The 54,832-nt window shown below is 62.8% G+C and carries 57 protein-coding genes, 4 tRNA genes and 1 pseudogene (3 of these 62 cut by a window edge); 38 read left to right on the forward strand and 24 right to left on the reverse strand.

Annotation, left to right across the window (positions count from 1 at the left end; all coding sequences use genetic code 11):
- Positions 1 to 83, forward strand: the final stretch of a protein-coding gene (queE, locus tag IPF76_RS08855) for a 7-carboxy-7-deazaguanine synthase (RefSeq protein WP_293842619.1). Its footprint begins 550 nt before the window's first position; 83 of the gene's 633 nt are visible here — the last part of the coding sequence; its start codon lies off the left edge, out of view; the stop codon is at positions 81 to 83.
- Positions 84 to 86: 3 nt separating this feature from the next.
- Here queE and IPF76_RS08860 read toward each other — a convergent pair whose 3' ends face one another.
- Positions 87 to 428, reverse strand: coding sequence for a hypothetical protein (locus tag IPF76_RS08860; protein ID WP_293842622.1), 342 nt, complete (start codon positions 426 to 428; stop codon positions 87 to 89).
- 9 nt (positions 429 to 437) lie between these two features.
- Positions 438 to 1,091 (reverse strand): lipoyl(octanoyl) transferase LipB, encoded by a 654-nt coding sequence (gene lipB / locus IPF76_RS08865; protein ID WP_293842625.1) that lies wholly within the window; start codon positions 1,089 to 1,091, stop codon positions 438 to 440.
- Between the two features lie 133 nt (positions 1,092 to 1,224).
- On the opposite strand from lipB, the gene IPF76_RS08870 reads away from it, so the two are divergent.
- Both IPF76_RS08870 and IPF76_RS08875 read left to right on the forward strand, forming a co-directional pair.
- A complete protein-coding gene (locus tag IPF76_RS08870) occupies positions 1,225 to 1,971 on the forward strand; it encodes a glycerophosphoryl diester phosphodiesterase membrane domain-containing protein (RefSeq protein WP_293842628.1) in 747 nt (248 codons plus the stop codon).
- A gap of 69 nt (positions 1,972 to 2,040) precedes the next feature.
- Positions 2,041 to 2,913 (forward strand): hypothetical protein, encoded by an 873-nt coding sequence (locus IPF76_RS08875; protein WP_293842632.1) that lies wholly within the window; start codon positions 2,041 to 2,043, stop codon positions 2,911 to 2,913.
- 57 nt (positions 2,914 to 2,970) lie between these two features.
- On the opposite strand, the gene hemF is transcribed toward IPF76_RS08875, so the two are convergent.
- Together hemF and IPF76_RS08885 are read right to left on the reverse strand one after the other, a co-directional pair.
- Complete coding sequence (gene hemF / locus IPF76_RS08880; protein WP_293842635.1) at positions 2,971 to 3,831, reverse strand: oxygen-dependent coproporphyrinogen oxidase; 861 nt, start codon at positions 3,829 to 3,831, stop codon at positions 2,971 to 2,973.
- Positions 3,828 to 4,286 (reverse strand): tRNA (cytidine(34)-2'-O)-methyltransferase, encoded by a 459-nt coding sequence (locus IPF76_RS08885; protein WP_293842837.1) that lies wholly within the window; start codon positions 4,284 to 4,286, stop codon positions 3,828 to 3,830. The genes hemF and IPF76_RS08885 overlap by 4 nt, the downstream gene beginning before the upstream one ends.
- 222 nt (positions 4,287 to 4,508) lie before the next feature.
- On the opposite strand from IPF76_RS08885, the gene petA reads away from it, so the two are divergent.
- Genes petA through IPF76_RS08905 form a run of 4 tightly spaced genes read left to right on the forward strand, consistent with a single transcriptional unit; the run spans position 4,509 to position 7,790 of the window.
- On the forward strand, positions 4,509 to 5,066 hold the full coding sequence (gene petA, locus IPF76_RS08890; RefSeq protein ID WP_293842638.1) for a ubiquinol-cytochrome c reductase iron-sulfur subunit: 558 nt from the start codon (positions 4,509 to 4,511) through the stop codon (positions 5,064 to 5,066).
- Between the two features lie 13 nt (positions 5,067 to 5,079).
- On the forward strand, positions 5,080 to 6,366 hold the full coding sequence (locus tag IPF76_RS08895; protein ID WP_293842641.1) for a cytochrome b/b6: 1,287 nt from the start codon (positions 5,080 to 5,082) through the stop codon (positions 6,364 to 6,366).
- A gap of 31 nt (positions 6,367 to 6,397) precedes the next feature.
- On the forward strand, positions 6,398 to 7,207 hold the full coding sequence (locus tag IPF76_RS08900; protein ID WP_293842644.1) for a cytochrome c1: 810 nt from the start codon (positions 6,398 to 6,400) through the stop codon (positions 7,205 to 7,207).
- Between the two features lie 28 nt (positions 7,208 to 7,235).
- Positions 7,236 to 7,790 carry an adenine phosphoribosyltransferase gene (locus IPF76_RS08905; RefSeq protein WP_293842839.1) on the forward strand — a complete coding sequence of 185 codons (555 nt, stop codon included), beginning with the start codon at positions 7,236 to 7,238 and terminating at the stop codon, positions 7,788 to 7,790.
- Between the two features lie 572 nt (positions 7,791 to 8,362).
- Here IPF76_RS08905 and IPF76_RS08910 read toward each other — a convergent pair.
- Positions 8,363 to 9,136 carry a DUF1134 domain-containing protein gene (locus IPF76_RS08910; protein WP_293842647.1) on the reverse strand — a complete coding sequence of 258 codons (774 nt, stop codon included), beginning with the start codon at positions 9,134 to 9,136 and terminating at the stop codon, positions 8,363 to 8,365.
- A 242-nt stretch (positions 9,137 to 9,378) separates the two neighbouring features.
- Between IPF76_RS08910 and IPF76_RS08915 the strand changes: the two genes are divergently transcribed.
- Positions 9,379 to 9,470, forward strand: a tRNA-Ser gene (locus IPF76_RS08915).
- 185 nt (positions 9,471 to 9,655) lie between these two features.
- Here the strand turns inward: IPF76_RS08915 and IPF76_RS08920 are convergent.
- A complete protein-coding gene (locus IPF76_RS08920) occupies positions 9,656 to 9,844 on the reverse strand; it encodes a hypothetical protein (RefSeq protein WP_293842650.1) in 189 nt (62 codons plus the stop codon).
- Here IPF76_RS08920 and IPF76_RS20755 point away from each other — a divergent pair.
- A pseudogene (locus tag IPF76_RS20755) lies at positions 9,812 to 9,907 on the forward strand (FAD:protein FMN transferase); the annotation flags it as partial. The gene IPF76_RS08920 and the pseudogene IPF76_RS20755 sit on opposite strands and share 33 nt — an antisense overlap.
- A 109-nt stretch (positions 9,908 to 10,016) precedes the next feature.
- Entirely contained in the window at positions 10,017 to 10,256 is a 240-nt protein-coding gene (locus IPF76_RS20760) for an FAD:protein FMN transferase (RefSeq protein ID WP_366499388.1), read from the forward strand.
- Positions 10,257 to 10,315: 59 nt separating this feature from the next.
- Here IPF76_RS20760 and IPF76_RS08925 read toward each other — a convergent pair whose 3' ends face one another.
- The 4 genes from IPF76_RS08925 to IPF76_RS08940 form a co-directional block, all read right to left on the reverse strand.
- Positions 10,316 to 10,999, reverse strand: a complete 684-nt coding sequence (locus IPF76_RS08925; RefSeq protein WP_293842653.1) for a Fe2+-dependent dioxygenase — start codon at positions 10,997 to 10,999, stop codon at positions 10,316 to 10,318.
- Positions 11,000 to 11,055: 56 nt separating this feature from the next.
- Positions 11,056 to 13,473, reverse strand: coding sequence for a TonB-dependent receptor (locus IPF76_RS08930; RefSeq protein WP_293842656.1), 2,418 nt, complete (start codon positions 13,471 to 13,473; stop codon positions 11,056 to 11,058).
- A 133-nt stretch (positions 13,474 to 13,606) separates the two neighbouring features.
- Entirely contained in the window at positions 13,607 to 14,332 is a 726-nt protein-coding gene (locus tag IPF76_RS08935) for an energy transducer TonB (RefSeq protein WP_293842659.1), read from the reverse strand.
- A 45-nt stretch (positions 14,333 to 14,377) separates the two neighbouring features.
- A complete protein-coding gene (locus tag IPF76_RS08940; protein ID WP_293842661.1) occupies positions 14,378 to 15,247 on the reverse strand; it encodes an alpha/beta hydrolase in 870 nt (289 codons plus the stop codon).
- A 91-nt stretch (positions 15,248 to 15,338) separates the two neighbouring features.
- On the opposite strand from IPF76_RS08940, the gene IPF76_RS08945 reads away from it, so the two are divergent.
- Positions 15,339 to 16,133: an SDR family oxidoreductase gene (locus tag IPF76_RS08945; protein WP_293842664.1), complete on the forward strand. Its 795-nt coding sequence runs from the start codon at positions 15,339 to 15,341 to the stop codon at positions 16,131 to 16,133.
- Positions 16,134 to 16,176: 43 nt separating this feature from the next.
- On the opposite strand, the gene IPF76_RS08950 is transcribed toward IPF76_RS08945, so the two are convergent.
- Positions 16,177 to 16,251: transfer RNA gene (locus tag IPF76_RS08950), tRNA-Val, on the reverse strand.
- A gap of 70 nt (positions 16,252 to 16,321) precedes the next feature.
- Complete coding sequence (cpdR, locus tag IPF76_RS08955) at positions 16,322 to 16,699, reverse strand: cell cycle two-component system response regulator CpdR (protein ID WP_293842841.1); 378 nt, start codon at positions 16,697 to 16,699, stop codon at positions 16,322 to 16,324.
- A 143-nt stretch (positions 16,700 to 16,842) separates the two neighbouring features.
- Here cpdR and IPF76_RS08960 point away from each other — a divergent pair, with 143 nt between their 5' ends.
- Positions 16,843 to 17,718 (forward strand): N-formylglutamate amidohydrolase, encoded by an 876-nt coding sequence (locus IPF76_RS08960; protein ID WP_293842667.1) that lies wholly within the window; start codon positions 16,843 to 16,845, stop codon positions 17,716 to 17,718.
- Positions 17,719 to 17,899: 181 nt separating this feature from the next.
- Here the strand turns inward: IPF76_RS08960 and IPF76_RS08965 are convergent.
- Together IPF76_RS08965 and IPF76_RS08970 are read right to left on the reverse strand one after the other, a co-directional pair.
- Positions 17,900 to 17,976: transfer RNA gene (locus IPF76_RS08965), tRNA-Pro, on the reverse strand.
- Positions 17,977 to 18,122: 146 nt separating this feature from the next.
- The gene (locus IPF76_RS08970) at positions 18,123 to 18,524 is read right to left on the reverse strand and encodes a JAB domain-containing protein (RefSeq protein WP_293842670.1); all 402 of its coding nucleotides are present in this window, start codon (positions 18,522 to 18,524) and stop codon (positions 18,123 to 18,125) included.
- Between the two features lie 129 nt (positions 18,525 to 18,653).
- Between IPF76_RS08970 and thyA the strand changes: the two genes are divergently transcribed.
- From thyA to IPF76_RS08990, 4 genes are all read left to right on the forward strand, one after another.
- Entirely contained in the window at positions 18,654 to 19,589 is a 936-nt protein-coding gene (gene thyA, locus IPF76_RS08975; protein WP_293842673.1) for a thymidylate synthase, read from the forward strand.
- Positions 19,590 to 19,682: 93 nt separating this feature from the next.
- A complete protein-coding gene (locus IPF76_RS08980; RefSeq protein ID WP_293842675.1) occupies positions 19,683 to 20,978 on the forward strand; it encodes a 3-methyl-2-oxobutanoate dehydrogenase (2-methylpropanoyl-transferring) subunit alpha in 1,296 nt (431 codons plus the stop codon).
- Positions 20,979 to 21,010: 32 nt separating this feature from the next.
- On the forward strand, positions 21,011 to 22,015 hold the full coding sequence (locus tag IPF76_RS08985) for an alpha-ketoacid dehydrogenase subunit beta (protein WP_293842843.1): 1,005 nt from the start codon (positions 21,011 to 21,013) through the stop codon (positions 22,013 to 22,015).
- Between the two features lie 4 nt (positions 22,016 to 22,019).
- Positions 22,020 to 23,318, forward strand: coding sequence for a dihydrolipoamide acetyltransferase family protein (locus IPF76_RS08990; protein ID WP_293842677.1), 1,299 nt, complete (start codon positions 22,020 to 22,022; stop codon positions 23,316 to 23,318).
- Between the two features lie 110 nt (positions 23,319 to 23,428).
- Here IPF76_RS08990 and IPF76_RS08995 read toward each other — a convergent pair whose 3' ends face one another.
- The 4 genes from IPF76_RS08995 to IPF76_RS09010 all read right to left on the reverse strand — a co-directional run bounded on the left by IPF76_RS08995 (position 23,429) and on the right by IPF76_RS09010 (position 31,180).
- The gene (locus IPF76_RS08995) at positions 23,429 to 28,570 is read right to left on the reverse strand and encodes a hypothetical protein (RefSeq protein WP_293842680.1); all 5,142 of its coding nucleotides are present in this window, start codon (positions 28,568 to 28,570) and stop codon (positions 23,429 to 23,431) included.
- A 68-nt stretch (positions 28,571 to 28,638) separates the two neighbouring features.
- Positions 28,639 to 29,715 (reverse strand): hypothetical protein, encoded by a 1,077-nt coding sequence (locus tag IPF76_RS09000; protein WP_293842683.1) that lies wholly within the window; start codon positions 29,713 to 29,715, stop codon positions 28,639 to 28,641.
- 74 nt (positions 29,716 to 29,789) lie between these two features.
- The gene (locus IPF76_RS09005; RefSeq protein ID WP_293842686.1) at positions 29,790 to 30,254 is read right to left on the reverse strand and encodes a hypothetical protein; all 465 of its coding nucleotides are present in this window, start codon (positions 30,252 to 30,254) and stop codon (positions 29,790 to 29,792) included.
- A gap of 11 nt (positions 30,255 to 30,265) precedes the next feature.
- A complete protein-coding gene (locus IPF76_RS09010; protein ID WP_293842689.1) occupies positions 30,266 to 31,180 on the reverse strand; it encodes a hypothetical protein in 915 nt (304 codons plus the stop codon).
- 285 nt (positions 31,181 to 31,465) lie between these two features.
- Between IPF76_RS09010 and IPF76_RS09015 the strand changes: the two genes are divergently transcribed.
- Positions 31,466 to 32,662 carry an AI-2E family transporter gene (locus IPF76_RS09015; RefSeq protein WP_293842692.1) on the forward strand — a complete coding sequence of 399 codons (1,197 nt, stop codon included), beginning with the start codon at positions 31,466 to 31,468 and terminating at the stop codon, positions 32,660 to 32,662.
- Between the two features lie 43 nt (positions 32,663 to 32,705).
- Positions 32,706 to 32,782 (forward strand) — tRNA-Asp (locus tag IPF76_RS09020).
- A 79-nt stretch (positions 32,783 to 32,861) separates the two neighbouring features.
- Here the strand turns inward: IPF76_RS09020 and IPF76_RS09025 are convergent.
- From IPF76_RS09025 to IPF76_RS09040, 4 genes are read right to left on the reverse strand one after another with little or no spacing between them, the layout of a single operon-like run.
- The gene (locus IPF76_RS09025; RefSeq protein ID WP_293842694.1) at positions 32,862 to 33,107 is read right to left on the reverse strand and encodes a DUF2842 domain-containing protein; all 246 of its coding nucleotides are present in this window, start codon (positions 33,105 to 33,107) and stop codon (positions 32,862 to 32,864) included.
- Positions 33,104 to 33,856 (reverse strand): 5-formyltetrahydrofolate cyclo-ligase, encoded by a 753-nt coding sequence (locus tag IPF76_RS09030; protein WP_293842696.1) that lies wholly within the window; start codon positions 33,854 to 33,856, stop codon positions 33,104 to 33,106. The genes IPF76_RS09025 and IPF76_RS09030 overlap by 4 nt, the downstream gene beginning before the upstream one ends.
- On the reverse strand, positions 33,786 to 34,229 hold the full coding sequence (locus IPF76_RS09035; protein WP_293842698.1) for a cell division protein ZapA: 444 nt from the start codon (positions 34,227 to 34,229) through the stop codon (positions 33,786 to 33,788). The genes IPF76_RS09030 and IPF76_RS09035 overlap by 71 nt, the downstream gene beginning before the upstream one ends.
- Complete coding sequence (locus tag IPF76_RS09040) at positions 34,222 to 34,428, reverse strand: hypothetical protein (protein WP_293842700.1); 207 nt, start codon at positions 34,426 to 34,428, stop codon at positions 34,222 to 34,224. The genes IPF76_RS09035 and IPF76_RS09040 overlap by 8 nt, the downstream gene beginning before the upstream one ends.
- A gap of 168 nt (positions 34,429 to 34,596) precedes the next feature.
- Between IPF76_RS09040 and tkt the strand changes: the two genes are divergently transcribed.
- The 6 genes from tkt to IPF76_RS09070 all read left to right on the forward strand — a co-directional run bounded on the left by tkt (position 34,597) and on the right by IPF76_RS09070 (position 41,099).
- On the forward strand, positions 34,597 to 36,564 hold the full coding sequence (gene tkt, locus IPF76_RS09045; RefSeq protein ID WP_293842702.1) for a transketolase: 1,968 nt from the start codon (positions 34,597 to 34,599) through the stop codon (positions 36,562 to 36,564).
- 36 nt (positions 36,565 to 36,600) lie between these two features.
- Positions 36,601 to 37,608: a type I glyceraldehyde-3-phosphate dehydrogenase gene (gap, locus tag IPF76_RS09050; RefSeq protein ID WP_293842704.1), complete on the forward strand. Its 1,008-nt coding sequence runs from the start codon at positions 36,601 to 36,603 to the stop codon at positions 37,606 to 37,608.
- 18 nt (positions 37,609 to 37,626) lie between these two features.
- On the forward strand, positions 37,627 to 38,823 hold the full coding sequence (locus IPF76_RS09055; RefSeq protein WP_293842706.1) for a phosphoglycerate kinase: 1,197 nt from the start codon (positions 37,627 to 37,629) through the stop codon (positions 38,821 to 38,823).
- Complete coding sequence (locus IPF76_RS09060) at positions 38,820 to 39,461, forward strand: TIGR02466 family protein (protein WP_293842708.1); 642 nt, start codon at positions 38,820 to 38,822, stop codon at positions 39,459 to 39,461. Before IPF76_RS09055 ends, IPF76_RS09060 begins: the two co-directional genes overlap by 4 nt.
- 107 nt (positions 39,462 to 39,568) lie before the next feature.
- On the forward strand, positions 39,569 to 40,438 hold the full coding sequence (locus tag IPF76_RS09065) for a fructose bisphosphate aldolase (RefSeq protein WP_293842845.1): 870 nt from the start codon (positions 39,569 to 39,571) through the stop codon (positions 40,436 to 40,438).
- A 4-nt stretch (positions 40,439 to 40,442) separates the two neighbouring features.
- Complete coding sequence (locus tag IPF76_RS09070) at positions 40,443 to 41,099, forward strand: O-methyltransferase (RefSeq protein WP_293842710.1); 657 nt, start codon at positions 40,443 to 40,445, stop codon at positions 41,097 to 41,099.
- Here IPF76_RS09070 and IPF76_RS09075 read toward each other — a convergent pair.
- The gene (locus IPF76_RS09075; RefSeq protein WP_293842712.1) at positions 41,096 to 41,314 is read right to left on the reverse strand and encodes a hypothetical protein; all 219 of its coding nucleotides are present in this window, start codon (positions 41,312 to 41,314) and stop codon (positions 41,096 to 41,098) included. The two genes, IPF76_RS09070 and IPF76_RS09075, sit on opposite strands and share 4 nt — an antisense overlap.
- Before the next feature lie 217 nt (positions 41,315 to 41,531).
- Here IPF76_RS09075 and thiE point away from each other — a divergent pair, with 217 nt between their 5' ends.
- From thiE to IPF76_RS09095, 4 genes are all read left to right on the forward strand, one after another.
- On the forward strand, positions 41,532 to 42,170 hold the full coding sequence (thiE, locus tag IPF76_RS09080) for a thiamine phosphate synthase (RefSeq protein ID WP_293842714.1): 639 nt from the start codon (positions 41,532 to 41,534) through the stop codon (positions 42,168 to 42,170).
- Positions 42,171 to 42,468: 298 nt separating this feature from the next.
- Positions 42,469 to 44,298 carry an oligopeptide transporter, OPT family gene (locus tag IPF76_RS09085; protein ID WP_293842716.1) on the forward strand — a complete coding sequence of 610 codons (1,830 nt, stop codon included), beginning with the start codon at positions 42,469 to 42,471 and terminating at the stop codon, positions 44,296 to 44,298.
- 109 nt (positions 44,299 to 44,407) lie between these two features.
- Complete coding sequence (efp, locus tag IPF76_RS09090; RefSeq protein WP_293697112.1) at positions 44,408 to 44,971, forward strand: elongation factor P; 564 nt, start codon at positions 44,408 to 44,410, stop codon at positions 44,969 to 44,971.
- Positions 44,972 to 45,070: 99 nt separating this feature from the next.
- A complete protein-coding gene (locus IPF76_RS09095) occupies positions 45,071 to 45,862 on the forward strand; it encodes an inositol monophosphatase family protein (protein ID WP_293842718.1) in 792 nt (263 codons plus the stop codon).
- A gap of 49 nt (positions 45,863 to 45,911) precedes the next feature.
- Here IPF76_RS09095 and IPF76_RS09100 read toward each other — a convergent pair whose 3' ends face one another.
- Positions 45,912 to 46,394: a YbjN domain-containing protein gene (locus IPF76_RS09100; RefSeq protein ID WP_293842720.1), complete on the reverse strand. Its 483-nt coding sequence runs from the start codon at positions 46,392 to 46,394 to the stop codon at positions 45,912 to 45,914.
- 228 nt (positions 46,395 to 46,622) lie between these two features.
- Between IPF76_RS09100 and IPF76_RS09105 the strand changes: the two genes are divergently transcribed.
- Complete coding sequence (locus IPF76_RS09105) at positions 46,623 to 46,997, forward strand: NADH-quinone oxidoreductase subunit A (protein WP_088441761.1); 375 nt, start codon at positions 46,623 to 46,625, stop codon at positions 46,995 to 46,997.
- Between the two features lie 29 nt (positions 46,998 to 47,026).
- Positions 47,027 to 47,548 (forward strand): NADH-quinone oxidoreductase subunit B, encoded by a 522-nt coding sequence (locus IPF76_RS09110; RefSeq protein WP_293842847.1) that lies wholly within the window; start codon positions 47,027 to 47,029, stop codon positions 47,546 to 47,548.
- Positions 47,548 to 48,450: an NADH-quinone oxidoreductase subunit C gene (locus IPF76_RS09115; RefSeq protein ID WP_293842722.1), complete on the forward strand. Its 903-nt coding sequence runs from the start codon at positions 47,548 to 47,550 to the stop codon at positions 48,448 to 48,450. Before IPF76_RS09110 ends, IPF76_RS09115 begins: the two co-directional genes overlap by 1 nt.
- A gap of 35 nt (positions 48,451 to 48,485) precedes the next feature.
- Positions 48,486 to 49,703 (forward strand): NADH-quinone oxidoreductase subunit D, encoded by a 1,218-nt coding sequence (locus IPF76_RS09120; RefSeq protein WP_293842849.1) that lies wholly within the window; start codon positions 48,486 to 48,488, stop codon positions 49,701 to 49,703.
- Positions 49,704 to 50,000: 297 nt separating this feature from the next.
- Positions 50,001 to 50,669 (forward strand): NAD(P)H-dependent oxidoreductase subunit E, encoded by a 669-nt coding sequence (locus IPF76_RS09125; RefSeq protein WP_293842756.1) that lies wholly within the window; start codon positions 50,001 to 50,003, stop codon positions 50,667 to 50,669.
- 1 nt (position 50,670) lies between these two features.
- The gene (nuoF, locus tag IPF76_RS09130) at positions 50,671 to 51,963 is read left to right on the forward strand and encodes an NADH-quinone oxidoreductase subunit NuoF (protein ID WP_293842758.1); all 1,293 of its coding nucleotides are present in this window, start codon (positions 50,671 to 50,673) and stop codon (positions 51,961 to 51,963) included.
- Positions 51,960 to 52,691 (forward strand): hypothetical protein, encoded by a 732-nt coding sequence (locus IPF76_RS09135; RefSeq protein WP_293842760.1) that lies wholly within the window; start codon positions 51,960 to 51,962, stop codon positions 52,689 to 52,691. The genes nuoF and IPF76_RS09135 overlap by 4 nt, the downstream gene beginning before the upstream one ends.
- Positions 52,684 to 54,696, forward strand: a complete 2,013-nt coding sequence (nuoG, locus tag IPF76_RS09140; RefSeq protein ID WP_293842762.1) for an NADH-quinone oxidoreductase subunit NuoG — start codon at positions 52,684 to 52,686, stop codon at positions 54,694 to 54,696. The genes IPF76_RS09135 and nuoG overlap by 8 nt, the downstream gene beginning before the upstream one ends.
- Positions 54,693 to 54,832: the 5' portion of a hypothetical protein gene (locus tag IPF76_RS09145; protein WP_293842764.1), read on the forward strand. Its footprint extends 1 nt past the window's final position; the window shows 140 of its 141 coding nt (coding positions 1-140); its start codon is at positions 54,693 to 54,695; the stop codon is cut by the window's right edge — 2 of its three bases fall inside, at positions 54,831 to 54,832. Before nuoG ends, IPF76_RS09145 begins: the two co-directional genes overlap by 4 nt.
- On the forward strand, positions 54,830 to 54,832 hold the 5' portion of the coding sequence (nuoH, locus tag IPF76_RS09150; protein ID WP_293842766.1) for an NADH-quinone oxidoreductase subunit NuoH. 1,047 nt of this gene lie beyond the right edge of the window; only the first 3 of its 1,050 coding nucleotides appear in the window; its start codon is at positions 54,830 to 54,832; its stop codon lies beyond the right edge, outside the window. The genes IPF76_RS09145 and nuoH overlap by 4 nt, the downstream gene beginning before the upstream one ends.

A 54,832-nucleotide genomic window follows, 5' to 3' on the forward strand; every position in this document is an offset into this window, starting at 1 on the left:
TGCAGCAGTGCATCGATTTGGTGATGGCCGATCCGCGCTGGCGACTATCGCTCCAGACGCACAAAAGTCTGGGGCTGCGTTAGGCCTCAGTCGGCTTTCTTCGCCGCGCTGTCGGTGGTGATCGCCTTTTTCGCGGCGGGGGCGGGGACGGCGTCAGGGTTTTCTTCCTCTACGGCGTCGGCCGCTGCCTCGTCCGGACTATCGGACTGCGACTTTGCCGTATCTTTCTTCGTCCCATCGTCGGGAACGCTGTTATCGACAGCGGTGCCATCGACGCTGGCGTTGTCGAGGATGATCATCGAATCGCTGACCGATCCCGGCTGCACTTCGACCGCATCGAGCTTGGTCGTCGATTTTCCCGCCGGATCGCCGCTACCGCAGGCGGCAAGAACGAGGAGCGGGAGCGAAGCGAGAAGATTGCGGGTCATGCGCCGTTCCTAATCGCTCGGCGGCAGCTTGTCGAGAAAGGCGGTCAAGGTGCTGGCAAGCGCGGCATCGACATCGGCGAAGGATGCGGGTCTGCCGAGCGCGGCGAGGCTGGTGACGGGGAATTCGGCGATACCGCATGGCACGATCCCGCCGAAATGGGTGAGGTCCGGCGCGACGTTGAGCGAAAAGCCGTGGAGCGTGATCCAGCGCTTCACCCGTACCCCGATCGCGCCGATCTTGGCCTCGCGGCCGTTCTGATCGTCGGTCCAGATGCCGATGCGACCCTCGGCACGCCGCGCCTCGACCCCGAGCAGCGCCAGCGCGTCGATCACCCAGCCTTCGAGTGCCGACACATAAGCGCGCACATCGCGCCCACGCTGCGTCAGGTCGAGCTGGACATATCCGACGCGCTGACCGGGACCGTGGTAAGTATAACGCCCGCCGCGGCCCGCATCAAAAACAGGAAAACGCGGATCGAGCAGTTCAGCCGGATCGGTGCTGGTGCCTGCCGTGTAAAGTGGCGGATGTTCGAGCAGCCAGATGCGTTCACGGCCTTCCCCGGCATGGATCGCGGCTGCGCGAGTGTCCATATCGGCCAGCGCCGCGGCATAGTCGGTCAGGCCGGGGGAGACGATCCATTCGGGGGGTGGCAGGCGGTTCATTGCGCGGGCTTCCTGCCTTGCCGCGCCGCGCCGCGCAAGGCTCTGTGCGCGGGTCGTTGACAGGGGTGGACAGATGCGCCGAACAGCGGCACCTTCGCGGATAATCGGGACATCAGAAAATGACGGGGTATCAATGGTAAAATTCGACATGGGCGCGGCGTGGGACGACAGCGTCCAGTTGCTGAAATCGCACACCGCTTTGATCGGTACGATCGCCGGGGTGTTTTTTTTCCTGCCCGCGCTTGCGGTGGCCTGGTTCGGCCCGGTGCCGATCGAACCGCCCGCGGGTGCGAGCGTAGAACAGTCGATGGCGGCGCTTCAGCAGACATTCCGGCAGATGATTCCGGGCCAGATCATCGTGGCGCTGGCTACCATCGTCGGATCGGCGGCGATTCTGCGGCTCTGGCTGGCGCGGAGCGGGATCAGCGTTGGCGAGGCGCTGACCTTTGGGCTGATGTTCTTTCCGACCCTGTTCGCAGTGCAATTGCTGTCGGGTCTGGCGATCGGCGTGGGGCTGATCCTGCTGATCATTCCCGGCCTCTATCTTGTCGGGCGTTTGACGCTCGCGGCACCGAGCGTCGCGGATCGCAGCCTGTATAATCCCTTCGAAGCGCTGAAAACCAGCTGGGAATTGACGCGGAACAATGGCTGGGCGATCTTTTTCTTCCTGTTTCTTGTGACCATCGTGATCTTTATCGCGGCAATGATTGTCGGACTGGTGGTCGGATTGGTCGCCGGGACCGACGATGGGATTGGCCGGATGCTGGGCGGTGTTATCGAGGCCGGTTTCGGCGCGCTTGGTAGCCTGGTGTCGGTCGCCATCTCGGCGGCAGCGTATCGCCAGCTCGCTACACCAACGATGCCCGATGTGTTTCAGTGATCGGCATTGCCGCGTCAGATTTAGGATAACCGATTTGGGGAATGGGGTTTAACAACAGGGGGAAGTGACATGATAAAGATGAGCATAGGAGCGGCCTTTTCGGAAACCTTTGCGTTTCTGAAGGCCAATTGGATGCAGATGCTGTTGTGGGTTGGCGGCGCCTTGGTCGTCGTCGGGTTGCTTGGCTTTCTGTTCCTTGGTTCGACTTTTACCGCGATGGCGATGTCACCCGGCGATCCGTCGGCGGCGTTCGGCGCGCTCGGAAAGATTTTCCTGTTTGCCCTGATCGCCTCGGTCATTCTTTACGGTGTCTGCATGCTGATCTGGCGGGGCGGAATGCATCCCGGCGAGGCCCCCAATTTCGCCTGGGCGTTTCAGGCCGGTCCGGCCTTTGCTTTCGGTATGTTTGTCGTGATGATCGCGGCGTACATCGTGATCATTGTGATCATGCTGATCCTTGGCCTGATCTTTGGGGCTGCACTGGGCGGCATGGGGTCGATGTCACCCGATGCACTGGCTTCGGGCGCGATCGGCGGCGGCGCGATTTTTGTGATGGTCATCCTCTATATCGCCGTGCTGGTGCTGATGCTGTGGGTGCAGGCGCGCTTTTCGGTGGCGGGCCCGGTGATGGCCGATCGCCTGACGCGCAATCCGGTCACCGGCTTCGCCGAATCTTGGCGGATCACCGGGGCGTCGCAGTGGAAGATTGTCGGGTTCTACCTGCTCTTCACGCTGGCGTTGTTCGCCTATATTTTCGTCGCCAGCATGATCTTTGGTGGCATCCTCGGCGCGATCCTTGGTGGTTCGGCGGTCGGCGCGGTCGTGACGATGATCGTGATGGCGGCGGTCGTCTATCTGCCGATCATGATGTTTTCATTCTCGATGCCAGTGGGCATCTACCGTGCGATTGCGCCGCGCGCGTCGGGAGACGTTTTCGCCTGATCGCGTAAATTAAGACCGAATGAGGGCGCTCCGGAAACGGGGCGCCCTCAATCTGTCTCAGCTCCATTTGGCGAGCGGCGGCAGACTCATCAGGATCGCGTCGATGTTGCCGCCGGTCTTGAGCCCGAACAGGGTGCCGCGGTCATAAACCAGGTTGAATTCGGCATAGCGGCCGCGCCAGATCAACTGCTCCTCGCGGTCGGCTTCGGTGAAGGGCTGGTTCATCCGGCGCCGCACGATTTGCGGAAAGACGTCGAGGAACGCCTCGCCGACCGCCTGAGTCAGCTGAAAATTGCGATCGAACTCGGCATCGTCTCCGCACTCGAGGTGATCATAGAAAATGCCGCCAACGCCGCGGTGGACGCCGCGGTGGGGGATATAGAAATAATCCTCGGCCCATTTGGCATAGCGTTCATAAACGTCGGGACCAAAGGGCGTGCAGGCGGCGCGGAGCCGCGCGTGGAACGCGTCGGTGTCCTCCTGATAGGGAATCGGCGGATTGAGATCTGCGCCGCCGCCGAACCAGCGCTTGGTCGTGACCAGGAAGCGCGTGTTCATATGCACCGCCGGGACATGCGGGTTCGCCATATGCGCAACGAGGCTGATGCCGGTGGCGAAAAAGCTGGGGTCTTCGCCGGCGCCGTGGATCGATGCGGCAAAATCGGGTGCGAACTGGCCGCCGACGGTCGAGACATTCACGCCGACCTTTTCGAATATTTTGCCGGTCATCACCCCGCGGACGCCGCCGCCGCCCTCGCCGACGACCAGCCCCTCGGCCTCGCGGTCCCACGGCGTATAAGCAAAGCGCGCGTCGCTGCCGGCCTCGACCTCGATCGCTTCGAATTCGGCGCAAATGCGGTCGCGCAGCGATTCGAACCAGCTACGCGATTTCTGTTGTTGCGGATCGAGCGAGATCATGCCGGAAAGCCTTTCGTTTGCCTGAGCGCCTCGGCGAGCGCGATGCCAGCCGCGACCGCGACATTCAAGGAGCGAAAGCCGGCCTGCATCGGAATTGCGACCCGCGCCGCTACGGCATCATGGACAGAAGGTGGCACCCCCGAGGATTCGGCGCCGAGCAGCAGGACGTCTTCGGGCGCAAAGGCGAAGTCGGGCAGGGGCGTCGCGCCCGCTGTGGTCAGCAGGACGAGTCTCTGCTCAGCCGCTATGCTCCAGTCGCGAAAGCTGTTCCAGTCGGCGTGCCGACGGACATTGGCGCGCACCGCATAGTCCATCCCGGCACGTTTCAGCGCGCCGTCGGAGAAGGGAAAACCGCACGGCTCGATAATATGCGCGGCTACGCCGAAACAGGCGGCGGTACGCAGCGTCGTGCCGACGTTGCCGGCGATATCCGGCTGAAACAGGGCGATTTCCATCATATCGCCATAGCGAGGAGCGGGGCGGGAATCGAGGGGCTTTGCTCCTGTGTGAGGACCGGGTGCCAGAAGCGGAAATTGCCTGTTGGCAAGCTCCGGATGTGCGGCTATCAGGCCCGCAATTCCCGGAGGGGCCGCCGGGGCGCGTCCTTTCGTGTGCGCGCTGCAGGGCGACCCGACTTTCCGAGAACTTTGTCAGTTCACCCATGCAAGGGCAGTCGAATGGCCAGTGAATCCGAACTCAATGCCGGCATCGAAGATGGCGTGCGGCGCCGCGACTTTATCAATATTGCGGCCGTGAGTTTTGCCGGGGTTGGCGCGGTGGCGGTGGTGCTGCCGCTCGTTAACCAGATGAATCCGTCGGCCGACGTTCTCGCGCTGTCGACGACCGAAATCGACATTTCGGCGATCCAGCCCGGCCAGGCGATCAAGACGAGCTGGCGCAAGCAGCCGGTGTTTGTTCGCAATCTGGTGGCAAAGGAAATCGCCGAGGCCAAAGCCGTGCCGCTTGGTGATCTGCGCGACCCGGAAACGATCGACCAGCGCACCAAGGCCGGCAAGGAAAACTGGCTGATCACGCTGGGCGTCTGCACCCATTTGGGCTGCGTTCCCCTCGGCGCCGCCGAGGGTGAGAGCCGCGGCGATTTTGGCGGCTATTTCTGCCCATGCCACGGTTCGCATTACGACACCGCGGCGCGCATCCGCAAAGGGCCGGCACCCAAGAATCTGGTCGTGCCGCCCTATGAATTCACCAGCGACACCGTCGTGACGATCGGCTGAGGAGCGAGATAAGATGAGCTTTCCCTGGGCCAAACCCTATGAGCCAACGCATCCACTGATGAAGTGGATGGACGAGAAGCTTCCGATTCCGCGCCTGGTATATAACGCCACCGGACCTGGCTATCCCGTCCCGCGCAACCTCAACTATTTCTGGAACTTCGGCGTCCTCGCCGGGGCCGCGCTGATGATCCAGATCATCACCGGGATCGTGCTGGCGATGCATTACGCCGCCAATGCCGGTGTCGCGTTCAATTCGGTCGAGCATATCATGCGCGACGTGAATGCCGGCTGGTTCATCCGCTACGCGCATATGAACGGCGCGAGCATGTTTTTCATCGTCGTTTATCTGCACATTTTTCGCGGCCTGTATTACGGTTCGTACAAGGCACCGCGCGAAATGGTGTGGCTGCTCGGCGTCGTGATCTTCCTGCTGATGATGGCGACCGCCTTCATGGGCTATGTCCTGCCGTGGGGCCAGATGAGCTTCTGGGGCGCGCAGGTGATTACCGGCTTCTTCTCGGCGATCCCGCTGGTTGGCGAGCCGGTGCGCCAGTGGCTGCTCGGCGGCTTTGTCCCCGACAATGCGACGCTCAACCGCTTCTTCTCGCTGCACTATCTGCTGCCGTTCGTGATCCTGGGCGTGATCATCCTGCACATCTGGGCGCTGCACATTCCGGGGTCGAACAACCCGACCGGTATCGAGGTGAAGGACGAACAGGACACCGTTCCCTTCCACCCCTATTACACCGCGAAGGACGGCTTCGGATTGGGCATCTTCCTGCTGGTGTTCGTCGCGCTGACCTTCTTCAGCCCGAACCTGCTGGGCCACCCCGACAATTATATCCCGGCCAACTCGCTGTCGACGCCAGCGCATATCGTTCCCGAATGGTATTTCCTGCCCTTCTACGCGATTTTGAAGGCCTTCACCTTCAACTTCCTGTGGATCGATGCAAAGCTGTGGGGCGTCATCGCAATGTTCGCGTCGATCGCGCTGCTGTTCTTCCTGCCCTGGCTGGATAGCTCGCCGGTCAAGTCGTCGACCTATCGTCCGCTCTACCGCATCTTCTTCTGGATCCTCGTCGTCGACGTGTTCCTGCTTGGCTGGTGCGGCATGCAGCCTGCCGAACAGCCATGGGTGATCCTCAGCCAGATCGGCGCGATCTATTATTTCGCCCACTTCCTGGTGATCCTGCCCATCGTCTCGCGGATCGAACGCCCGCTGCCGATGCCGAATTCGATCACCGAAGCGGTTCTTGCCAAACATGCCCCCGACACCGCGTCGGGTCCGGCAGCGGCCTGAGCGCCAGACTTTAACAGGAGCTGATACAGCCATGGTTCGCCCGCTCGGATTTCTCGTCGGCCTCGGTTTCATTACTGCGCTGGTGCTCGCGATCTTTACGACACCGCTTAGTAATGAAGAAAATGTCGCCCTTTCGTTCCACAAACATCCGCGCCATCTGAAGCTGGCGAGCGACGGCCTGGTCCCCCACTGGGACAAGGCGCAGCTGCAGCGTGGGATGCAGGTGTACAAGGAGGTCTGCTCGGCCTGCCACAGCCTGAACCTCGTTGCGTTCCGCAATATCGAGGATCTGGGTTATACCGAAGGCCAGGTGAAGACCTTTGCCAAGGGCTTCCAGGTTCCGTCGATCAACCCCGACACGGGCGAAGTCGCAACGCGTGATGGCGCGCCGTCGGATCACTTCCCGGCGCCTTATCTCAACGAAGTCGCGGCGCGCGCGGCGAACAACAACGCGTTGCCGCCGGATCTCTCGCTGATCACCAAGGCGCGCGAAGGCGGCAAGAACTATGTCTATTCGCTGCTGACCGGCTATCAGAACCCGCCGGCGAACTTGCCCGCAGAACTGAGGCCCAGCACCGGGCTGCATTACAACCCCTATTTCGCCAACCTGAACCTCGCGATGGCCAAACCGCTGTCGGATAATCAGGTGACCTATGCCGACGGCACCAAGGCGAGCGTTGACCAAATGGCAAAGGATGTATCCGCATTCCTCGTCTGGACCGCCGAGCCGAAATTGGTAACGCGCGTGCAGGTCGGCTGGGCGACTTTCTTCTTCCTGCTGATCTTCACGGTGCTCGCCTATCTGTCGTACCGCAATATCTGGGCCGACAAGAAGCATTGAGCGATTGGCGCAGGGCGATTATGACCGCATGATCGCCCTGCCGCCTCAACCCGACCTCGACCTGACGTCGCTGGTTCGCACCATCCCCGACTTTCCCAAGCTGGGCATCCAGTTTCGCGACGTTACAACGCTGATCGGCGATGCAGCCGGTTTTTCCGAAAGCGTGCGCCGGCTCAGCGCGCTCGCCTCCGTCCACCGCCCCCATTTCATCGTGGCGGTCGAGGCGCGGGGTTTCCTGTTCGGCGCGGCGATGGCGACCGCGATGGGGCTTGGGCTTGTCCCGGTGCGTAAGGCTGGCAAGCTGCCCGGCGTGACGATCGGGGTCGATTATGAACTCGAATATGGCACCGACCGGCTGGAACTGCACGAAGGTGCGGTGCTGCCGGGGCATCGTGTCGTGCTGGTCGACGATTTGCTCGCAACGGGCGGGACAATCCTTGCGGCGGCGACGCTGATGCGCAGTGTCGGGGCCGAGGTGGCAGCGGCACTGTTCGTCATCGACCTCCCCGATCTTGGCGGTTCCCAGCGGCTGGCAGCGGCTGGGCTGCGGTGTGAGACGTTGATTGCGTTCGACGGAGATTGAGGGCGAGGACTTCTGTTTGGGGTGGATAAGCGAAAGACCGCTTTTGCGCAGCGCGAGGCTTTAGCGGACGTTGTTTGGTGAGCCTTGGCCATTCCGTCGGATCAGTCCGTGCAGTTCTTGCGCGTCCGAACGAATATCGCGCCACAGCGGGTGCCGAAGCAGAACCTTCCCCCAGTCTTCCATTGGCTCGTCGGCGGTTGCCGAATGGAGCTTTGTTGCGAGATCATCAGCTATCCTGAACTCGTCGGGGAACAGCCATGAGCCATGACCCTGACGCGGGTCATTAAACCTCAAGATCATTAAGCAACGCATCCGCAGCTTCGCCCACGCGGTCGTCTGACGCCGCAGGGTCAGCAAAGGCGGCGCACGCGTGGTAAAGATCGCGACGGTCAGGCCATATCCAGTGATTGTCGTCCATTCCAGGAAGCTGCCCCAACGGCTGCTTCCACGCAAGCTGGACTACGCTGGAACGGCACGAAGTGGTCCTTTGCAGAAATCACGGCCAATCCCGCCGCAACTTGAAAGCCCGCGCCGAAGCTCGGGCTTTCGTGTCGATCAACCGCGCGGAACCGTCAGAACGGCACCCAATTCTGCTTCTTGCGAAACTTCATATAGCCGACGTTGGCGCCCAATCGCGCGCCGACGCCGACGCGGATCGGGATCAAGACGACGTCGCCGCGGCGCAGGTAGCTGGCGTTGAAACCGCCGAGCAGATAGGCGGCGCCTTCGCCGGCGGGATAGCGCTTGTAGAGCTCTTCGCTGTCGAACAGGTTATAAACAAGGACGAAGGTATTGCCGGCATTGGCGCCGGCATCGAAGCCGATCGACGGACCGGTCCAGTAGGCGGGCAGTTCGCCCTCAATCTTGTGGTGCAGCGTGCCCGAGCCATAGCGTACGCCGAGTACCAGCGCACCGCCCGCTTCGCGGCCGACGATATAGGCGTTGGGCTCGCCCTGTTTCTTGAGAATATCCTCGATCAGACCTGCCAGCCCTTGCGCACCCTTGCCAAACACACCCTCGGCTGCGCCGATCAGGTCGTCCTGCTTGTAAGTGGCGGTATCCTCGGTGATGACGGTGGTTGTCGTCATGTCGCTGGGGGTCGCGGTGCCATCGGCGGGAGCCGCGCTTGTCTGCTGGTCACCGGTGGCCAGGTCGCTGTCGTAGTTGATGACTTCGTCGGTGGAATTGCTCGATACCGGCGGGGGCGAGGCGGGGTTGTCGAGATCGGAATCGATCGTCGTGTTCGGATCGATCTCGCGCATCTGCGCCGAAGCGGGAACCGGCGAAAGCGCAAGGCCAAGCGAGGCCATGGCCGCCAAGGCAAAGCTGGTGAATGTTTTTCGCATGTCTGACCCCCAAAATTCGAACGGCGCGTGCGCACCGAAACCGGCGTTAATCATGACTCGGTTTGCGCGGCGGGCAATGAACCGGCGATGACCCGAGTCGAATTTGCGCCGGACCGAATCGATTGCGCGACAAAATGCCGGGTTGCTGCGAAATCTAGCGCAATCTTAGGCGTTGCGGGGCGCGAAGTGCATGGCTATAGCGACCCGCCTAGGCCAACTGTCGTTAGCGCGACAGGCCATGCGGAGACGTGGGTGAGTGGCTGAAACCAACGGTTTGCTAAACCGTCGTGCTGTGAATGCGGCACCGAGGGTTCGAATCCCTCCGTCTCCGCCAATTTTCTTCCGATCGATAGCCCAGCCCCTCGGGGCGCCTGTGGTGGCATGCTGTTCGGCTTCTACGCCGCGCGTCATAGATCGCCTCAGTGCTGTAACAATTATTGCAATTGCGAACCGTTCGCGACAATTTCCGCGCATCCTTCCTGTTGACGATGCACCCACCCAATCCCTGGCCTTTGGCAATCAGGCAGGAACGACCGCTTCTATTTCAAACATCCGCCGCTCTGCCTCGACTCGACGAAAACCCCGGGCTTCGGCAGCGCCGGACCGGTCGATCAAGTCCCCGAAGATCGTCCCGTTGTGGAGCGCGCGATCGATTTCGATCCGGCCGCCCGGCGCATCCGGCGCGGCGAGGGCGCCGCGCTCGATCATTCCGGCATTGCCAAGTGCTATGACGTCGACCTTGTGGCTAAATGGCTGCTGGCCCATGGCATACGCCATTTCTTGCTCGAATTGGGCGGCGAGCTGCGCTGCGAGGGGATTCTCCCCGACAGCCAGCGCAGGGGGTCAATGTCGAAATGCCGCCGACCTCGTCGATCCCGCCATGGCGGATCGCGCTCCACGACCTGTCGGTTGCTCGGGCAATTATCGCCGCGGTTTCAGCGCGGACGGCCGGCATTATTCGCAAGGCTTCGATCCGGCGACGGGCTGCCCTATCGTCAATGGCGTGTCGTCGGTTACGGCGGTCCACCGTGATCTCATAAGCGCCGACAGCTGGGCGACTGCTATGACGGTGCGGGAGCCAAAGATGCCGATGCCGAACGGCTCGCGGTGTGCGTTGTGACGGGTGACCGCGAACATATCTCGCGCGCGTGGCCCGACACGCTGGCTAGGGTCCTGACCCTAGCTGTCGGCCCAGCGCCGCAACAGATTGTGATAGACACCGGTCAGGCGCAGGACCGACGCGTCGCCCTGGCCGAGCGCCGCCGCGGCGCCCTGTACGCCCATGTCGAGATCGAACAGCAGGTTGCGCTGCCCCTGATCGCGCACCATCGATTGGATCCACATGAAGCTTGCGACGCGCGCGCCCGACGTCACCGGTTCGACGCGGTGAACGGTCGTCGACGGGTATAGGACCATATGCCCGGCGGGCAGCTTCAGGCCGGGCGCTTCGCTAAAGCCTTCAACGACCAGCCCGCCGCCGTCATAGCTGTCGGGGTGGGCGAGGAAGAGCGTCGCCGACAGGTCGCTCCGGATCCGGAAATCGCTGCCGCGGCGCATACGGATTGCATTGTCGATATGGTCGCCGAAATTCTCGCCGCCCGCATAGCGGTTGAAATAGGGCGGATAGATTTTGAGCGGCAGCGCCGCGGCAATGAACAGTGGGCTGCGGCCCAGCGCATCGAGCACTAAACGCCCCGCCTCCGCCGCCGCTTCGCCGAATTCGGGAAGCTGCTGGTTGCGTTTGGCGAGCGCTGCTTGTGGGCCTGACGTCTCGTTGCCGTCGATCCAGTCGGCGGCATCGACGATCGAGCGGAGCTTTGCGACGCCGTCGGCATCGAGCACATCGGGAATGATACGGATCATGTCGACTTTTTGGCCGAAAAGGGCGGGAACGGCAATCGCTGTACCCGCCCGGTTGATCAGAAGTTGTAGAAGAGGCTGAACACCGCCGAGCGCGCATCGCCGGGGGTCGCCCAGCCGCCGCTGACGGCACCGCCGCCCACCATGCCGGCGCCCGAAATCGTCGCCGCGCCGACATTGTTGCGGACGCCGGTGTAATAATCCTCGTTTGTCAGGTTACTAACGTTGAGCTGCGCCACTAGGCCGTTCTTGAAGTCATACGACACGAAAGCGCGGTGGATCAGATAATCGTCGACCAGAAACTGCGTCCGCTGAGCCAGATTGCGTTGGTTGGTCGCGAATCTGCCCTGATAGGTCAGGCCGTAACCGACCTGCAGTCCGAACGGGAAGGCATAGGTTGTAAACAGGCTGCCCGAATGTTTCGGCGTCTGGATCAGCCGGTCGCCGCGCTGCGGATCGGGGATCGCGGCATTGTTGAGACAGCCCGTCGCGCCCGGCGTGGCGAGGCAGAAGTCGGAGACGCTCTGCCGCACTTCGCTGTCGAGATAGGTATAGTTCGCGAAGATTGCCCATTCGGGGGTGACGTTGCCGCTGACACCCAGCGCCAGTCCGTCGACGCGCGACTGGCCGTCGAGCACCTGCAGCGAGTTGGGCTGCGCCGGATCGTTCGACGGGGTGCGGAAATCGCTGCGCTCGTTGCGGAACAGCGCTGCGGTCAGCAACAGCTTCTTGCCGAACAGCTCGGCTTTCGCCCCGATTTCATAAATGCGCGCCTTTTCGGGCGCCACCGCGCACGGATCGGCGGCGCCGGGTGCCGCCGGCAGGCCGCAGCCTGCGCGAACGGCGGCGGAGGTTGGCGTTTTTGCATTGCCGTGGGCGGCATAGAGGCTGACATTCTCGATCGGGTGGAACACCGCGCCAAAGCGATAGGAGAAGAGATTCTCGTCGCTGATCTGGTCGGCGCCGCGCGTATAGACCGCGCCGGTTGCGGGCGTCGTAACGGTGTCGGCGCGGAAGACGGTCCGCACGCTTTCATAACGAACCCCCGCGTTCATTTCGAACATCGGCGAGATTTCGAGCGTGCCGAACGCGTAGATGGCAAGGTTGCGCGTATCGCCATAGTTGTTGCCGGTGCGGACATAATCGACCGGGCCGGTCCAGATCGTGTTCGGGTTCGACAGGCTGATCGGCGGCTGGGCCGGGTTGGGCGTCGCACCGCCAATATTGCGTAGCAGCTGCGCATTCTCGATCGAATAATCTTCCTGTGTATAGGACGCGCCGATGACGAGCGTGTTGAACAGGCCGCCTTTGGCGCCGTTCACCACCGTCAGGTCGGTCTGGTTGTGGATCAGGTCGTTCACCTGATCGCGGACCAGGCCGCGCGGTCCGGCGGGATAATAGAAACCGGGGCTATTCTGCCCGGTGGGGCAGGCAATGCCGACGGTCGCACTGGCGCCGCTGCCGATCGGCTGCAGCCCGCTCGCGAGGCAGAATACGCCCTGCGGTGCGCTCGTCTGGCTATATTGGTGGACGCGTTGCCAGCGGGTGAGGTTGCGGATCGAGATCGTGTTGCTGAACGCGTGGCGGAAGGTTGCGGTCAGGCGGTCGACCTTGGTCTTCTGTTCGTCGAGATTGACGATGCCGAAATAATCGCTGTCGTCGACACCCGCGAGCGGCCCGTCGTTCGCGCCGCTCAGAAAGAAGGGCACGCCAAAGATAGGCGTGTTGTCGTCGTCCTGATGGATATAGGCGAGCGTCAGGCTGGTGTCGCTATCGACGCCGATTGTGACCGACGGGGCGACGCCCCAGCGCTGATAGGATTCGACGTCGCGGCCGGGGACCTCATTCTCGTGATACATCGCGTTGATACGCACTGCGATCAGGTCGCTGACGCGCCAGTTGCTGTCGATCGCGGCACGGTAATAATTGTCGGTGCCGATGGCGGCCTGCGCCGTCGTCGCATTGCGCGCAAAGGGAATCTTGCTGACCAGGTTGATTGTGCCGCCGACGCTGCCCGACCCGTTGAAGACCGAGTTCGCGCCGTTGTAGACTTCGATCTGCTGCAGGTTGAAGGGGTCGGTGCGGCTGTATTGCGCGCTGTCGCGCACGCCGTCGACGGTCAGGTCGTTGTTCGCCGAATAGCCGCGCAGGTTGATCGAATCGCCATAACCGCCGCCGCCTTCGCCTGCGCCAAAGGTGATGCCGGGGATCGTCGACAGCGCGTCGCGCAGCGTCAGCAAATTCTGCTGGCGCAACTGTTCCTGCGACATGACAGTGACCGTCTGCGGGGTATCGACGATCGGCGCGGTCGATTTGGGCGATTCAACCTCGGTCGCGAGCGTGCCCGAAACCACGATGTCGTTGCGACTGCCGGGCGCGTCCTGCGCCGCGTCGCCTTCCGCCGCGAACGCCGGTGCGCTGATCAGGCTGCCGACGCAAGATAGCGCGAGGAACGAGGCCGATGTCGATGATGTCACGGTAAACCCCTTGTTTTTAGATTGGCTAGGGGCGCCGCTATTGCGAGTTGTTTGCAGAGTCAATGTATATTGAGAATTATTCGCATCATTGTCGCAATCGATCGTGTATGTGCGTGAAGATAGAGAAGTTACGCTATTGCCGCGGCTCCAGCCACCAGCTCTGCCGCCAGCCATAAGGACTGCTGATCGTCTCGCCGGCGGCATTGGTCGCCGGTTTGAAGCGAAAGCGTTCCTCGATCAGCCGACAGGTCGTTTCGTCGAGCGAGGCGTCGCCGCTCGATCGCGTGACGCGGCACCCGCGCACCCGCCCCGTCGCCTCGATGGTGAAGCGGACCTCGACCTCGCCGCCCGCTCTCGCCCGGCTCGCGTCGCGCGGATAATCGCGGTCGCGGATCGTACCGCTGCGCCAGACCGCCGTTGTGCCACCGCCGTTTCCGTTACCCGAACCGCCGGCGCCGGTGCCGTCACCGTGGCCACCCGCGCCGGCCCCCGCGCCGGGATGCGGCGTCGCCCCGGCCGAAGCGTCATGTCCGGCACCGGGACGCGGAGCCGCGGCGATCGGCGGCGCGATCGGAGGTAGGTTTGACGGCGGTGCGGTGACAACGGCGGCTTTCGCCTGCTTGTTGGCGGCCGACGCCTTGCCGCTGGCCTTGTCGCTCGGCGCGTTCGCTGGCGCGATATCCTCCCGCACCGGCGGCGGGGCGGGGACGGCAATCGCGGTGATGGCCTCACTGACCGTGCGTACGACCCTCAGATCAAGGCCGCTTGCCAGGCCAAGGCCCACCGCGAGGACCGCGATCAGCACCCCGCCGCCCGACAAGGCTTTCTGTCGCCGCGAAATCTGCCCCGTATAGGCCATGTGTCGCACCTTATCGCGCGCCGCCGCGCGCAACCGGAGGCGGGTTTAGAGGAATTCGTCTAGCGTGGACATGAACCGGTCGAACTGGTCGTGGTGCAGCCAGTGGCCGGCATTTTCGAACTCGATCACCTTCGCGTTGTTGAAATGGACGAGCCGCCCGTCTCCCGCGGGGTTCGAGGCCCAGCTGTTTGCACCATAGAGGAGAAGCGTCGGGCAGGTGATCGCGCTCCACAGCGCTGTGATATCGTCCTGTGGCATGTCGAAGGCGGGCCATACGTTCAGATAATTGTCGAACTTCCAGCTCCATGTGCCATCCTCGTTGCGGCTGATACCGTGAATGGTCAGGTGGCGCGCCTGAACTTCGGTCAGATAGCTGTTTTCGCTCATCATGCGCGCCAGCGCGTCCTCGAGCGTCGCATAACGGCGCGGGGTCCGCCCGGCCGCCTGTCTTTTGTCGTCGATCCATTTGCGAAAGCGCTCGGCGTAGCCCGTCCGGGCGCGTTCGGCGATGACCTTTGGAGAAGGGCCAAGCCCCTCGATCGCGACGAGCTTGCGAACATTTTCGGGATAGAGACCCGTGTAACGGAGCGCGATGTTGCCCCCCATCGAATGCGCGACGATCGAGAGCGGGCCAAGATCTTGCTGATGGATCAGCTGAGCGAGGTCATAGACAAAGGTGTCCATCGCGTAATTGCCGTCGGGCGACCAGGCGCTGTCGCCATGACCGCGCAGATCGGGGGCGATGATATGATACCGATCGCGCAACTTTTCGGCGACCCAGTCCCAGTTGCGGCAATGGTCCCGGCCGCCATGGACGAGCAGTAGCGGCGGCGCGCCGCGATTGCCCCAATCGACATAATGGAGCTTCAGCCGCTGCGAGACGAAGCTGTTCGAGGTGGGGCCGGCACTTGCCATCGGATCGTCCTTGCTGTCTGTTCCCGTTTCAAAAGGCGACTGGTTCCGATCCGTCAACCCCGGATCGTCCCAAGCGCAAAGCAAGGGAGAGATGCATGACGACATCCGCGAAAATCTGCTGGCGGGCAAAACAGCGTTTGTCGCTGGCGGCACCAGCGGCATCAACCTCGGCATCGCCAAGCGTTTTGCGGAGCTCGGTGCAAAGGTCGCAGTGGTGGGGCGCGATCCCGACAAGGCGGCGCGCGCAGCGGCCGAAATCGGCCATGACGCGCTTGGTCTGTCGGGCGATGTAAGGGACTATGCGGCGATCCGCGGCGTGATGGATCAGGTTGCGAACCAGCTGGGTCCGATGGACATTGTCATTTCGGGCGCGGCAGGTAATTTCCTGGCGCCCGCGCTTGGCATGTCGGCGAATGCGTTTCGTACCGTGGTGGATATCGATCTCAACGGCACCTTCAACGTGTTTCGCGGCTGCCATGATCTGCTCAACCGGCCGGGCGCGTCGCTCATCGCGATCACCGCAGGGCAGGCGGTCAACGCGTCGGCGCTGCAAGCGCATGCCTGCGCGGCGAAGGCGGGGATCAACCAGTTGATTCGCGTGCTCGCGCTTGAATGGGGCCCCGACGTGCGGGTGAACGGTATTTCGCCGGGGCCTATCGCCGATACCGAAGGGATGAAGCGACTCGCCCCCGACGCGGAAACCCGTCAGTCGCATTACGACCGGATCGCGATGAAGCGGTGGGGCAAAATCGAAGAGGTTGCCGAATCGGCGGTGTTCCTGTGTTCGCCGGCGGCGGGTTATATCACCGGCACGATCCTCGACTGCGACGGCGGCAGCCAGATCGGCGATGCGTCACGCGGCGACGTGGCGAAGGGGATGGCCTGAAAGCAAAAACGCCGCCAACCCTGAGGGATGGCGGCGTTTTTAATGGTGGGCGTGGCAAGGATTGAACTTGCGACCCCTGCGATGTCAACACAGTGCTCTACCACTGAGCTACACGCCCATCCCTTGGGGTGACGGCCCCCTAATATCCCCGGCCACGCTTGGCAAGCCCTTCGCGCCCGGTAACGTCGTTATTGTTGGCTCGACCGGTTGGCGCGCCCGAACAGATTGTCGACCTCCCGGACGAGATCCTTCAGGTGGAACGGTTTCGACAGCAATTTGGCCTGTGGCACATTTTCTTCAGCGCGGAGCGAGACGGCGGCAAAGCCGGTGATGAACATCACTTGCGTCTGCGGCGCTACCTTGGCGGTGTGTTGCGCGAGTTCGATTCCGTCCATTTCGGGCATCACGATGTCCGAAAGCAGCAGGTCAAAGGTTCCCGAATCGATATAGGGCACCGCGGCGGTGCCGCGATCGACAGCGGTCACGTGATAACCGGCGCTGGTCAGCGCCCGCGCGAGATACTCGCGCATCACATCATCGTCTTCGGCCAGAAGAATGCGAATCATCTTGAAATCTGTCTCCTGGTCCCTCGATACGGCCGGTTCCGGTCGGCTGCATCCTAAGTGCGACGTTTGCCATAGCGGCAGAGATTTAACAAATTGACTTGGCGGTGCTGGATTCAGCGCGCTTTTTTTGCCACGCATGATCCATGCGTTCACGCCCCCTCTCGTCTACCGCCATCGCTGTCAACCGGCCCGCGCTGATCGGCCCGGTGGTGGTGTCGATACCGCATGCGGGTCGGCTGTATCCGCCTGAAATATTGGCGGCCGCGCGCGTCGCGCAGGCTGATCTCCAACGGCTCGAAGACAGTTGGTGCGACCTTATCGCGGCGGGTGCAGTCGGCGCCGGCGCCACCGTCATCCAAGGCATTTGGGCGCGCGCGGTTGCCGATTGCAACCGCGGTGAGGGGCAAATGGCGCCGGGCGAGGTCGCGGTGTCGTTGCGAGCGCAGTTTTCAGCGCCGGGCCGCAAGGAACGGGCAGGGCTCGGCGTGGTGCCAACGCGATTGGCGGACTGCGGGCCGCTTTGGAAAAAACCGATCGATCAGGCGGCGCTGCAATGGCGGCTAGAATTATTTCACCGCCCATATCACGCTGCCTTGGCCGATGCGTTGGCGGCGGCACTTGATCGGTTCGGTTACGCGGTGCTGATCGACCTGCATTCGATGCCGCCGGTACCGGTGAGCCAGCCGGGGCATGGTACCCGGGTCGTCGTCGGCGATCATTTTGGCGTAACGGCGGGGGAATGGCTGGTTGAACAGATCATCACATCGGTTCAGCGCCTGCCCCAATCGGTGTCGCGCAACGTGCCCTATGCTGGCGGGCATATCGTCCGGGCGCATGGCCGGCCTGCGCAGGGCGTTCACGCGGTTCAGATCGAGATTGATCGCAGTCTGTACCTGACGTCCGATCGCCGCCCCGATGCGGCGGGTGTTGCGCGCATGGCGCACTGGTTTGCAGCACTTCTCAACGCGTTGGCGCAGGCGCGGCCCGGGGCCGCGGCGATGCCGCAGGCTGCCGAATAAAAAACCACCCCGTACCGAAGTACGAGGTGGCCAGGGTCCAGGGAGGACGCACCCGCGTCAAGGTGACGGGGCACTCACCGCGATGGAAAGGGGGAAAACCATGGCGGCGTAGGACAAATCTAGGATGTTGTGCGCCAACTTACAAGCAGTCACGGTGCAGAATCTGCAATATGCAGGAAATTGGTCGGGGAGAGAGGATTCGAACCTCCGGCCCCTGCCTCCCGAAGACAGTGCTCTACCAGGCTGAGCTACTCCCCGACCGAACTGCGCGCCGACCGGGGTCGCCGCGAAGGCAGGGCGGTCCTCTAGACGCGCAATCGGCGAACTTCAAGCGCCAATCGGCACATTCAACAGGATTGCCGCAGCAACAGCAATTCGCCACTTCGAAGGCTTAGATGCCCGCCCTACACAAAAATCAGATGGTCGACCAGTTCGATGCCAATTGTCCGCAGGAAAATTGCGGTTTCGCGCGTCGGCGCGATGTCGGCATCGCTCGGCTGCGCGATATTCGAAGGGTGATTATGCGCCATGATGACACGCACAACGCCGCCGCCCATCAGTTTCCTCCAGCATTGCGGAGGGATAATGCAGCGGCCGTTGCTGTCACCGCCGACGCGTTCGAGGCGGACAAGCCGATCAAAGGCATCGAACCCCGCGAGGAGCAGCGTTTCGCGGTCAGTCGCCAAATGCGGACGCAACAGAAGCCGCGCGATGTCTTCTTCGGCTTCACTAGCGATGTAGCCGGCCAGATTCGGCGGATGGGCTGTTTGGTCGAGGGGAGCCATCAGGGTAAGACGGATTCTCATGCGCGCGGTGGTCGGGATCGCCAATCGGTGACTTCGCCGCTTCGGACGCTTTGTGACAGCATCCCCGCTGCGCCCTTGTCGGCTTGGCGCGCGGGGCCTAGCAAAGAGCGACCAAACCGGGAGCGAGTCTTGCCTGAGTCCATCCATTATGAACTGCAATATCTTGACCTGATGCGCCGCATCTGGGTCGAGGGCGACGAGCGCCTCGACCGCACCGGGGTCGGGACGCGGTCGCTGTTCGGCGAAACGATGCGATTCTCGCTGAACGACGACGCGATCCCGCTGCTGACAACCAAGCGTGTTTATTGGAAAACCGCGCTCCGCGAATTGCTGTGGTTCCTGACCGGCGACACCAATATTCGATCGCTGGTGTCTCAGGGCGTGAAAATCTGGACCGACTGGCCACTTGACAAGTATCGCAAGGCGACGGGCGAGCAGATCAGCGCTGAGGGTTTTGAGGCGCGGATCATCGCCGATGAAGCGTTTGCGGCGCAATGGGGCGATCTCGGCCCCGTCTATGGCCATCAGTGGGTTAACTGGCCGCGATACGAACCCGCCGGCAAGGGTCTATTCCGCCGCGCTGAGCAGGGTCACAACCAGATTGCGGCGCTGATCGAGGGATTGAAGACCAATCCGGGATCGCGGCGGCATATATTTACCGGCTGGAACGTCGCTGACCTTGATCGCATGGCGCTGCCGCCGTGTCACATGACCTACCAATTCCATGTCCGCAGTAATGGCGGGCTGTCGTGCCTGTTGTTCCAGCGCTCGTGCGATCTTGGGCTCGGTTTTGCGTTCAATGTCTTCGAAGCGGCACTGCTGACGCGGATGGTTGCCGAACAGTGCGGTCTGCATGCCCATGAGCTGGTCTGGACCGGTGGTGACGTCCATCTCTATCTGAACCATGCCGAGCTGGTCGAACAGCAGATGGGCCGGATTCCCCAAGGCGCGCCCAAGCTTCGCATATTGCGGCGCCCGGACAGCATTTTCGGGTATAACTTCGAAGACTTCGCGGTCGAAGCTTACACGCCGCAGGCGCATATTGCGGCGCCGGTGGCTGTCTGATAGCTGGCGTTGCATTCCTATAGCGACCGAAATAATATGTCGCGAAGATGAAATATAACTAGGCGCTGATTCGCGCCGCATTGGGAAGACGATATGCCTGAATCGGATCGGCGCCCGGCGAGTAATCTGCCGCCGCTGTCGCTTCATATCCCTGAACCGCGCTACCGCCCGGGCGACACGCCCGACTTTGGCGATATCGAAGTTCCCGCCGTCGATGCGACCCCGCGTCCGGGTGAGGCGACCAAGCCCGATGCGATGCGCGACCTGTGTTACGGGCTGGTCCGCGTGCTCGATTTCGACGGTGCAGCGAAAGGGCAGTGGGATCCGAAGCTGAGCCCCGAACGCCTCCGCACGATGCTGCGCTACATGATGCTCGTGCGCGCCTTCGACGACCGCATGTTCCGCGCCCAGCGCCAGGGGAAGACCAGCTTTTACATGAAATGCACCGGCGAGGAGGCTACGTCGGTTGCCTCGACGATGGCGCTCGACCGTGGCGACATGTGTTTTCCGAGCTACCGCCAGCAAGGCATATTGATCGCGCGCGATTATCCACTCATCCAGATGATGAACCAGATCTATTCGAACCGCGGCGATCACCTGATGGGGCGTCAGCTGCCGATCATGTATTCGGCGCCCGAACATGGGTTTTTCAGCGTCTCGGGCAACCTCGCGACCCAATATCCGCAGGCGGTGGGCTGGGCGATGGCGTCGGCTTCGAAGGGCGACAGCCGTATCGCCACCGTCTGGTGCGGGGAAGGATCGTCGGCGGAGGGTGACTTCCACTCGGCGCTGACCTTTGCGACCGTGTACAACGCGCCGGTGATTTTCAACGTCGTCAACAACCAGTGGGCGATTTCCAGCTTCTCGGGCTTTGCCGGCGGCGAGCGCACGACCTTTGCGGCCCGCGCCGTGGGCTATGGCATCGCCGGGCTGCGCATCGACGGCAACGATCCACTCGCGGTCTATGCCGCGACACAGTGGGCCGCCGACCGGGCGCGCACCAACAATGGACCGACGCTGATCGAGCATTTCACCTATCGCAGCGAGGGGCATAGCACGTCGGACGATCCGACCGCCTATCGCCCCGCCTCGGAACCGACGATCTGGCCTTTCGGCGACCCGATTGCGCGGCTGCGCCAGCATCTCGAAACGCTCGGCGAATGGGATGGCGAGCGGCATGAGGCGCAGCGATCCGAACTCGATGATTTGGTAAAGACGACCCAGAAGCAATCAGAAAAACTGGGTATTTTGGGACATGGCATGCACCAGCCGTTCGAAACGATGTTCCAGGATGTGTTCGAGGAAATGCCCTGGCACCTTAAGGAACAATGCACGCAAATGCTCGCCGAACAGGAAGCGAAGTTCGGCCCCGACTGGAAGCCCGAATGATGAATGCTGACACGCTAACCGCGACCAAGACGATGAATATGATCGAGGCGATCAACAGCGCGATGGACGTGATGCTCGCCCGCGACGACAAGGTCGTCGTAATGGGTGAGGATGTCGGCTTTTTCGGCGGTGTATTCCGCGCAACCGCGGGTTTGCAGAAGAAACATGGCAAAACGCGCGTTTTTGATACGCCAATCAACGAATGCGGGATCATCGGGGTCGCGGTCGGGATGGGCGCTTACGGCTTGCGCCCGGTCCCCGAAATCCAGTTCGCCGATTATATCTATCCGGGGCTCGACCAGCTGGTCAGTGAGGCGGCGCGGCTGCGCTATCGTTCGGCGGCAGATTTCATCTGTCCGATGACGGTCCGCACGCCGTTTGGCGGCGGCATTTTCGGTGGCCAGACGCACAGCCAGTCGCCCGAAAGCATCATGACGCATATTTGCGGCGTAAAAACCGTCATTCCTTCTAACCCTTACGACGCGAAAGGCTTGTTGATCGCGGCGATCGAGGACAATGATCCCGTGGTCTTCCTTGAGCCCAAGCGCATCTATAACGGCCCGTTCAGCGGCTACTACGACCGCCCGGTCGAACCCTGGTCGAAACATGCCGCGAGCGCGGTGCCCGAGGAATATTACCGCATCGAACTTGGTAGGGCGGCGACGGTACGCGAGGGCGAGGCGCTGACGATCCTTGCCTACGGCACGATGGTCCATGTCACCAAGACGATCGTCGAGGAAATGGGCATCGATGCCGAGATCATCGATCTGCGGACGCTGTTGCCGCTCGATATCGAAGCGATCGAGACGTCGGTGAAAAAAACCGGGCGCTGCCTAGTGATCCACGAAGCGACGCGCACCTCTGGTTTTGGCGCCGAACTCGCTGCGCTGGTGCAGGAACGCTGCTTTTACCATCTCGAAGCCCCGGTCGAGCGCGTCACCGGCTTCGACACCCCCTATCCGCACAGCCTGGAATGGGCCTATTTCCCCGGCCCGGTCCGCATTGCGACTGCGTTGACCAAGATTTTGAAGGACTGACCTCATGGCCCGCTATTCATTCCGCCTGCCCGATATCGGAGAAGGCATTGCCGAGGCCGAAATCGTCGCCTGGCACGTCAAAATCGGCGAGCGCGTCGAGGAAGACGCGCAACTGGCCGACATGATGACTGACAAGGCGACGGTCGAGATGGAATCGCCCGTATCGGGGATTGTCGTCGAACTGGCGGGTGAAGTCGGCGATTTGATTGCCATCGGCTCGACGCTGGCGGTGATTGAGACCGATGCAGAGGGCGATGTCGAAGCGCCGCCAGTCGATACAGCGGTCGAAGCGCAGATTGAGGCGGAAACGCCGGGGGCGGACCAGGTGCTCGACCCAAAGGTTACAGAGTTAACATCCGCCGTGGTGGAGCCGCAAGCCGCCGCAAAGCCTGGCGAGGTGAAGTCAGCACTGGCGGCCCCCGCCATCGTGGCTGCGCATGGTGCCAAGGTACTTGCATCCCCCGCTGTCCGCGCTCGCGCGAAGGATCTGGGCGTAGATCTGGGTCAGGTGCATTCCGACGGCGACCGCATCCGCCACGCCGATCTGGACGCGTATCTCCGCTACAGCAGTGGGCAGGGCTATCACAGCCCCGGCGCCAGCCGCGCCCGCGCCGACGAACCGATCAAGGTAATCGGCATGCGCCGCAAGATCGCCGAGAATATGGCGGCGTCGAAACGCGCGATCCCCCATTTCACCTATGTCGACGAAATGGACGTCACTGCGCTCGAGGAAATGCGCGCCGATTTGAACGCAAATCGTGGCCAGCGGCCGAAGTTGACAATGTTACCTTTCCTGATCGTTGCGATCTGCCGTACGATTCCGCAGTTTCCGATGATCAATGCGCGCTACGACGACGAAGCCGGCGTGGTGACGCGGTACGGCGCGGTGCATTTGGGGATGGCGACGCAAACCGACGCCGGTTTGATGGTCCCGGTGATCCGCGATGCGCAGGACATGAATGTCTGGCAATTGGCGAGCGAAATCGGGCGTTTGGCCGAGGCCGCGCGCACCGGCAAAGCCAAGGTCGACGAGCTGTCGGGTTCGACGCTGACGATCACCTCGCTCGGCCCGCTGGGCGGCATCGCGACGACCCCGGTGATCAACCGGCCCGAGGTCGCGATCATCGGGCCGAACAAGATTGTCGAGCGTCCGGTCTTTGATGGCGACGAAATTCGCCGTGCGAAGCTGATGAACCTGTCGATCAGTTGCGACCACCGCGTGGTCGATGGCTGGGATGCGGCGAGCTACGTTCAGGCGCTCAAGAAGCTGGTCGAGACGCCGGTTTTGCTGTTCGCAGACTGATAAGCCTACCCAACAGCCGTTCGTGTCGAGCGTAGTCGAGACACGCTGAGTTCGCGCTTGCCTTAACGTGTCTCGACTACGCTCGACACGAACGGAATTGGGAGTTGGGCCTACAAGCCCAACCCGGCAAAGCTTGTCTGGTCGAACTTCAGCTTGAACGTCACATAAGCACCTGACCGCGAATAGCGTGCATCTTCGAAATCACGATCGTGGAAACCTGCGAAATTGTAACCGAAGGTGATGTTGGCATTCGTCATCGGCGCCAGCGTCACCGTCGGCCCGCCCGCCCAGCTGACAGTATCGGCATCGGTACCGACGCGCACGGTACCCGATGCGCCAACGTCGACATGCTCGCCCAGATTGAAGCGGAAATCGGTGCCGATCAGGTTCGACCAGCCCTTGACGTCGTCGGCGCCGAACTTGTCGAAATTGTAGCGCGTACCCCAGAAGAAGCTAAATTCGCCGCGTTCATAACACAAGCGACCAGTGTCACGGCGGTTTTCGCGGTCGCCAAGCGGGGTCCAGTTGACCGACAGGCTGTTGAGCAGGCGGCGACTGGTCGCATCGCCGTCGATCGTCAGCGCGCCGCCGCCGATCGCGCCCGGCTGGCCCGCAATCGCATCGCGAACCTTGTCCGACCGGAATTCGCTCTTGTTGAGCCACGATACGCTCGAGGCCGCGGGGCGGTGCGCCCAGCTCATCTCGAAGTTGATGACTTCGGTCGTCGGCGTGGTGCCGCTGCCGCTCGCCTTGGCGTAGGTGAACAGGGCGCCGAGGGCGCGGCCTTCGCCGAGCTGACGCAGCCCGCCGAGCGTCAGGCCGTAGCGATTGGCGATTTCGCCGTCCCGATATTCGGCGCGGCCCGTCAGCGTCCAGCGATCCGCGCGATAGGTGGCGCCGGCGCTGACCGCGAGGAAATCCTCATTCAATATGCCATTGTCGCCGAGGAATCCGCCCGAAGCGACCGGTTGGTTAACATTGATAACATCGCCCGCGCGGATGCCGCCGAGGGTGCGGTTTCCGTCGACCGACACATCGACCGACCAGCGCTCGCCGAGTTTCAGCGATTGTGACAGGCCATAGGCGGCAAAGCTACGGGGGCCATATTCGCCGATTTCCTGCTGGTTTGCGGTCGCGAGCAGGCGGGCGCCCGACCAGGGCGTGAGGTCGAAGCCCAGCCGCGCGGTGCGCGCCTTGATCGTATCGCCGTCGGCAATTTCATAGCTGCCGACCAGATTGACGTCGCGATTGATCGCGAAGCGCGCGCCGAGGCGATGGCGGGTCGGGAAATCGATGCTGGCATCCTTGTCGCCCAGCGCAAATTCGGTCTGCGCATCGAGTTCGAGGCGTTTTTCGAACAACCGCTGCGTCGCGCCGAACTGGACGATGTTCGAGCGGTTGCGCGTGCCGTCCGACAGCCGGTCGTCGGCATGGGTCAAGCCTGCGCGGGTCACGGTGGTGCCATTGTCATATTCGGCGAGCGCTCGCGCAGCGCGGCGTCGAGCACCGCTGCCCAGATAATCTTCCTGCCACGCGCTACCGGTGAGCGAAAGCGTGCGCGTCGCGCGCAGGCGCGCGTCGACGCCGAATTTGCGCGTGCCATCTTCGCCGCGGTTGAGCTGTCCGGCGCCAAAGCCGCTCTCGCGTTCGCGGACATAGGCGAGGAAATCGGCGTTGCTGCTGTGATGCTCGGCCTCGATCAGCCACGCCTTGGCGGTTCCCTCTGCTGCGGTGCTGCCATTCTGCGCCTTGGCATCGCTGATCGCCAGCTCGGCGCGGACTTCGGTGTCGATATTCGGGCGATAGCGCGCGTCGATCCCGCCCAGATTAGTCTTGGCGTTACCATCCTCGTCATGGATGAAGGTCGCGCCGACACGCAATTTCTCGTCATTTGACTGATAACTGACGCGGCCGCCCGCGTTGAGCACGCGCTGACCGATGCCGTCGACCTCATATTCGGCGACGATGAACTGCGGATCGAGATCCGACGAGCGGCTGAGCACTGGGCTGCGGAAGCGGACGGTGCCCGACAGATAGTCGATGTCGTAGTCAACGTGGCGCGTCATGCTGACACTGTTAACAATGCGCTCGCTGTGCAGGCGATCGCGCGTTTCGATGACGATGCGCTCACTGTTCGGCAAAATGTCGCGTGCGCCGAGCTGGTACGGGCCGGTGAGGCCGTTGCCCTGGATCTCGTCGCGGCGGAAACGATAGGGGGTATCGGCGACGAACGCGGTCGCGGCAAAATTGCGGCCGCGATACTCGGCCTTGCCGCCATTCAGCGCGCGCTGGTAGCGGGCGAGCTGCGGTTCCGAAATCCCCGTCTCGATATCGCCGAACATCGCATAGAATTGCGGGCGTTCGAGGCGCAGATAGAGCTTGCGCACTGACGCCGCATCGTAGCGCGTCTCGTTACGATCGGCGTAGATGGTGTAATAGGCGCGCGGATCGATCACACCGCCAAAGCGCGCGTCGTCCTTGTCCTTGTCGCTGTCATACGCCAGCGTCATCAGCCATTTGCCGCGCACCCGGCCCTTGGCATAGAGCGCCAGCCGCGCATCGGCGTTGAGATCGTCGAGTTTCTCGGCCGCGGGCTCCATCCGATCGTCGAGCGTGTTGTAGCCCAGCGTTCCGGCTGCAAAACCGACCACGGTCCACGGACGATCACCCGGATCGAGCCAGGTTTCGATCGTCTGCTTGCGGGCCACCTTGTCGTCGCGGAAGAGGAAATCCATCGCCAGCGTACCCGACGCGGTGGTCGGTTCGAGTTCGATATAGGCGATGCCGTCGTCGCCATCGATTTTCCACAGCGGCTGCGCGCGCTCGAGTCCGGCGAGTTGGCGCGCCTGCTGTGCATCGGCCTCGACGGCGGGATAATAGGGGGCTGGGACGCTGAAATCCCCAGTCAGTCCCGAGCGGATCGGCTTGCCGTCGCGGTCGGTCAGGCGCACTGCGATCACCGGGCGGGTGACGCCGTCGGCGACCAGCACCGACTTTTCGCGGATCAGTGCGGCGCGCATCGGGGTGATCGAATAGTGGACAATGCGGTCGAGCGTCGCGATGACAACGCCGTTAACATCCTTCACCTCCGCGATCAGGCGGTTTTCGCCTTCGCGGATTTCCAGCCCGCGCCACAGGCTGACTGCGACGCCGCCGTCGGCTGATTTGCTGGTGCCTTCAAAGGTCAGCGGGTCCGCGACCTTGCCGCTGACGCGCAGCGTGACGGTCTGGCCGGGCGCATGCTTGACCGCAGCCCGGATCGCTTTCGAGCGCGGGTTGTGATCTGTAGCTGGGAACAGCCAGTCGATGCCCGGAGCCTGCCCCGCGAGCCAGTCACGACCGGCACCTGCGGCTTCGGGGTCGCTGAGTACGATCGGCGCGGCAATGGCCGCTATTTTGGGCGCAGCGCGCGGTGCGCCGGCAATCGTACGGAAATCGGCTCGTTTCAGCGCGCCGCCGCGACCTTCGACAAAGCGCGAGATCGCGCTGCCGGCGGTCTGGGTCGAGCGGGCGCAGTCGATGGCTTCGCGGTCGAGCGGCAGCGTCGATGGGTCGATCTGGACGACGTGGAGGCCCGGGCGCACGCCTTCGAAATGATAGCGGCCATCTTCGTCGGTGACCGTGTAGCTGCCGTCCTGCAGCATCACGCGGACACCGGCGATACCGTCGGCCTTGCGCGGATCAACCGTGCAGTCGCCGTCAGTGATGCGGCCGATGATCGTCATCCGGTCGCCGAGCTGGTCGCGTTTGATTGCAATCGTCGCTTCGGCGATATTGCTCGCCGAGCCGCGATTATCGACGGCCGAGGCGCGATTGAGCGCGTTGCCCGGCTGCGCCGACACGATGACTTCGGCAAGATAAGTCAGCAGTGCCGTGCGCGATGCGGCGATGCTCGGCATAGTTACGCTGAATTCGCGGCCGTTGGCGGCGACATTGGCGGTCACGCGCACGCCATCGATCCGCACCGTATCGGTGCGCAGGCGCATGCCCATGGGCAGCACGTCGCTGACCGTCACGGCGCCGGTGTTTCGCCGCGCGTCGCGGTTGGCGACCTCAATGCGGTACTGAATGACGTCGCCCGGCACAGCGACCTGCGTCGACGTTGTCTTGCGCAGGATCAGCGGCAGACCGGGCTGATCGACCGGAATATCGACGCGCACCGGTGCCGGACTGTTCAGCGTAAACGGATTGCCATAGCTCGCGCCGCTGATTTCGAACGGCAGGCCGTCGTCTGGGCGGCGGAAGCCGGCCAGATCGGCGGGGTTCGATGCCGATGGCGCGGTGAAGGGCGCGGGGGGCTGAACGATCAGGCGATAGGTACCCGGCGCCACGAACGGGAAACGATAGTCGCCCGGCGGAAAATTATAGGTCGTGCCGCCCGAATCGGTGACGCTTTGGCCCGTGACGACGCTGGACGGGTAAGCCGAGACGCCGTCGTCGCCGAACACCTGTGCTGGCTGGCCCGTCGCGGCGTTGACGATGGTGACGCGGCTGCCCGGAACCGGCGCGCCGTCGCCGCTGTCGAAAACGATGCCGAACGGATCGACGAGAAAATTGATCGTCGCCAGCGCCACAAGACTGGCGTTCGCCTGGTCGGTGACGCGCAGCGACCGCGCCGCGCCCGGGGTGACCGACAGGTGGCAGTCGCCCTGAACGACTGCGGGCGGTACGCCGATCGTGTTGATAATCCCGACAAATTCGCCGCTATTGTTCGCGGTTTCGGTCAGCGTGATCTGTTCGCGGTCGCCATTTTCCAGTTCGAAAACGACCGCCAGCGTGTCACGCGCCTGCGGATCGACGTTGGCCGATGCGAGCGTGACCCCGACGACGAGCATTTCGCCGGCGCGGAAATTGTCGGTGCTTTGCAGCGATGCGGGTGCGGTCGAAATGCCGTCATAGACGCCGCTAAGCGGGATTGTGCTGCTCGTGCTGCCCAAGCTCGTGCTGCTGCTGCCAAAGCTGCTGGCGATGGGGCCGCCCGCGCGGCTGCACTGCGTCGGCGCTAACGGCACCGATTTGTTGCCGCCACCGTTGGTCAGGCGATAGGTGGTAATCGTCGGCGGGGCGGGCGGGCGCGGCGTGACTGTCACGTCCACGCGGTTCGACAGCGCCTGACCGGGGTTCCCGTCATGCGTCCACTGTGCCGAAGCGGTGTTCGTGATCACCTGCGCGCGCGCCGGAGGAATCGCGGGCAGCAGTGCTGCCGCGACCAAAGCGGTCACAAGGCCGAAATATTTGGTGCCGAGTGCCATGATAGCCCCGAAAGGAGCAGCGGAAGACGGCGTTTTGGGCCGCGCCCGCTGCTCCGTTCGTTATCCGATCAGTTGACCGTCGCGCGGAAAACGAGCGTGCTTGCCGCGCCCGCAGCGATCGACGCAATCGTGCCCGACACGTTCGGCGCGGTGTAGCTGCCGCCCGCGGTGCCGTTGAAATCGCACGTGCCACTCGGTACGGTACCCGTATAGGTGCCGCCGAGCAGGATCGAACCTGGCACGAAGGTCAACTGGCCCGGAACCGCATCGTTGATCACCACCGAGGTTGCAGCGGCGCCGCCGGTATTGGCGACGGCGATGCAATATTCGACCACCGCACCCGGGATCAGTTTCGGATTTGTCGTATTGTTGAACGGATCCGAGATGACGCGGCTGCTCTTTGCGACCGCAAGAGTCGCCGTCTGCACCGTATAATCGTCATTATCGCTATGCGACCCGTCGCGCGCCGCATCGCCGGTAACGCCCGCGATATCGGCAAAGACCGTATCCTTGCCCGCGGTGTTTGCACCCGCGGTTTCGGTGATTGCCGCACCCTGGGTACCGGCAAGCGCGCCTTCGCGCGCCGTGGCACGCAGAGTCACGCCTGCGACCGCATTATTGGCGAGCGCCGCCGGAATATCGGCAACGACAAACAGGCGGATCGCGGTGTCGACGACAAGTTCGTCGACGAAACCGGTCAGGAGCGTGTCGCCCACGTCCCAGCTGCCGACCGTCCCTGTAACAGTATTATCGCGATAAATGCGTATGTTATTCGCGTTGAATGTGTCGGTAGCGCCGTGTGCTGCGGTGCCGCCGACGATCTGCGAGGCGACGAGCGCAAAGTCGAGGGTTTCGTTCGAACTGTTGGTCAGTTGGAAGGTCGTGACGGCATTCGTCTGGCCCGGGACGACATTGGTCGTAACCGTTCCGACTTCTTCGACGAGCAGGTTGATCTTGCGGTCGACGGTGAAGTTGTTCGACGCCGACTGCTGTCCCTGCGCGACGCCACCGACCTGATAGTCGACGGTGGCGGTATTCGTGATCGTGGTACCCGCGGTCGTTCCGGCAGCCAGTGCCGGGGTGGCGGCGAGACTTGTGATCGCCGCCAGACCGATGATGCCCACGGTGTTCAGCTTGCTGGTCATAGCTGAGCTCCTTGGCTTTGGTCGATCGCCGTTTCCCCACCGCTGGCAATCATTAAGCGGCTGTATTAGTTATGTTATTTTACTACTCCTCGAAACATCAACTTGCCGCTGCCGCCGACCGGAACCGGCTTTTGAAAAGCCCAGCGGAGGTGCGTTACGTCTGCCGGCTGCGCTGCACGGCGGGTGCCGTCGGGCTGCGCAATCGTGAGTTGCTCCAAATGTCCCCAGCCGCGACCACCGTCGATCGAGACCAGCGGCCTTGTGTCGCCGGCGTCGGCAAAGCTGACTGCCGCGGGCAGGGGGTTGGTGATCACGAACTTGTCGGCGGGCTGCGCCCCGGCGTTGCGATAATTGAGCACGAAGACGAGCCGGTCGCCGGGAACGACGACCTTGGGTTCTTCGAGCAATATCCGCTGTTTTCCGGTGGAATCGGTAGTCACGCGTTCAACGAACACGCTATTATCGAGCGCCACCTGATTGGCGGCGAGCGCCTGACAGGGCAACAGCGCCGCGAGAAGCAGGAAAAAGGCCGTGCGCATGCGCATCTCCATCAATCGATTGTGGTTCGGAAGGTGACGGTGCGGGTCTGACCGCCTGCAACGGTGCCGAGCGTGACGTTGATTCGCGTTCCGTTGTAATCGCCCGCGTCGGCATCGACCGCGTCAGACTGCGCGACCCCGCCGAGCGTGATCGAGCCGGCGATATAGCTGGTGTCGGCCGGAATATTGTCGGTGATCGCGAGGCCACTGACCGATCCGCTGCCTGCAACGGTCGCCACAATCGTGTAGGTGATCGTTGCGCCCGGAATTGGGTCGGCGGTGCCAAGCGGATTGGTCACAACCGCCGATTTGACGAGCGTGACCGTGGCTGCCGACACGATAAACGCCCCGGCATCTGTTCCATCAGCGCCGGTCGAGCCCACGACGGCGTCGCCGCCGCCTTCGCCCTGGCCAGCAAAGCTGGTTCCCGGCGCGCCGGTGCCGGTGACGGCCGCTGCAACCAGGCTGACGATACCGCGGTTGCCATCAACGACGGTACCTAGCGTTGTCGCAACGACAAAGACCGTGACGCTTTCGTCCGGATCGAGCTGCGGATCATTGGCGCCGGGCGTGTAAAGCGTGTCGGTGCCAGAATCGAAAACGCCGTCGCCGTTGTCGATATAAATCTGGGTAACGACGGGGTCGTAATTGTCACCGCCAGCGTTGGCGATCGTGCTGAGCACGAAATTTTCGACGCCATTACCGTTGTTGGTCACCGAGAAGGTCAGCACCTGTCCCGTGGCGCCCGGAGTGGTCGGCACATCGGCAGGATTGCTCGAATCGACAGTGACGTCGAGCAATTCATCGACAAGCAGGTCGACCTGGTTCGAGTCGATCGTCGTCGTACCTGCGCCCGTGTCGAAACTGGCGGTGGCCGTATTGCTGATCGTCGAACCGGCGCGTGTACCGGCGGCTTGGGCCTGCATTGGCAGCGCAAGCGCAGCCAACAGGGCGAATATCGAACAAGAGGGTAGAAGCTGATGCCTCGCGCCCCCCACAGGCGCATTCATCATCACTTTGACTCCGAAAGGATTGGTCCTTGAAGCCCTCAGTCGACGAAAAAGGGTAATTTCCGGTTAAAAAGCAGCGAGAAAGATGGGTTTTGACCCAGACGGGGACAGAACAGGCGCTCGGTTCGTCGCAAAACGGGGCGGCTGGTGCAAAATGTAAACCGCGCGTAGGATGAGGCGGTTAACGCGAGGAGAACAGGGGTGGCGGACGATCGGCGGAGCAGAGACGCGCACCTGCGTTCCAATCCGTTGCATCAGATTGAAGTCGATGATTTCCGCCGCGACCGGCTGCTTGCGGCATTGGCGCTGATTTTTGGCGCGAGTTTTTGCCTGGGCTTGCCTTTCGCGTTGCAGGCGGGCGCCGAATTTTTCCTGCCGCTTACCGCAGCGATCGTGATTGCGATCGCCTTGGTACCGCTGCTCGAATGGCTGGAGCGGCGCGGCGTGCCATCGTCGCTGGCGGCTTTTCTGTCGCTGACCGGGTTTCTGATGCTGATCAACGCGGCGCTGGCGATCATCGTCGTGCCAGCGACGGGCTGGTTCGCGCGACTACCCGATTCGATTCCGCGGATTCAGAGCAATTTGGCGCCGCTGATCGATTTTTATTCGACGCTGCAAGGCTTTGTCGAACGGACACTGATGTCGGTTGCGAGCGGAAGCGAGGCGACGGCGCAGGCGGTGGCGGCAACGGCGCCGACGTCGGTCGTCGACTATTTCATCTCGGCGGCGCCATCGGCAGCGATCCAATTGTTCTTTGCAGTGCTGGTGATCTTTTTCTTCCTGTCGGGCTGGACGCGGTTGCGAAAGGGAACGATCCGCCGCCGCGGTAGCTTCGACGGCGCGATGCAGACCGCCCGGGTGATCCAGAATGTCGTCGATGCCACCGCCGACTATCTCGCGACGATCACGATGATCAATGCAATCCTGGGGTTGTCGGTCGCGCTGCTGCTGTGGGCACTCGGCATGCCATCGCCGTTCATGTGGGGCGGCATCGTGTCGCTGTGTAATTTCGTACCCTATATTGGCCCGATCGTGGCGGCGATCCTATTGGGATTGGGTGGGTTGATGACCTTCGACGCGGTGGGTTTGGCGTTGCTGCCTGCGCTGCTGTTCATCGGCGTCCATACTGTGGAGGCCAACCTGATCACCCCGCTGGTGCTGGGCAAGCGGCTGACGATCAATCCATTGCTAATTCTCGTGTCGCTCAGTTTCTGGGGTTGGGTATGGGGAGCACCGGGGGCGCTGCTGGCGGTGCCGCTGCTGCTGATTTTGCAGACGGTATTGCAATCGACGGGTACGCCCGATCTGGCCGGTTTCCTGTTTGAACGCGGGACGTTGACCACGGTCGATGAGATGCGCGATCGATTAAATCGAAGCGAAGCCGAAAGCGACGGTTGACAGGTCGGGGCGGGCGCCATATTGGCGCTGCTCCCAAGCACACGCGGGTGTAGCTCAGTTGGTTAGAGTGCCGGCCTGTCACGCCGGAGGTCGCGGGTTCGAGCCCCGTCACTCGCGCCATTCTTTGTCCCTAGGGACGGAATGTCGACCGCGGCTTGGGATTAACCAGCACTGGAAATTGGGAACTTGGCGCCGCTCGTTAGCGGCGCCAAGTTCCCAATTCCATCCAGCGCAGCAGCGGCTTCAGCGGCAATATCCAGACGATCCCTGCGACCAGATAGAATATCCCTTGTACCAGCACCGGCCACGTGCCGACCCATGGCGACAGGCTGACGATGATCGCGGTCCATGCGGCGATGAGTAGCAAGATCAGCAGCATGCCGACCGGTTTGCGCCAACTCGGCTGGGGGTTGCCCTGAATATGGTTTTGGTGATCTTCGCTCACAAACGGTCTCCGCACAGCAGGAATTCTTGTTCGGTCAGGATGGCGTCGAGCGCCATGTCGGTCGAGACGCGCGGCACGGCATCGATTTCCTGTACCGACCAGCCGACGCCGACCCGCAGGGCAGCAGGATGCGCGCCAAAATAGCGGTCATAATGGCCGCCCCCCTGACCTATGCGGCCGCCCTGACGATCAAATCCGACGAGCGGGCAAAAGATGAGGTCCGGAACTGCGTCCGGTGCGTCGCCGATGGGTTGCTGCGTACCCCATGGGCCCTTTTCGAGCGCTTCACCGGTCTGCCAACGCCGGAATCCCATCGTATCGACGCGCGCGGGGTGATGGGGAAGGGCGAGCGCGCCCGCCGCGGCGAGGTCGGCGAACATCGGCAGGACATCGGGTTCATTGCCCCACGCGACATAGGCGCCCACAACAGCATGCTTAGCCAATAGCTCGGTAAGCGGCGCGGGCAGCGCGCGAAACGCTGATCGGTTGGCGGGACCGCCGAGGTCGTTTGCTGGAAGATCCTCTGACGCCAGTAACGTCAGGTGGGAACCATATACGTCGGACCAGGGTCCGGGCAGGGACAGCTCCCTAGGATGATGTATCGCCTCAGGGATTTTCGCAAAAGCTCGTGCCGGGCAGTACCCGCCACCCCTTATGTAGGGGTGCAGGCAGGCGCGCTCAAGAGATTTGCTCGACTTTCGTTGCCAGCGCCTCAATCCGGTCCGCGATTTGCAGCAGCGCGCGATCATTCGCTGGTTTCCCGGGAGGCGGTGCCGACGGGGCGGCACGCAAAGTTTCGAGTTCTTTCAGCGCGGCCTGTTCGCGGACGACTGCCGCGCGCAATTCGTCGCGCGTTGCTGCCTCGCGGCTTTCGGCAAGCGCGACGGCGGCGCGCAGCGAATCGGACTGCGGTTCGGCCTTGTCGACCTTGCCCTTGGCTTCCTGCGCATCGTCGGCAAGCATCAGCGCGGCGAACAGCAGTTGGCGAACCTCGGTCCCGCCCTGAATTCCCCGCGCCTTGTCATCGACGACGGACGCGAGTTGGAGCAGCTGCGCCTCTTCGCCATCGGCGCAGTGCACGTCATACGGACGTCCGGCGATCATCAGTCTCACATCAGCCACGATCAGCCTCCGCAATCAGTCGGTCGAGTTCGCCGATTACTGCGGCGACTTCGGCTTTCAGCGCCGTTTGGTCGGCCGCGGGAGCGGCAATGGCGGATGGAGGGCGGTTTGGCTGGTCGGCCAGAGCCTTTTCGATGCGGCTAAGCGCGCGTTCGATACGGCCGATGGCCAGGCTGGATTCGTCGAGGTCGAGTTCCATGACCGATGGTTAGCAGCGCGGGGAAGGGGGTGCAATTGTCCTGTCGGTCCAAAATGCGCCGATTTTCCCTTCGCAGCGGTTGACTCCTGACCCCGCCGCCGCAAAGGGCTGTGCGCATCCAGTCGGGACGTAGCGTCCGGCGCCTGCCCAGCCATTTCCGGGGGACCAATGACACTGCCCGAACGTCAGCTCGCCAATGCCATCCGCGCGCTTGCGATGGATGCCGTCCAAGCCGCGAACAGCGGCCATCCGGGGATGCCGATGGGCATGGCCGACGTCGCCACGGTGTTGTATTCGGATTATCTGAAGTTCGATCCGACCGATCCGAAATGGGCCGATCGCGACCGATTCGTGCTGTCGGCGGGACATGGTTCGATGCTCGCCTATGCAACGCTGCACCTTGCAGGATATACGCGGCCGACGCTCGACGATATCCGCAATTTCCGCCAGTTGCACAGCCCGTGCGCGGGACATCCCGAGAATTTCGAGCTGGAAGGCGTGGAAACGACGACCGGGCCGCTCGGGCAGGGTCTGGCGACTGCGGTCGGTATGGCGATTGCCGAGCGGCATCTGAATGCGATCTATGGCGACCATCTTGTCGATCACCGTACTTGGGTGATCGCTGGCGACGGCTGCCTGATGGAAGGCATCAACCACGAAGCCATTGGTTTGGCGGGGCATTTGCAGCTTGGCCGGATGACCGTTCTGTGGGACGACAACAAGATCACGATCGACGGGTCGACCGATCTGTCGACCAGCGAAGATATCGCGGCGCGATATGCTGCGACCGGCTGGCATGTCGAGAGCTGCGACGGGCATGATCCGGCCGATATCCGCCGCGCACTGGACGCCGCGCTGGCCGATCCGCGCCCGTCGCTGATCGCATGCCGCACGATCATCGGGTTCGGGGCGCCGAACAAGCAAGGGACGTCGGCGACGCATGGCGCGCCGCTGGGCGCCGACGAGATTGCGGCTGCGCGCAAGGAACTTGGCTGGACCGCCGAGCCGTTCGTCATTCCTGCCGATATCGCCGCGGCATGGGCCGCTTTCGGCGAGAAGGGCAAGGCACTTCACGCCGAATGGGACGTTCGCCTTGCAAGCAACGAAAAGAAAAAGGAATTTGAGGATCGTCTGAGCGGCAAGATCGTTCCGGGCGACGCCTTCAAGGCCTATCTCGAAGGGCTGGTCGCCGAACCGCCGAAGGTCGCGACGCGCAAGGCGTCGGAAAACACGCTGGGGGCGTTGACCGCCGATATCGCGGCGCTTGTGGGCGGCAGCGCCGACCTGACCGGTTCGAACAACACCAAAACATCGTCGACCAAGCCGCTGACAAAAAATGATTATTCTGGCCGTTATGTCTATTACGGTATTCGCGAATTCGGCATGGCCGCCGCGATGAACGGTATGGCGCTGCACGGCGGCGTCGTGCCTTACGGCGGCACCTTCCTGGTTTTCGCCGATTATTGCCGCGCCGCGATCCGCCTGTCGGCGCTCCAGCAGCAACGCGTCGTCTATGTGATGACCCACGACAGCATCGGCCTGGGCGAAGATGGCCCGACGCACCAGCCGATCGAGCATCTCCAGTCGCTTCGCGCGATGCCGAACCTGCTCGTCCTGCGTCCCGCCGACGCGGTCGAAACCGCCGAATGCTGGGCGCTCGCGCTGGCGCAAGAGAGCCGACCGTCGTTGCTCGCGCTGACGCGTCAGAATCTTCCGCCGCTGCGCCATGACGTCACCGAGAATCTTTGCCTGAAAGGCGGTTACCGCCTTCGCACTGCTTCGGCATCGCGCAAGGTGGTCCTTGTCGCGACGGGGTCCGAAGTGTCGCTCGCCATCGAAGTGGCCGAGAAGCTTGAGGCTGCGGGCCATGGTGCGGACGTCGTATCGATGGTTTCGACCGAATTGTTCGACGAGCAGGACGCGGCTTATCAGGCCAACATCCTGCCCGACGATGCGCTTCTCGTCTCGATCGAGGCGGGTACGACCTTTGGCTGGGAGCGCTACACCGGCCGTCACGGGCTGCGCTTCGGTATCGACAGCTTCGGCGCTTCGGCACCGATCGAAGACCTGTTCAAGCATTTCGGCCTTTCCGCCGACGCTATCACCCCCCAGATCCTGGATCGGCTCGGCGCTTAACGACCGAGCCTCCACACGCAGAAAGGATTTTTCGACATGGCAGTGAAGGTTGCAATCAACGGTTTCGGACGCATCGGGCGCAACGTGGCGCGCGCCATTCTGGAGCGCACCGACCATGATCTGGAGCTGGTATCGATCAACGACCTGGGCGATGCCAAGGCAAATGCACGCCTGCTCCGCCACGACTCGGTGCACGGCGCCTTTAACGGCACCGTCGAAGTCGACGGCAGCGATCTGATCATCAACGGCAAGCGCATCCAGGTGACTGCCGAGCGCGACCCCGCGGCTCTGCCGCATGCCGCGAACGGCATCGACATCGTGATGGAATGCACCGGCTTCTTCACCAACAAGGCCGGCGGCCAGAAGCATCTCGACGCCGGCGCCAAGCGCGTGCTGATCTCGGCGCCCGCCAAGGAAGTCGACCTGACCGTCGTTTACGGCGTCAACGACGACAAAATCACCGCCGACCACCTGATCATCTCGAACGCGTCCTGCACCACCAACTGCCTCGCGCCCTTTGCCAAGGTGCTGCATGAGGCGATCGGGATCGAGCGCGGTCTGATGACCACGATCCACGCCTATACCAACGACCAGAAGATCCTCGACCAGATCCATGATGATCCGCGCCGCGCCCGCGCCGCCGCGATGTCGATGATCCCGACCTCGACCGGTGCGGCGGTTGCCGTGGGTCTGGTTCTGCCCGAGCTCAAGGGCAAGCTCGACGGTTCGTCGATCCGCGTTCCGACACCGAATGTGTCGGTCGTCGACCTGACGTTCACGCCGCTCCGCGACACGACCAAGGAAGAAGTCAACGCGGTGCTCAAGGCCGCAGCCGAAGGCGCGCTGAAGGGCGTGCTCGGCTACACCGACGAGCCGCTGGTTTCGATCGACTTCAACCATAATGCGGCAAGCTCGACCATCGACAGCCTTGAAACGGCAGTGATCGACGGCAAGCTGGTGCGCGTACTGAGCTGGTACGACAATGAATGGGGCTTTTCGAACCGCATGATCGATACTGCGGGCGTGATCGCCAAATTCCTCTAAAGCCCAAAGGAAACGTCGATGACCGCGTTCAAGACCCTCGACGACATCGGTGACGTCACCGGCAAACGCGTGCTCGTACGCGTCGATCTGAACGTCCCGATGAACGATGGCGCGGTCGGCGACCGGACGCGGATCGAGGCGGCGATGCCGACGATCCGCGAACTGGCGGACAAGGGGGCGATCGTCCTGCTGCTGGCGCATTTCGGGCGTCCGAAGGGCGCCAAGAACCCGACCCAGTCGCTAAGTCTGGTCATGGGCGGTTTGGAAGATGTGCTCGGCCATTCGGTCATGTTCATTCCCGAATGCGTCGGCGAGGGCGCAAAAGCGGGCATCGCGGTGCTCGCCGCCGGCGATGTTGCGGTGCTGGAAAACACGCGTTTCTATCCGGGCGAGGAAAAGAACGATCCGGCCTTTGCCGACGCGCTGGCCGAAATCGGCGACCTTTACGTCAACGACGCCTTTTCGGCGGCGCACCGCGCGCATGGCTCGACCGAGGGCATCGCCCACCGCCTGCCTGCTTATGCTGGCCGTGCGATGGAAGCCGAACTCAAGGCGCTCGACGCCGCGCTCGGCAATCCGGCGCATCCGGTGGCGGCCGTCGTCGGCGGCGCCAAGGTGTCGAGCAAGATCGACGTGCTGCGCCATCTGGTGAGCAAGGTCGACCATCTGATCATCGGCGGAGGCATGGCGAACACCTTTCTCGCCGCGCGGGGGGTCGATGTTGGCAAGTCGCTGTGCGAGCATGACCTGGTCGACACCGCGAACGCGATTTTTGAGGCGGCCGATGCGGCAGGCTGCACGATCCATCTGCCGTACGACGTCGTAGTGGCGAAAGAATTTGCGCCGAACCCGCCGACGCGTACCGTCAACGTCCATGAGGTCGCGGCCGACGAGATGATTCTCGATGTCGGTCCCGCGGCGGTCGAAGCCCTGGCCGATGTCCTCAAAAACTGCCGCACCCTCGTCTGGAACGGTCCGCTTGGTGCGTTCGAAACACCACCCTTCGACACCGCAACGGTCGCGCTAGCGAAGACCGCTGCGGCGCTGACCCGCGAAGGATCGCTGATCTCGGTCGCGGGCGGCGGCGATACCGTTGCCGCGCTCAATCACGCGCGTGTCGCTGGCGATTTTACCTTTGTATCGACCGCCGGCGGCGCTTTCCTCGAATGGATGGAAGGCAAGCCGCTTCCCGGCGTGGACGCGCTGTCGCAATGACCGCGCAGGTCGTCGGTCTTTTCGACACGCCCATCGTGGTGGATGAATTGCCGAACGCTGCCTCCTTCAATGCTGCGCTGAAGCCGCTCATTCAGGCGCGCCGAGCGGAGCGACCCGGCGTGTCGATATCGAATATCGGCGGATGGCAGTCCGAACATGACGTCGCAGAGTGGGCGGCCGAGCCTGTGGAATATTTGCTGCAACATATCTTCGCGCTCGCCAATGCCCATTGTGTCGATATCGTCTCTCCCGGCGCGCCCCGGCACCAGTGGGCGAGTGACATATGGGTGAATGTGTCACCGCCGCACGCGTCGAACCAGATGCACACCCATCCCGGCGCCTATTGGTCGGCGATCTATTATGTCGACGACGGATCGGACACAGGCGACGGTGCGATCGGTGGTGAATTGGTGATCGAGGATCCACGGATGCCGATGGTGCTGATGACGATGCCCAATTTGAGGCTGCGTAGTCCCAACGGGTCTGTTCACGAACCGCAGTTGAAAATGAAAGTGCGGAGCGGGCGCATCATCATGTTCCCGTCGTGGTTGAGTCATGGCGTAGTGCCGCACCAAGGCGCGCGTGACCGTATTTCAATTGCGATCAACCTGCTCGCCGTGCCGTTGAATTCGACCTGACGACATCGATATTGGCGCGCATTGCATCCCGAAGACGGGGCCGCTATGCGCGCCGCCACATACGTATGCAAACCATCGGAGACGTTATGACCACCGCCAATGCCGAGATGCTCAAACAGATTAAAGCGGGACGGGGCTTTATCGCCGCGCTCGATCAGAGCGGCGGTTCGACGCCAAAGGCGCTGAAGGGATATGGGATCGAAGCCGATGCCTTTTCGAACGACGAAGAGATGTTCGGCCTGATCCACGCGATGCGCAGCCGCATCGTCACCGCGCCGTGCTTCAACGGTGAAAAGGTGATCGGCGCGATCCTTTTCGAACGCACGATGGACGGCGACGCCGATGGCAAGCCGGTGCCGACGCTGCTCTGGGAACGCGGCGTGGTGCCGTTTCTGAAAGTCGACAAGGGGCTGGAGGACGAAGTTAACGGTGTTCAGTTGATGAAGGCCAATCCCGATCTCGAGGCCTTGTGTGAGCGTGCGATCGCGAAGGGCGTATTCGGCACGAAGATGCGCAGCGTCGTCAATCTCGCCAATCCGGCGGGGGTGAAGGCGATCGTCGAACAGCAGTTCGCCGAAGCGAAGCGTATCGCGGCGCACGGTCTCGTCCCGATCATCGAGCCCGAAGTGAACATCAAGAGCGCCGAACGCGATGGCGCCGACCGTTTGCTGCTCAACGAGACGTTGGCTGCGCTCGACGCCTGGACCGGCGCGCCGGTGATGCTCAAGCTATCGCTGCCGACCGAGGCCGGGCTGTTCCAGCCGCTGGTCGATCATCCCAAAGTGCTCCGCGTCGTGGCGCTGTCGGGCGGCTTCGCGCGCCCCGAAGCTTGCGCCGAGCTGGCCAAGAACCCGGGCATCATCGCGAGCTTTAGCCGCGCTTTGCTGGAAGACCTGCGCCACCAGATGAACGACGACGAGTTCGATAAATCGCTTGGCGGCGCCATTCACGAGATTCACGCGGCCTCCGTGGCCTGATGTGATGGGAGAGCGGTGGCAAGCCGTCGATGACTATATCGCCGCGAAACTGCTCGGCGATGACGACGTGCTTGCCACCACCCTCGCAAATAATGCCGCGCAGGGCCTGCCGCCGATCGATGTGTCGGCGGCGCAAGGGAAGATGCTGTGCCTGCTGGCGCAGATCGCGGGCGCCAAACGCATCCTAGAAATCGGGACGCTCGGCGGTTATTCGACGATCTGGCTGGCGCGCGCGCTGCCTGAGGATGGTCGGCTCGTGACGCTGGAGCTCGATCCGCACCACGCCTCGGTGGCACGCGTAAATCTGGAACGCGCTCAGCTATCAGCCAAGATCGATATCCGGGTCGGCCCGGCGGTCGATAGCCTGGCCGCGATGACGGGACACGCGCCGTTCGATTTCGTTTTCATCGATGCCGATAAGCAGAGCAATGCGCATTATGTGCGCGAGGCGATCCGGCTCGGACATGCAGGAACGACGATTGTCGTCGACAATGTCGTGCGCGAAGGCGGTGTGCTGGAGGTCGACAGCGACGATGAGCGGATCGTCGGAACCCGCGCACTGTTCGACATGTTGAGCGCCGAGCCGCGGCTTGACGCGACCGCGGTGCAGACGGTGGGCGCGAAAAAATGGGATGGGTTTGTGCTGGCGCGGGTGCGCTAAAGCCCTCCTGCAAAGCGAAACGAGAAGCGGTAATCCTCGGGCTTCAGTACGATATTCGTGATTTTGTCGGGGCGTACCGATTCCAGCGTGATGCTGCCATCGGCTAGCGGGGCTGGTTCGCCCAATATGACCTCGAATGGCTGTGTCTCGCCATTGCCGCGAATCCATAGCATCTTCAGCCGCACCCGGCCTGCCCAGACACAGCGTGCGTTCATCGGGCAGCGGCTGTCTTCCAGCACTTCGACCGGCTGGATGATCGGGCCGTCGGAATAGGCGTTTTGGCCGAGCGCGACGTTGCTGGCATCGGCGAGCGGTGTCTGCCCGGCCGTCGTGGCACACGCCGACAGCGAAAACGCTGCGAGGACGATGGGGCGGCGAGGCGTGGCATGTTCTGCATTTGCCCGTTGCTACCCGCGTCGCTATGAACCCGCCATGACCCGTATCCCCTGCCAGCTTTACCTCATCTCGCCGCTCGACGTCGGCGGCGATTTTCCCAATCGGTTGACCGAGGCGCTCGACGCTGGCCCGGTCGCGGCGTTCCAGTTTCGCGTCAAAGGGCTGGAGCAGCATGAAGCGGCGCGGCTTGCCGAACCGTTGCAGGCGATTTGCGCGGCGCGCGATGTGGCGTTCATCGTCAACGACGATGTCGCGCTGGCGAAGCGGCTGGGCGCTGACGGCGTGCATCTGGGGCAGGACGATGGCGATCCCCGCGAAGCGCGCCGCGAGCTCGGTCCCAACGCCCAGATCGGCGTTACCTGCCATGCGAGCCGCCATATGGCGATGGAAGCGGGCGAGGCGGGGGCCGACTATGTCGCGTTCGGCGCCTTTTATCCGACGACGACCAAAACGGTCGAGCATCAGGCTGAACCCGAAATCCTGGAATGGTGGCAGGGCATGTTCGAACTGCCATGCGTCGCGATCGGCGGGATCACGGTCGAGAATGCTCGCGCGCTGGTCGATGCGGGAGCCGATTTCCTGGCGGTGTCGGGCGGCGTGTGGGCGCACCCCGATGGTCCGGCCGCGGCCGTGCTTGCGTTCAGCGCGCTGTTGAAAGATCAGCCCGCAGGATAATCGTATCCAGGCTTTTTCGGCGGTTCTCGGGATGGCATCGGCGGCGCAGCATCCTTGCGCCAGCCAAAGAGGCCGGCGCAAGGCGCTGGACGGCGCGGCGGTACGGCGCCGCTACCGCGTGGTGGGGGTGTCACATCGGAAAGATCGATACTCATCATGCCGCTGATATGCCGCGAACGAATGCCCCCATATTGGATCGATGCGTCAAATCAGCTTCGGTTCGTCGCCTTTTGGCTTGCGGCGCTTTTGACTTGCATGCGACGCGGCGTATCGCAACACGGCGGGCGGGGAGATAATTATGACCGAGATCACCACGGCGACCGCACGCGGTCGCGAACTGACGCTCCGCGCGATCATCCTTGGCGGCGTGCTCACGCTGATGTTCACCGCCGCAAACGTCTATCTGGGACTGAAGGTCGGGCTGACCTTTGCCACCTCGATTCCCGCCGCGGTGATATCGATGGCGCTGCTGCGCTATATGGCCGGATCGACGATCCTCGAGAATAATATCGTCCAGACCATCGCGAGCGCTGCGGGCACGCTGGCGGCGATCATCTTCGTCCTGCCGGGTTTGGTGATGGTCGGGTACTGGCAGGGATTTCCGATGCTGGAGACCACAGCAATCACCATGCTCGGCGGGATTTTGGGGGTGTTGTTCTCGGTGCCGCTGCGCCGCGCGCTCGTGGTCGATTCGGACCTGCCCTATCCCGAGGGCCGCGCCGCCGCCGAAGTGCTGCAGGTCGGGGCGGCCAGCGCCGAGGGGGCCGAGGAAAACAAGGCGGGCTTGTCGGCGCTGCTGTGGAACTCGATCGTTGCGGCGGGCTTTACGCTGCTCACCCAGATGAAGCTGGCGGGCGCCGAAGTCGCGCGCTGGTTCGCTGTCGGCAGCGGCGCGACGGGTATTGCCGGGGGGCTGGCGTTTGCGCTGTTCGGAGTCGGGCACCTCGTCGGCCTGTCGGTCGGCATGGCGCAGCTCGTCGGCCTCGTGACCGGCTGGTGGGTGCTGCTGCCCATCCTGACGCAAGGCGGACCGGGGGATCCCGAGACGCTGGCAAACACCGTGTTCCGCGCCGATGTGCGTTTCTTTGGCGCCGGCGTTATCGCGGTCTCGGCGATCTGGACGCTGATCCGGATCGCCGGCCCAGTGCTGGGCGGTATTCGGTCGGCGATGGCGGCGAGCCGCGCGCGGCAAGGCGGCGCGGCGATGGCGATTGAGGAACAGGATATCTCGATCAAATGGGTGTTCGGCGGATCGCTGGCGCTGATGCTGCCGATCGGCTGGCTGCTGTGGGCCGAACTTGCGGGCGGGCCGCTCGCGGGATCGTCGATGATCCTGGTCGCGGGTGCGATCCTGTTCATTATCATTGTCGGGCTGATGATCGCCTCGGTCACCGGCTATATGGCTGGCCTGATCGGCGCATCGAACTCGCCGGTGTCGGGGATCGGTATCCTCGCGATCATCGCCTCGTCGCTGCTCCTACTTGGGCTGCTCGGTCGTGGCGGCGGAGAGGCCGAGATCGACGCGATGGTCGCTTATGCGCTGATCGTGACGGGTCTCGTGTTCGGCATCGCCACAATCTCCAACGACAATCTTCAAGATCTGAAAACGGGCCAGCTGGTCGGGGCGACGCCGTGGAAACAGCAAGTTGCGCTCATCATCGGTGTGATATTCGGCTCACTGATCGTCCCGCCCGTGCTCAATGTGCTCAACGAAACTGTTGGGTTTGTCGGCGTCCCCGGCGCCGGACCGAACGCGCTGGCCGCACCGCAAGCGGGGCTCATCTCTTCGCTGGCGCATATCGGGATCTACTTGCCGATGGCGGTGATATTGCCGGTGGTAATCGGCGCGGTCGGCGGCTGGTTTTATGACCGCTGGGCGGCGAAGCGCCCGAACGCCAGTTTTGCCCACCGCATGGGCGTGCTGACCGCGACGGGGATGATCGTCGGCGAAAGCCTGCTCGGGGTGCTCTACGCCGGGATTGTCGCGGGCAGCGGCAGCGATGCGCCGCTGGCAGTGGTGGGCGAGGGCTATGCACCCTTTGCACCGTGGATCGGGCTTTTCCTGTTCGGTGGGCTTGTGTGGGCCAGCTATCGGCGCACGCGTCGGCTCGTCGTCGCCACCCCCTGATGCTGCGGCTTGCCCTCCGCCGCGTCCGCGGCTAAAGGCGCGCACCTGATACCGATGCCCTGCGCGGCGCCGGTCTGCTCTTTCCATCCTTGAACAGCGAGTGTGCGCGATGAAAATCACCGGCGTTGAAATCCGTCCCGGCAATATTATCGAATTTGAAAAGGGGATATGGAAGGTCACCAAGATCCAGCACACCCAGCCGGGCAAGGGCGGCGCCTATATGCAGGTCGAAGCCAAGAACCTGATCGACGGCCGCAAGCTCAACAACCGCTTCCGCAGCGCGGATACGGTCGAAAAGGTGCGCCTCGATACCAAGGATTTCCAGTTCCTCTATGCCGAGGGCGAGGATCTGGTGTTCATGGACAAAGACAGTTTCGAGCAGATCAACATATCCAAGGATGTCGTCGGCGACGCGCATGAATTCCTGCAGGACGGGATGGACGTCGTGCTCGAGCTTTGGGAAGAGCGCCCGATCTCGGTCGAACTGCCCGAAACGATCGAAGCGACGATCGTCGAAGCCGACGCGGTGGTGAAGGGGCAGACCGCCTCGTCGTCATACAAGCCCGCGATCCTCGACAATGGCGTGCGCGTGATGGTGCCGCCGCATATCACCAGCGGAACCAAGATCGTCGTGCATGTGTACGACCGAGAATATGTCCGCCGCGCCGACTGATCTGAAATCCCGCCGCCGCGAGATTCGGGCGGGTGGAAGACGCTTTCCGACCCTCAAGCGGGAGAAAATGGGGAGGCCATATCCGGCATCATCACCGTCATGGAACGCGCCGCGCGCAAGGCGGGCACGAAGCTGCGCCGCGACTTCGGCGAGATCGAACATTTGCAGGTTTCGCAAAAGGGACCGGCTGATTTCGTGTCGAAGGCCGATCAGGCCGCCGAACGGACGCTTTATGATGAACTCGGCCGCGACCGTCCGGGCTGGGGCTTTGTGCTTGAAGAGGGCGGGGTGATCGAGGGCGAACCCGGCAAGCCGCGCTTCATCATCGACCCGCTCGACGGCACCTCGAACTTCCTTCACGCGATCCCGCATTTCGCGATTTCGATCGCGGTGCAGGAACCGAAGATCGGCGGCGGCTGGGGCGACATCACCTCGTGCCTGATCTATCAGCCGGTCACAGACGAAAGCTATTGGGCCGAGCGCGGCCGTGGTGCGTGGCTGCACGACCGCCGCCTGCGCGTCGCGTCGCGTCGTAACCTAAACGAATGCCTGATTTCGACCGGCATTCCGTTCATGGGCCATGGCAATATGCCGCAGTGGAGCCGCATTTTCGGCGCCGTCGCCCCCGAAGTCGCCGGCATCCGCCGCTTCGGCGCCGCCAGCCTTGATCTCGCGTGGGTCGCGGCGGGGCGTTACGACGGGTTTTGGGAAAGCGACCTGAAGATTTGGGACGTTGCCGCCGGCATGCTGCTGGTGCGCGAAGCCGGCGGCTTCGTCAGCGATTTTCGCGGCGGTGACCGCGCGATCGAGCGCAGCGAATTCATCGCGGGCAGCGCTGCGGTGCATTCGAAGCTGCAAAAGCTGGTCGCGGGCGCGCTGCGCAACGTGTAATCCTATTCGTCATCCCGGCCTTCGCCGGGATGACGTTCCAAGGGTGCGCTCACTTCTCAAACACATACTCGCGGAAACTGTCCATCAGTGTCGCCCAGGTGTTGAAAGTTTCGCCGACATTTTCGCGCGGGATGCCCGCGAAATCGAGGTCGACGTCCATTTCGAGCACGGGATCGCCCTCGTCATCCTTGTACGCGCGGGCGAAGCGCTTGTCCTTGTTCCACTTGTTGAGCTTGTCGAGCGAGACGTCCGTGGCGTCGCTGAAACCCATGTAATATTGCAGCGTCTTGCACTTCTTGCCCTCGTCGCAGTTCATGAACAGCACGAGGAACTTCAGGCCGTTGCGATTGCTCTCGATATAGGGATCGTCGCCCGGCTTGGCGACGATCGTTGCGGGCCAGCCCTGCGACTCGACGATTGCCTCGATCGTCGCCGGATCGGCGGCGCTGACGAGTTCGGCGTGGGCGGGCGTCGCCGCGAGCACGGCGGATGCGCCAAAGGCAAAGGCGGCGCGCGTGGCAAATGATCTCATGAAACTCCCCCTCTTTGAACCGCGGTCAAAATCACCCCCGAAAGCGCCGGATTGACCTCACTTCCTGTGGCGTATCACAGCGATAGGCGCCGTCACCAGCGGCGTTTGTGCTTTTGGTCACTTGGCGCATGAAAATCATGCCCGCGGCGCTTGCGACGGGCGGCATGCTGGCCTAAAGCGCCCGCATAAACGGGTGGCAAACACCTCAAAACAAGACTGCGAGCTCCCATGGTCGATCTGACGCAATATCTGCCGATCCTGATATTCCTGGTCATTGCGGTCGGGTTGTCGTCGGCGTTCGTGTTCCTGCCGATGGGCGTGGCGCGCTTGACCGGGGCGCACAAGCCCGACCCGGCGAAGCTGACCGAATATGAATGCGGTTTTCCGGCGTTCGAAGACGCGCGCAGCCAGTTCGACGTGCGCTTTTATCTCGTCGCGATCCTGTTCATCATCTTCGACCTTGAAGCCGCGTTCCTGTTTCCTTGGGCAGTCAGCCTGGAAGAAATCGGCTGGGCCGGTTGGGCCACGATGATGATATTCCTCGCCGAGCTTGCGATCGGCCTCGTCTATGCATGGAAGAAAGGGGCGTTGGACTGGGAATGAGCAGCTCGATCATCCTGCCGCCCGGCCAGATGCCGGTTGCCCCGGGGGCCAACCCCGACATGGCGTATTTCGACGACCTCAACAGCGAGGTCGGCGACAAGGGCTTTCTCGTGACCTCGACCGAGGATCTGTTCAACTGGGCGCGCACCGGCTCGCTCTGGTGGATGACCTTTGGTCTCGCATGCTGCGCGGTCGAGATGATCCACGTCAACATGCCGCGCTATGACATGGAACGCTTTGGCGCTGCGCCGCGCGCTAGCCCGCGCCAGTCCGACGTGATGATCGTCGCGGGCACGCTGTGCAACAAGATGGCTCCGGCGCTGCGCCGCGTTTACGATCAGATGTCGAACCCGAAATATGTGATTTCGATGGGCAGCTGCGCGAATGGCGGCGGCTATTATCACTACAGCTATTCGGTGGTGCGTGGCTGCGATCGCATCGTCCCTGTGGACATTTATGTTCCCGGCTGCCCGCCGACTGCCGAAGCCTTGCTTTACGGCGTGATGCAGTTGCAGCGGAAAATCCGCCGCGTTGGGACGATCGAACGCTGATGGCCCACGCCGCTCCCCTGATTTCGCCGCGCGCGACGCTGGCGGCCGAGCTGAAGCAGCTGCTCGGCACCGATCTGCTCGCGCATGATTTTGCCGCCGACGAAGACAGCATCACGGTGGATCGCGATGCAATCGCGGGGGTGATGATCGCGCTTCGTGACAATCTCGAATACCAGCAGATGATGGAGATCGCCGGAGTCGATTACCCCGAGCGTGCCGAGCGGTTCGAGGTCGTCTATCACCTGCTCAGCGTGACACGGAATCACCGCTTGCGCGTTCGCGTGTCGACCGATGAGGCGACGCCGGTGCCGACGATCGTTCCGGTGTGGCCGAACGCCGGCTGGCTAGAACGCGAAGTGTTCGACATGTATGGGGTGCTGTTCGCCGGCAATCCCGACCTGCGCCGCATCCTGACCGACTATGGTTTTCAGGGGCATCCGCAGCGCAAGGACTTTCCGCTGACCGGCTATATCGAGCTGCGTTACAGCGAAGAAGACAAGCGCGTTGTTTATGAGCCTGTGAAGCTGGCGCAGGATTTCCGCAACTTCGACTTTCTCTCACCCTGGGAAGGCGCCGATTATGTGCTGCCGGGCGACGAGAAGGCTGGCGGCACTGGCGAGGCGCCGGGCAAGGGCGCGCCGACGCCGATGACCGCGCAAGAAGTGAAGGCGTCGGACGACAAGGCGAAAGCTTCACCCCCGCCGACCCCCAAGACGACCGACAGCCCGGCGCAGACGGGCGCGGGCGCCAAGGTCAACAAGGCCGCGTCGAAAACGAGCCGCGACGGTGCGAAATCCAAAGTCGCGACCAAAGAGGCGAAGACGCCCGCGACGTCCAAGGCCGAAAAGGCGCCCGCCAAGCCGCGCGCGCCGCGCAAGCCCAAGACGGGAGGTGACGCATGACCGACACCCCGACGATCCGCCACCATGGCGGCGACATGTTCGAAGGCTATCCTGTCGATACCGCGAATACGGCGGGCGATCAGGCGGTCACCAACTACACGATCAACTTCGGCCCGCAGCATCCGGCGGCGCACGGCGTCTTGCGCCTCGTGCTCGAGCTGGACGGCGAGATTATCGAGCGCGTCGATCCGCACGTCGGCCTGCTGCACCGCGGCACCGAAAAACTGATCGAGTATAAGACCTATTTGCAGGCGCTGCCCTATTTTGACCGGCTCGACTATTGCTCGCCGCTCGGCATGGAGCACAGCTATGTGCTCGCGATCGAAAAGCTGCTCGACCTCGAAGTTCCGGCGCGCGCGCAGTACCTTCGCACGATGTTCGCCGAGCTGACGCGCATCTGCAATCACATGCTCAACATCGGGTCGCACGTCATGGACGTCGGCGCGATGACGCCGAACCTGTGGGTGTTCGAGCTGCGCGAGGATTGCCTGAACTTCTTCGAGCGCGCCTCGGGTGCGCGCATGCACAGCGCCTATTTCCGCCCGGGCGGGGTCCATCAGGATGTTCCCGAAAAGCTGCTTGTCGACATCGGCGAGTGGGTCGAAACGCGGCTGCCGAAGCTGTTCGGCGACGCGATGAGCCTCGTCATCGACAACCGCATCTTCAAACAGCGCAACGTCGACATCGCGACGGTGAGCAAGGAAGATGCGCTGGCGTGGGGCTTCTCGGGTCCGATGATCCGCGGCAGCGGCATCGCGTGGGATCTGCGCAAGTCGCAGCCCTATGACGCCTATGCCGCGATGGAATTCGACATTCCCGTTGGCACCCGCGGCGATTGCTACGACCGCTTCATGGTGCGCGTCGAGGAAGTGTATCAGTCGGCGAAGATCATCAAACAGTGCCTGCGCGACATGCCCACCGGCCCGATCGCCAGCCTGGACCGCAAGATTGTCCCGCCGAAGCGCGGCGAGATGAAGCAGTCGATGGAATCGCTGATCCATCATTTCAAGCTTTACACCGAGGGCTTCCACGTTCCCGCGGGCGAAGTCTATGTCGCGACCGAAAGCCCCAAGGGCGAATTCGGCGTCTATCTGGTCAGCGACGGCACCAACAAGCCGTACCGCTGCAAGATCCGCCCGACGGCGTTTTCGCATCTGCAGGCGATGGACATGATGTCGAAGGGTCACATGCTCGCGGACACCACCGCAATTATCGGCGCGATTGACGTCGTGTTCGGGGAGTGTGACCGGTGAGCGCGCGCTCTGATCCTGGCGTCGGGCGGCAAGGCTCAACGGATGCGCCGATCACCCGGAAACCAAGCGGCAAGTTGCGCGTGACACGGGAATCGCCCTCTGCGCGGGTAGTTGTTCCGCGCTGACGGCAGTGCAGTCTTGAAGCCGAGGACCCTGCGCCAGCTTGGACGAGCACGGCAACGCACGCGTATCTTTGGCAATGCGGTGCGGCAACAGGCCTGGTGCTCAACTCGCTTTTGTAGATGTGGCTCCGGCGAGATCGAACCGTTGGTGAAGCGCCCGATGGCACGGTGATCAATGGCTGACGCACCCCAAATCCCCGACGAAGCCGAAACCCGCGCGCGCTGGGGCGCTTTTGCGTGGACGGCCGAAAATGCCGCGAAGGCGAAGGCGGTCATCGCGCGCTATCCCGCGGGGCGCCAGCGCTCGGCGGTGATGCCGCTGCTCGACCTTGCGCAACGCCAGGTCGGCGCGGAGACGCAGACGCAGGGCTGGCTACCCGTGCCGGTGATCGAATATGTCGCGGCGCAGCTCGATATGCCGTTCATGCGCGCCTATGAAGTCGCATCCTTCTACACCATGTACAATCTCGTCCCTGTCGGTCGTTACCATGTGCAGGTCTGCGGCACGACGCCATGCCTGCTGCGCGGGTCGGACGATGTCATGGCCGCGTGCAAGAATCGCGGCATGACCAAGGGCAAGACCACGCCCGACGGGCTTTTCACGCTGACCGAGGTCGAATGCATGGGCACCTGCACCAACGCGCCGATGGTCCAGATCAACGACGATAATTACGAAGATCTTGATTTTGACCGCATGGCCGCGATCCTCGATGCGCTGGCCGCGGGCGAGACGCCGAAGGCGGGGACCCAGATTGCGGGGCGTCATACGAGCGAGCCCGAGGGCGGCCCGACGACACTGAAAGAGATGGTGAAGTCCAACCACGACTATCGGAAGGAGTGGTGACATGAGCCTTCAGGATAAGGATCGCATCTTCACCAACATCTATGGCTTCCAGCCGTGGAACCTGAAGTCGGCACAGATGCGCGGCGATTGGGACAAGACCAAGGATCTGATGAAGCGCGGCCAGGACGCGATCATCGAAGAGATCAAGGCGTCGGGGCTGCGCGGCCGCGGCGGCGCGGGCTTCCCGACCGGGCTGAAGTGGAGCTTCATGCCGAAGGAGCCGCGCGCCGACCGCCCGAGCTTCCTGGTAATCAACGCCGATGAATCCGAACCCGGTTCGTGCAAGGACCGCGAAATCATCCGTCACGATCCGCACAAGCTGATCGAGGGTGCGCTGATCGCGGGCTTCGCGATGCGTGCGCGCGCCGCGTACATCTACATCCGCGGCGAGTTCATCCGCGAGGCCGAGACGCTCTTCGCCGCGGTGCAGGAGGCGTATGACGCGGGCCTGCTCGGCAAGAATGCCGCGAAATCGGGCTATGACTTCGACGTCTTCGTCCATCGCGGCGCCGGCGCCTATATCTGCGGCGAAGAAACCGCGATGATCGAAAGCCTGGAGGGCAAGAAGGGCCAGCCGCGCCTGAAACCGCCGTTCCCGGCGGGCGCGGGCCTTTATGGTTGCCCGACGACGGTCAACAATGTCGAAAGCATTGCGGTCGTCCCGACGATCCTGCGCCGTGGCGCGCCGTGGTTCTCGTCCTTTGGGCGCGAGAACAACAAGGGCACCAAGCTGTTCCAGATCAGCGGCCATGTGAATACGCCGTGCGTTGTCGAGGAAGAGATGAGCATTCCCTTCCGCGAGCTGATCGACAAGCATTGCGGCGGCATTCGCGGTGGCTGGGACAATCTGCTCGCCGTCATCCCCGGCGGATCGTCGGTGCCGCTGGTTCCCGCCGCCGAGATCATGGACGCGCCGATGGATTTCGACGGGCTGAAAGCCGTCGGATCGGGCCTCGGCACCGCCGCCGCGATCGTGATGGACAAGTCGACCGACGTGGTCCAGGCGATCAGCCGGATCAGCTATTTCTACAAGCATGAAAGCTGCGGCCAGTGCACGCCGTGCCGCGAAGGCACCGGATGGATGTGGCGCGTGATGGAACGCCTGCGCATCGGCGACGCCGACATCAGCGAGATCGACACGCTCTATGACGTGACCAAGCAGGTCGAAGGCCACACCATCTGCGCGCTCGGCGATGCCGCGGCGTGGCCGATCCAGGGCCTGATCAAGCATTTCCGCCCCGAACTGGAGCGGCGTATTCGCGACAATGGTGGCGTGCTGGAGGCAGCCGAGTGAAGTTGGCTTCGTTCCGATTGGCGGGGTTTGCCTGCGTCGCGATGGTTGCATTGCAGCTATCGACTCCTGCTGGCGCCCAGCAGGGATCGCATCTGCATGAGCCGGAGGCGCCCAATGTGCCGCTCGTCGCCGATAACGCCGCAAAACAGCGCGAAATCGTGATGAAATCCTTTGCGGATTGCGTCGTCGACAGCGCGCGTGCGCGTCGTCTGGCGCGCGAATTCATCGCTATGGATCCGCAGTCGGAGGAAGCCGGAAAATTTGGCGACAAAGTCACCGAGCCGGGTTGCTTGCCGAAAGTCGGGCAAACGAAATATGCGTCGAGGCTGGCGTTTACCCCGTTTCTTTTTCGGTATGAGCTGTTTGGCGCTCTTTATCGTAAAACCTATCGCGATGCCCCGAGCGCGGCCCTCAAGGCTTTGCCGGTACGCGATTACGCAAAAGAATTCGCGTCCGGCACCGTCCCGAACACGATTCTATCGCTGCGGCAGTTCGGCGACTGCGTAGCGCGCATCGCACCGGCGGAAAGCCATAGCTTGGTGATGTCCGACATCTATACCGCCGAGGAAAATAACGCGATTACGGCGGTATTGCCAAATTTGCAGGCCTGTATGCCGCCAGGGCAGAGCGTAAGCTTCGGACGAGGAATCCTGCGCGGTGCTCTGGCCGAGGGGCTGTATCGCCTGCGCGAGATCGGCAATTTATCTGAAAGTTCCGATAATGCCTAAAGTCACCGTAGATGGCGTAGAAATCGACGTCCCGCAGGGCGCGACCGTTCTGCAGGCGTGCGAGATGGCGGGGAAGGAAATTCCGCGCTTCTGCTACCATGAGCGGCTGTCGATCGCCGGCAATTGCCGCATGTGCCTGGTCGAGGTCGCCCCGGGGCCGCCGAAGCCGCAGGCGTCGTGCGCGCTGCCGACCGCCGAGGGGCAGGTGATCAAGACCGATAGCCCGATGGTGAAGAAGGCGCGCGAAGGGGTGATGGAGTTCCTGCTCATCAACCACCCGCTCGACTGCCCGATCTGCGACCAGGGCGGCGAATGCGACCTGCAGGATCAGAGCATCGCCTATGGCCGCGGCGCGACGCGCTATGACGAGAATAAGCGCGCCGTCACCGAGAAATATATGGGCCCGATCGTCAAGACGCAGATGAACCGCTGCATCCAGTGCACGCGCTGCGTCCGCTTTGCCGAGGAAGTTGCCGGGGTCGAAGATATCGGCGCGATCGGGCGCGGCGAGAATATGCAGATCACCTCCTATCTGGAGCATGCAGTCGCGAGCGAGCTTTCGGGCAATATCGTCGATCTATGCCCGGTGGGCGCGCTGACCAGCAAGCCTTATGCGTTCGAGGCGCGTCCGTGGGAGCTGACCAAAACGCTCGGCATCGACATGATGGACGCGGTCGGCACCAATGTCCGCATCGACAGCCGCGGGCGGCAGGTGCTGCGCGTGCTGCCGCGGATCAACGACGATGTGAACGAGGAATGGGCGAGCGACAAGACGCGCCACCATGTCGATGGCCTGACCCGACGCCGTCTCGACCGGCCTTATGTCCGCAAGGACGGCCAGCTGGTCGAAGCGACGTGGGCGGAGGCATTCGAGGCGATCAAGGCGGTGAACGCCGGCAAGTCGGTCGCCGCGATCGCGGGCGACATGGCCGATTGCGAGACGATGTTTGCCGCCAAGGCGCTGATCAATGCGCTCGGTTCTACCTTGCTGGAAGGACGCCAGACCGGGCTCGACTATGATGTCAGCAGCCTGTCGGCGGTCAATTTCAACACCGGTATCGCCGAGGCCGAAAATGCCGATATGATCCTGCTGATCGGCGCGAATCTGCGCTGGGAAGCGCCGCTGATCAATACGCGCATCCGCAAGGCGGTGTGGAAGAAGGGCGCGAAGGTTTTTGCGATCGGGCCCGAGAAGGACCAGACGTATAAGGTCGCATGGCTCGGCGACGACGCCTCGCTCGTCGCCAAGCTGCCCGCGGCGGCGCTTGACGCGCTCAAGGGCGCCGAACGCCCGCTGATCATCGTCGGCGGCGGCGGCCTCGCGGTTCCCGGCATCCATGGTGCGGCGCTGGCGCTCGCCAAGTCGGTGAACGCGGTCAAGGACGGCTGGAACGGCTTTTCGGTCGTCCATATGGCGGCGAGCCGCATGGGCGGGCTGATGCTCGGCTATGCGCAGCCCGGCGGGATCAAGGATATTGTCGCGGCGAAGCCGAAGCTGGCCTTCTTCCTCGGCGCCGACGAGGTTGATTTTACCGACTTTGCCAAGACGCTGAAGGTCTATGTCGGCCATCATGGCGACAAGGGCGCGCATGCCGCCGACGTCATCCTGCCCGCCGCGGCGTGGACCGAAAAGGACTTCACCACGGTCAACACTGAGGGCCGGGTCCAGCGCAGCGAAAAGGCAGTATTCGCACCGGGCGACGCGCGTGAGGATTGGAGCATTTTCCGGGCTTTGGCCGATACGCTGGGCGTGTCGCTTGGCTTCGACAGCTTCGACGCATGCCGCGCCGCGATGATTGCGGCGGTTCCGGCGCTCGGGGTCGAAGGCGTTGCCGATTACGGCTGGTCAGCGTCGAAGCTGCCCGCCAAACCCGAGGCACGTGCGATCCCGTCGCCGATCCAGGATTTTTACCTCACCAATGCCATCTGCCGCGCGTCACCGACGATGCAGCGCTGCTCGGACGAAATCCTCCATGGCGGTGAATATGCGGAGGCCGCGGAATGACCCCGGTACATGCGATCGCCAGCGTGCTGCTGGCCGGGATGAGCTTTGCCGTCTGGCGCGGCTTTAATCCGCGCAACAAGTCCGAGAAGCCCGGGCCGCATAACGACTGGCGGAACCAGGACGGGACGCGGAAATG

This window comes from Sphingopyxis sp., assembly GCF_016704835.1.
Taxonomy (GTDB): domain Bacteria; phylum Pseudomonadota; class Alphaproteobacteria; order Sphingomonadales; family Sphingomonadaceae; genus Sphingopyxis.

Excerpts from the sequence above, each read along its gene's own strand:
- IPF76_RS09065 (WP_293842845.1), top strand. The coding sequence starts at position 39,569 with ATGCTCAAACAGATTAAAGCGGGACGGGGCTTTATCGCCGCGCTCGAT.
- IPF76_RS09010 (WP_293842689.1), bottom strand. The coding sequence starts at position 31,180 with ATGCAGGCCCAAGCCGCCGGTACACGCGCCGGTTCGACGATCAGCAAT.
- IPF76_RS09105 (WP_088441761.1), top strand. The coding sequence starts at position 46,623 with ATGGTCGATCTGACGCAATATCTGCCGATCCTGATATTCCTGGTCATT.
- IPF76_RS20760 (WP_366499388.1), top strand. The coding sequence starts at position 10,017 with ATGGCGGATCGCGCTCCACGACCTGTCGGTTGCTCGGGCAATTATCGC.
- IPF76_RS09085 (WP_293842716.1), top strand. The coding sequence starts at position 42,469 with ATGACCGAGATCACCACGGCGACCGCACGCGGTCGCGAACTGACGCTC.
- IPF76_RS09030 (WP_293842696.1), bottom strand. The coding sequence starts at position 33,856 with ATGATCGCGCGCTGCTGCAAATCGCGGACCGGATTGAGGCGCTGGCAA.
- hemF (WP_293842635.1), bottom strand. The coding sequence starts at position 3,831 with ATGATCTCGCTCGATCCGCAACAACAGAAATCGCGTAGCTGGTTCGAA.
- tkt (WP_293842702.1), top strand. The coding sequence starts at position 34,597 with ATGACACTGCCCGAACGTCAGCTCGCCAATGCCATCCGCGCGCTTGCG.
- IPF76_RS08860 (WP_293842622.1), bottom strand. The coding sequence starts at position 428 with ATGACCCGCAATCTTCTCGCTTCGCTCCCGCTCCTCGTTCTTGCCGCC.
- IPF76_RS08895 (WP_293842641.1), top strand. The coding sequence starts at position 5,080 with ATGAGCTTTCCCTGGGCCAAACCCTATGAGCCAACGCATCCACTGATG.
- IPF76_RS08995 (WP_293842680.1), bottom strand. The coding sequence starts at position 28,570 with ATGGCACTCGGCACCAAATATTTCGGCCTTGTGACCGCTTTGGTCGCG.
- nuoG (WP_293842762.1), top strand. The coding sequence starts at position 52,684 with ATGCCTAAAGTCACCGTAGATGGCGTAGAAATCGACGTCCCGCAGGGC.
- IPF76_RS09100 (WP_293842720.1), bottom strand. The coding sequence starts at position 46,394 with ATGAGATCATTTGCCACGCGCGCCGCCTTTGCCTTTGGCGCATCCGCC.
- nuoF (WP_293842758.1), top strand. The coding sequence starts at position 50,671 with ATGAGCCTTCAGGATAAGGATCGCATCTTCACCAACATCTATGGCTTC.
- IPF76_RS09055 (WP_293842706.1), top strand. The coding sequence starts at position 37,627 with ATGACCGCGTTCAAGACCCTCGACGACATCGGTGACGTCACCGGCAAA.
- IPF76_RS08910 (WP_293842647.1), bottom strand. The coding sequence starts at position 9,136 with ATGCGAAAAACATTCACCAGCTTTGCCTTGGCGGCCATGGCCTCGCTT.
- IPF76_RS08970 (WP_293842670.1), bottom strand. The coding sequence starts at position 18,524 with ATGAGAATCCGTCTTACCCTGATGGCTCCCCTCGACCAAACAGCCCAT.
- IPF76_RS08945 (WP_293842664.1), top strand. The coding sequence starts at position 15,339 with ATGCATGACGACATCCGCGAAAATCTGCTGGCGGGCAAAACAGCGTTT.
- IPF76_RS09095 (WP_293842718.1), top strand. The coding sequence starts at position 45,071 with ATGGAACGCGCCGCGCGCAAGGCGGGCACGAAGCTGCGCCGCGACTTC.
- IPF76_RS08925 (WP_293842653.1), bottom strand. The coding sequence starts at position 10,999 with ATGATCCGTATCATTCCCGATGTGCTCGATGCCGACGGCGTCGCAAAG.
- lipB (WP_293842625.1), bottom strand. The coding sequence starts at position 1,091 with ATGAACCGCCTGCCACCCCCCGAATGGATCGTCTCCCCCGGCCTGACC.
- IPF76_RS09060 (WP_293842708.1), top strand. The coding sequence starts at position 38,820 with ATGACCGCGCAGGTCGTCGGTCTTTTCGACACGCCCATCGTGGTGGAT.
- IPF76_RS09040 (WP_293842700.1), bottom strand. The coding sequence starts at position 34,428 with ATGGAACTCGACCTCGACGAATCCAGCCTGGCCATCGGCCGTATCGAA.
- IPF76_RS08870 (WP_293842628.1), top strand. The coding sequence starts at position 1,225 with ATGGTAAAATTCGACATGGGCGCGGCGTGGGACGACAGCGTCCAGTTG.
- IPF76_RS08940 (WP_293842661.1), bottom strand. The coding sequence starts at position 15,247 with ATGGCAAGTGCCGGCCCCACCTCGAACAGCTTCGTCTCGCAGCGGCTG.
- IPF76_RS08990 (WP_293842677.1), top strand. The coding sequence starts at position 22,020 with ATGGCCCGCTATTCATTCCGCCTGCCCGATATCGGAGAAGGCATTGCC.
- IPF76_RS08985 (WP_293842843.1), top strand. The coding sequence starts at position 21,011 with ATGAATATGATCGAGGCGATCAACAGCGCGATGGACGTGATGCTCGCC.
- petA (WP_293842638.1), top strand. The coding sequence starts at position 4,509 with ATGGCCAGTGAATCCGAACTCAATGCCGGCATCGAAGATGGCGTGCGG.
- IPF76_RS09005 (WP_293842686.1), bottom strand. The coding sequence starts at position 30,254 with ATGCGCACGGCCTTTTTCCTGCTTCTCGCGGCGCTGTTGCCCTGTCAG.
- IPF76_RS09120 (WP_293842849.1), top strand. The coding sequence starts at position 48,486 with ATGTTCGAAGGCTATCCTGTCGATACCGCGAATACGGCGGGCGATCAG.
- IPF76_RS09115 (WP_293842722.1), top strand. The coding sequence starts at position 47,548 with ATGGCCCACGCCGCTCCCCTGATTTCGCCGCGCGCGACGCTGGCGGCC.
- IPF76_RS08920 (WP_293842650.1), bottom strand. The coding sequence starts at position 9,844 with ATGATCGAGCGCGGCGCCCTCGCCGCGCCGGATGCGCCGGGCGGCCGG.
- cpdR (WP_293842841.1), bottom strand. The coding sequence starts at position 16,699 with ATGATTCGCATTCTTCTGGCCGAAGACGATGATGTGATGCGCGAGTAT.
- efp (WP_293697112.1), top strand. The coding sequence starts at position 44,408 with ATGAAAATCACCGGCGTTGAAATCCGTCCCGGCAATATTATCGAATTT.
- IPF76_RS09075 (WP_293842712.1), bottom strand. The coding sequence starts at position 41,314 with ATGAACGCACGCTGTGTCTGGGCAGGCCGGGTGCGGCTGAAGATGCTA.
- IPF76_RS09000 (WP_293842683.1), bottom strand. The coding sequence starts at position 29,715 with ATGACCAGCAAGCTGAACACCGTGGGCATCATCGGTCTGGCGGCGATC.
- IPF76_RS08980 (WP_293842675.1), top strand. The coding sequence starts at position 19,683 with ATGCCTGAATCGGATCGGCGCCCGGCGAGTAATCTGCCGCCGCTGTCG.
- thiE (WP_293842714.1), top strand. The coding sequence starts at position 41,532 with ATGACCCGTATCCCCTGCCAGCTTTACCTCATCTCGCCGCTCGACGTC.
- IPF76_RS08935 (WP_293842659.1), bottom strand. The coding sequence starts at position 14,332 with ATGGCCTATACGGGGCAGATTTCGCGGCGACAGAAAGCCTTGTCGGGC.
- IPF76_RS08875 (WP_293842632.1), top strand. The coding sequence starts at position 2,041 with ATGATAAAGATGAGCATAGGAGCGGCCTTTTCGGAAACCTTTGCGTTT.
- IPF76_RS09070 (WP_293842710.1), top strand. The coding sequence starts at position 40,443 with ATGGGAGAGCGGTGGCAAGCCGTCGATGACTATATCGCCGCGAAACTG.
- gap (WP_293842704.1), top strand. The coding sequence starts at position 36,601 with ATGGCAGTGAAGGTTGCAATCAACGGTTTCGGACGCATCGGGCGCAAC.
- IPF76_RS08960 (WP_293842667.1), top strand. The coding sequence starts at position 16,843 with ATGCGTTCACGCCCCCTCTCGTCTACCGCCATCGCTGTCAACCGGCCC.
- IPF76_RS08885 (WP_293842837.1), bottom strand. The coding sequence starts at position 4,286 with ATGGAAATCGCCCTGTTTCAGCCGGATATCGCCGGCAACGTCGGCACG.
- IPF76_RS09125 (WP_293842756.1), top strand. The coding sequence starts at position 50,001 with ATGGCTGACGCACCCCAAATCCCCGACGAAGCCGAAACCCGCGCGCGC.
- IPF76_RS08900 (WP_293842644.1), top strand. The coding sequence starts at position 6,398 with ATGGTTCGCCCGCTCGGATTTCTCGTCGGCCTCGGTTTCATTACTGCG.
- IPF76_RS08905 (WP_293842839.1), top strand. The coding sequence starts at position 7,236 with ATGATCGCCCTGCCGCCTCAACCCGACCTCGACCTGACGTCGCTGGTT.
- IPF76_RS09110 (WP_293842847.1), top strand. The coding sequence starts at position 47,027 with ATGCCGGTTGCCCCGGGGGCCAACCCCGACATGGCGTATTTCGACGAC.